Below are 56,696 nucleotides of genomic sequence, written 5' to 3'. Positions count from 1 at the left end.
CGACGAAGTGGCGACACTGCTACAGCAAGATGCTGACATTACCGCAGTGTTTCTAGTTCATTGCGAAACCAGCTCAGGGATTTTGAACCCGCTCGACGCCATCGCTGAGGTGGTGCGCGCTCACGGAAAAACGCTGATTGTAGACGCCATGAGTTCGTTTGGGGGCATACCGATCAGTCTGACAAAAACGCCTATTGATGTGCTGATCTCTTCTGCCAATAAGTGCATCGAAGGCGTACCGGGCTTTGGGTTTGTGATCATTCGCCAGACGCTACTTGCTGCTGGTAAGGGACGCGCCCACTCGCTGAGCCTGGATTTATACGCTCAGTGGGACTACATGGAGCGCACTGGCCAGTGGCGCTTTACCCCACCCACTCATACGGTGGTGGCCTTCCAAGCGGCGCTTGACCAGCACCGGGAAGAGGGTGGTGTGCCGGGGCGCTGCGCACGTTATACCCACAATCGTGATGTACTGGTAAAAGGCATGCGGGCGTTAGGCTTCAGCACACTTTTAGAAGATCAATGGCTATCGCCGATTATCACCACTTTTTTGAGTCCTACCGACCCTGCGTTTGAATTTAAGACCTTCTACGCAGCGCTGAAGTCGCGTGGCTTTTTGATCTACCCGGGCAAGTTAACTGACGTCGAAAGTTTTCGCATCGGTTGCATTGGCCAATTGGATGCGGCGGTGATTGAACAGTTACTCAGCGTTATTCAAGACACCCTGACGAAGATGGGTGTTTCTCTCTTTTCTGAATCAAGGAGTGCCTGATGCATTATCAATCTCCCCAATGCCTGCAGGCGGTGATTTGTGACTGGGCGGGCACGCTGGTCGATTTTGGCTCCTTTGCACCGACCCAGATATTTGTTGAAGCTTTTGCCGAAATGGGTGTGGCGATCAGCCTAGAAGAAGCACGCGGCCCGATGGGCATGGGCAAATGGGATCATATCCGCACGCTGTGCAATCAGCTTGAGATAGCCGAGCGCTTTCTCCAGGCGGTGGGCCACCTGCCGACTGATGCCGATGTAACGGCGCTTTATGAACGGTTTATGCCGTTGCAGATTGCCAAAATTGCCGACCACTCGGCGGTGATTCCTGGCGCACTTGATACGCTCACCTGGTTACGAGGGCAAGGTCTGAAAATAGGTTCCTGCTCCGGCTATCCAGCGGTGGTGATGGAAAAGGTAGTGGCGCTAGCCGTTGATAACGGCCTGCAGGTAGATCATGTGGTGGCCACTGATGAGGTGCCCAGTGGCCGACCACACCCTGCCCAGGCGCTGGCCAATGTGATTGCCTTAGGCATCAGCGATGTCGCTGCCTGCATTAAAGTAGATGACACCACACCCGGCATTCTAGAAGGGCGCAGTGCTGGAATGTGGACGGTCGCACTCACCTGTTCGGGTAATGCTTTGGGGCTTCATTATGACCAGTATCAAGCGCTGAGCGATAGCGAACGCCGTGCAGCCCATGAGCGAGTGGCCGCTCAATTTGCCCCCTCAAAACCGCACTACAGCATTGCCACCATCGCCGAGCTGCCAAGCGTTGTGGATGCCATTAATGCTCGTTTACAGCGGGGAGAGCGGCCTTGAGTCCAGCCGCACTAGCGTTAGTGCTGTTTTCGGTATGTATGCATGCTGGATGGAATGTATTGGGTAAGCGTCATGCACCGTCACTGGCATTTTTTGCCTTGGCTTACGGGTCAGGCGGTGCGTTGCTGCTGCCGCTGGTGTGGCTTGGGCCATCATTAGCGGCGCTACCCAACACATTTTGGGGATGGTTGGTGCTTTCCGGGTTGTGCCAAATGCTCTATATGGGCGGCTTAGCCTGGGCTTATGCGCGTGGGGAAGTCAGCGTTCTGTATCCCATCGCACGGGCGCTGCCGGTGGTGCTTGTGCCGCTAGTGTCTATTGCGCTGCTCGGCAATCGCGCGTTGGATGTGCGGGATGGCATCGGCATGGCCTTAGTGGTGGTAGGCGCACTCTGCCTGCCACTAAGCCACCCAGAGGCGCGCAGGCTATCGACCTATTTAACACCTGCCATGGGGTTTGCACTGTTGGCAGCTGCAGGCACGGTGGGCTATTCGCTGGTAGATAAACAGGCGCTGGCGTTGATGCAGATAGCAGGCCATAGCAGTTTAACCGCAGGCGCGGTGTTTATGGTGCTACAAGCAGTGATGACGTTGACCTGGGCGATTCCGCTGCTGGCGCTGCTACCCGCAGAGCGTCGCCGGCTGCCCTTACTCCGCCAGCAGGGGCTAGTGATGCTGGTGGTCACAGGACTGATGATGACCTGCACTTATGGTTTGGTACTCATGGCAATGGCGCTGACCGACGAAGTGAGTTATGTCGTGGCGTTACGCCAGCTCTCTATTCCAGTCGGTGTATTAATGGGCGTGTTGTGGCTAAAAGAACCCGCCTCTAGGGCAAAAGCCTTGGGCACACTGATCATGCTGAGCGGACTTTTACTGGTGGCACTTTAAGCATGCACTAGCCTACTGCTTGCCAAACCAAGTTAATTCCCACCACGAACATGGCCAGGATTACCAGGCGATAAAATAGCGCTTCGTTGACGCGGCTTTGCAGCCACAGCCCATTGCGCACGCCGATCCATGCTACCGGCACTAACAGCAGCGACGCCCAGGCGCTGGTTACATTGACTTCGCCAAGCCACATATACGGGCCTAACTTAATGACATTCACTACCGCGTAAATAACCGTGCAGGTGGCAATAAAGGTCTCTTTAGAGAGTTTGCGTGGCATCAAGTAAATGTTTAGCGGTGGTGCGCCTGCATGGGCAATAAAGCTGGTAAACCCACAAACGCTGGCGGCAGGCAGCGCCCAGCGGGTTGAAATCGGCTTCTTCGCGACTGGCTTCAGCAACATATAAGCTGCAAACGAGACGGAAATAATACCGAGTACTAAACGTACGCCCTCTTCGCTGAGGCTACCAAATAGCAGCGTGCCTACCGTGACACCAATAAATAGCCCCGGCACAAACCGCCACACCTCGGCGTTTGCCTGCTTTCCCCACCATGCCTTCACCGCAAACACATCCATGACGAGCAAGAGTGGCAGTAACAAGCCTGCCGCTTGGGTAGGGCTAATCGCTAGCGCCATCAACGGTACCGAAAGGGTGCCAAAACCACCTGCAAAGCCGCCTTTTGAAACGCCGGTCAGGTAAACAGAAAATACGATCAACACCCACGCGATGACGGAGTAATCGGGGAGCATGGAAAATCCTTGGCAAACAGTCGTTAAAATAGCCTAACGTGAAAAACCCCGCATTCGCGGGGCTGCAGAGTTTTACACAGGTAAGCAGGGCGAGATAAATGTTAGCAGGCAAATAGAACGATGTCCCACCTGCTTAAGTGATGAGTAGTGTTGCTCACAAAATAATTACTGTCGCGAGCCCTAAGAACGATAGAAAACCGACCACATCAGTAACCGTGGTTAAAATGACGGCACCTGATAATGCGGGATCTATCTGAAATCTTTTTAACACTAAGGGAATCAGCACGCCCGATAAGTTAGCCAGACTCATATTTACAAAGATGGCCAACGTAATCACCAGCGTAATCAGCGGGTCGTTGAACCACAGATAAGAAATACCACCGACGACTAGCGCCCACACCAAGCCGTTGCTCATCCCCACCCACAGCTCTTTGTTATAGAGCCACTGTTTGTTGTTACCGGCCAGTTGGCCGAGCGCTAAGCCGCGTATCACCACAGTGAGGGTTTGGCTGCCTGCAATCCCGCCCATACTCGCGACTACCGGCATCAGGATGGCCAGCGCTACAATTTGATCCAGCACCTCTTCAAACTGTCCAATTACAAAGGCCGCTAAAAAGGCAGTGAGCAAGTTAATGCCCAGCCAAATACCGCGACTCTTTGCGCTGCGGAGTATCGGAGTGAAGACTTCTTCTTCATCGCTGACGCCCGACATGTGCTTTAACGTCATATCAGCATCATCTTGGGTGATTTCTAATACATCAGCGGCGTTCAACTGGCCCACTAACAAACCGTCACTATCGCAAACCGGAACAAAAGGCAGCTCTTTAGAGCGGAGTAGAGCGGCAGCCTCGCTCACCTTCATCTGGTCATTTAGCGTGAAGGGAACATCCATATACTCATCAACGACGCTCTCCTGAGGTTGTTTGATGAGATCAATGAGCGTCAGCGTGCCCAGCAGCCGCTTATCCTTATCGGTAATCATGATCTGTTGTGACTCATCATCCAGTAGGTGATGAATGCGGATATAGCGCTGTACTGCCTCCAGTGATACGCCCTGTTTTACATTGACCGTCTCTGGGTCCATGTAACGACCGACTACGTCATCTTCATAAGAATGCAGGTTCTCAACCTGGGCGCGGATCTCCTGATCTAAGCTGGCATAGACAGTCGTTTTGATCTCTTCATCGGCGACGTCGAGAACTTCAGCCACTTCCTGGGCATCTAGGCCTTTAACGATTTGTTCTACATCGCTGGCAGAAAGATCTTCAATATAGTCGGCACGAATATCTTCATCGACTTCGGCGAGCACTTCCCCGAGCAGTGTTTCAGGAATGAACTCCCACAATCGGTCGCGAGTTTTGGTTGGGAAAGACTCAAGCGTGCGCGCAGTCGCTAAGATATCAAGCTCAGTAAACAGCTCACTCAGGGCGGCAGTATCTTCTTCATCTAATAGCTTTTGAAGATAAAGTAGCTGCTCTTCAAGATTTGTGTATTTTTCCTCATCGCGCATAGAGTCCATCCTTTCGAGAATTAATTTTTAACACAACCACTTGAAAGCACTTGATGGCTCACTATGAATCTTATCGATAGGCGTAGTTAAAAGCCATGATGGTGTGTAAAGCCAGCATGACCATCATGGAAAAGTGACGCGATAGTTGATGATGTAAATAATTGATGGTGTAAACAGTTGATGATGTAAACAGTCGGTAAGCTAAATAGTTGGTGGCTTAATTAGTGTCGCGTTTCGAACGCGACGCGAACGCCATAAGCCATGCGCTGTTGTGCAGAAACTGGCGGGGTGTCGTTGCCGATCATTTCATCGACGGCGTCTGCCCAGGTGAGTACACCGTGAGTAAAGCCAAGCGGTGCAAGTGCACGGCTGACCCACTGCGTGCCGCTAAAACGCTTGGTTTCACCCTGAGCATCGACCAGCAAACTAACTGAATCATGGTGATGCAACCGCACGATATACCAGCCCATATCGAGCCCCAGTAACTCTACCTCTGGAAGTGGAAAGGAGGTATTTGTGCGTTGTGAGAGTTCTTCAAGTGTAAGGCGCGGGGGAAGCGTTGACGACATAGCATCACCTCATTGGCTGATAATCTCCTATCCTCAAGTCTAAATTTTGTGATGTTTTTGTACAGCTTTTTGTATCGTTTTTTGAGTCATTTTTTTGTAGTGATCGCTTGTTCCTCTTATGACGTTGGATTAGGTATGGCTAACGCGCTAGCGCGAGCCAAGTGGCAATACCTGATCGATGTGATGCTGGGTGGCTCAATGCAGTAATATCGGCATGATAGATAGCCGCTATGCGTTGAGGATCAAGCACCTCGGCTGGCGTGCCGTGGGCAATGCGTTGACCTTGGTGCAACAGCCATACCCGGTCGGCATAAGTGCCTGCGAGATTGAGGTCGTGAAGCACGCAGACAATGGCCATATGGTGCCGTTCTGCCCAAGTGCGCAGCTGGCGCATTAAGCGCTGCTGCTGGCCGATGTCGAGTGCACTAGTGGGTTCATCCAGCAGTAAAAGACCACCATCCTTTGCGGTAGAAGCGCGCCGTGAAAGCAACTGACAGGCTCCTCGCGCAATCATTACCCGCTGGCGTTCGCCGCCTGAAAGGGAGAGCACGCTGCGTTTGGCTAAATGTATCAGGTCTAAGTCATGCAGCAGTTCCGCAATCAGTGCGTTACTAGGGTTGCTGCCTAAGCTCACCAGCTCAAAGGTTTGCCAATCAAAGCCGGGCAACTCTTGCTGGGCGACCAGCGCCCGGCGATTGGCAAGCTCGCTGATTGGCCAATCACTTAGACGTTTGCCATCCAGGTGTAGCTCGCCTTGTTCACAGGGGCGAAACCCTGACAGCATGCTAAGTAGTGTGCTTTTGCCCGCGCCATTGGGGCCGACAATAGCGAGTAGCTCGCCAGGGCGAAGGGTGCCGTCCAGCGGTGCGATAGAGGGCGTGGTGGTGAAGCCCGCTTGATGTAGGGTTAGCATGCCCGATTCCGACGCATTAGAAGGTAAAGGAAATAGGGGCCGCCCAGTAGGCTAGTTAACAGCCCGACGGGAATTTCGGCCGGGGCGCCGAGGGTGCGTGCCAGGGTGTCGGCGACCACTAGCAGTAGTGCACCGCCTAACATAGAGGCGGGTAGCAGCAGGCGATGACCAGGCCCGAGCCAAAGTCGCAGGCAGTGGGGGACGAGCAAACCAAGAAAGCCAATCACGCCGGTCAGCGCGACGCACAGCCCTACGCCCAGCGAGGTAGCAACGACCACGCGGCGTTTGAGCCGGGTGGCATCCAAGCCTGCCGCATGGGCGGTAGATTCGCCTAGCTGAAGTAGGTCAAGCTCACGAGCGCTGCGTATTAACAGCCATAGGGCAACAGCAATAAGGGCAAGGGCTATGGCGGTGGTGCGCCACAGAGCGTTGGTAAGCGTGCCCATTCCCCATAAACTGAGCTGACGGAGCTGTTCATCGCTGGCAATAAACGCCAGTACGCCGCCCCCAGCGCCTGCTAAGGTGTTGATTGCCAAGCCTGCTAGTAGCAGTGACATAACGGCGGCACTGCCACCCCCTTGGCGCTTGGCTATGCCAAACACCACTAAGCAAACGCTAAGCGCACCGAGAAAGCCCGCTGCAAACTGGCCGTAAAGACTACCAGCAGCGCTGCCCTGAAATAGTACAATCCAAAGCGCTACAAATAGCCTCGCGCCGCTGGCGAGCCCAAGCAGAGTAGGGTCGGCCAATGGGTTTCTAAATAGCCCCTGCATGGCGGCACCACTGCCCGCCAGCATTGCTCCCACGGCAACCCCCAAGAGCAGGCGCGGTAGGCGTAGCTGCCACCACACTTGAACACTGAGCTCATCTGCGCTGCCATTGATGAGTGCCCAGGGTGACACGCCTAACGCGCCTGAAGCAGAACCCCAGCCAATGGCGATCAATAACGCCAGGGTAAGGCCACTTAACACGCGTGCTGTTCGACTAAGCGGTAATAAGGGGCGATAACGATCATGGGAAGCGCTGGTAATCATCGGCTGACCTGCTCTGTGCCAAGCAGTGCTTCAATATTTTGGCGCAGGGTAAATAGCTGGTCAGGCGTGCGAGGGCCAAAACCAAGCAGCGCCTGATCATCAATCACAATAAGCCGCTGTTCGCGTCCTGCGGGTGTTAAGCGCATACCCGGTAGCTGCCATAACGCGTTTTCACCGCCCAGCGCGTCTAACCCCCGCTGGGACATAATTACCAGCGTGGGTGCTTCTTTGGCCAGGGCCTCTGCCGCAACGCTTTGATACCCCGCCATATTGCCAAAAGCATTGTCGATTCCAACGGCCTCCAAGGCGGTATGGGCGGCGGTGTCGTTGCCAGCGACTCGCGGTGTTAGGCCGCTATGGTGAAGAATAAACATCGCTCGCGTGCCAGGCAGCGGGGGAAGGGCTGCCAATCGCTCAAGGGTGGCGGAGAGTGAGGCGGCCAGGACGTCGCCCTCTTGCTGGAGCTGGGTGTGCTGAGCCACCGTGCGGACTTTCTCGGCAATTGAGGAAAGGTCAGCAGGTGCCTCAATAACATCAACCGTTACACCCACGGCCTCTAGTTGTTCCAGCACTTCTTTCGGGCCGGAATGTCCCGCTGCCAACACACGGTCCGGTGCCACTGAGAGCACGCTTTCTGCCGACAGCTGGCGCAGGTAGCCTACCGAAGGCAGTGCGGCCATTTCTGGCGGGTGGAGCACCGTATCGTCGCGGGCAACGACCTCGATATCCGCGCCAAGCGCGGCGATAGTTTCAGCGATATCGCCGCCCAGAATGACCCAGCGTTCATTAGCTAGCGCCCCGCCAATGGTTAACCAGCCAACCAATAGCGCGGCAAGTGACTGGCGTGCGACACGTGTGGTGCTCATGCCACGGCCTCTTGGCTGCCGAGTTCAGTTAGCAACTGTCGCCACTCGGGCCGCTCCACGCGACCTTCCTGGCGCTCTGCGTAAATTTGCAGCACTAAAGAGCCCTCGGCATCAAAGGCTTCTACGCTGGTAACGCCACCGTCGCGGTTAGGCTTGCTGACCTGCCACACTTGCTCAATGGCGGTGTCATTAAGATGCAGCGTGAACTGCTCGCCAAATAGGTTTAGCCAGCCGCGGGCGCGCTGGGGCACAGGTACTATTCCAGTGCGAATCTGCACGCAACCGGGGCTTGCCACAAACAACATCAGTGGCAGTGCGCGCTGACTTGCGTTAGTTAATAAATTTTCCAGGGCATCGACGGGAAGCGCGTGCGTATAGCGGCCTTCCATTAGTTGGTTGGCTTCGAGACGCTCAAGGTGGTGGCGCTGCAGGAGGGCGAAGAATTGATGCACATCGCGCATCGCCGCCCATTCGCTGGCTAGCGTTGGCGCTTCCGGGAGGGCGCGCTTTAAGCGGGGAACGCACTGGGTAAACGCGGGAGTATCCATGGTGCCCAGTGCGGCTAGCGCTCCCCAGTGGCGAGGTAGCGGATTTTCCAGCGCAAAGCTCTTATGAATGGCGCAACCATGTTGGTTGAAAACTTGTAGGCTCCAGCGCCACTGGGCTGTTTCGTTACCCATGGGCACCGGGTCACGGATCAGGCAGGCCCAGTGCCAATGGGAAAACAGCAGCCGTAAATCTAAGCCACCTGGGTCAAGCAGCAAGCCGGTTTGCGGTCCGCCGTTGAGGTCAGGGTAATCGCCGGTTTGTTCAAGCACGGCTAAACGAGAACGAGTGAGTGCTTTGACTCGGCCTAACAGAGGGAAGCGAGCTGCAACATCTTTCGGAGCGAGTGGCAGCGTCCATACGTCACGGCCTAAGCGCGCGGCTTGAAGTTCACCTTCGCTGATCGATAAGCGTTCGGCAATTTCAATTGCGGGCAGGCGAGGCTGTGCTGCTCGTGCTGCGTCAAAGGCTTCTAGAATTGCGATCTGCTGAGACTCAATCATACGTCACCTCTAGACTTAACAGGGCAGCGGGTTACCACTGCCAATTGAGAGTGGCGAACAGGCTGCGCCCGTCGCCCAGGCTGCCATCAGGCCGATACCATACTTTGTCGCCAAGGTTGGCGAGGCGCAGCGCGGTATCAATAGCAGGGGTGATTTGCCAGGCAAGGTGTATATCGTGCAGCCCATAGCCTGGGAGGCGTTCGTCGTCGCCTTGCTTGTCGAAAGCTTGAGCAAAGCGGCCTTGCCAACCGACCCGTATAGCGCTGTTATAAAGCGCGACATCACTGCCCAGCGTCATTTCCAGGGGTGTTTGGCTACCCAGAGCCTCACCGCTGTCGCGGTCTTTGCCAGATACCTCTGACAGGCCTACAAAGCTGGTCAGCATCGGGAACTCGCTAGGTTGCCAAGTAAGACGTGCGTCATAGCCCCATAGCTGGGCACGCTGCACGTTTACGGCTTGGGTAGTGCCCGCCATGATATCGACCTGAGTGTCGATGAAGTCATCTGCACGGGTGTCGAAGTAGCTGGCACGCACCTGCCAGTCACCTTGGTGCCATACCACGCCGCTTTCCCAGGTACGGCTGGTTTCAGGCGATAGGTTGGGGTTGGGAATCCAGTAGTTGTCGGGCGTACAGAAAAACGGTCCTGCACAGAACCCAGCAAAGTGGCGCTCGTTAGCGTAAAGCTCGGAAAGGCTGGGCGCGCGGAAGGCTTCGGCGTAGCCGGAGAACAGCATCAAGGAGTCGTCGGGTCGCCAGGCAAGACGGAAGCGCGGCGACACTTGGTCGTGCACGCTGTCGGCATTGTTTTGACCGCTGGCGTCATAGCGGTCGTAGCGAGCGCCAATGCCGACGTCAAACTGCCCCGCGCCGCCCTCTGCTAAATAGCGGCCTGCAGTAAGCGTGGTGTCAAGATAGGCTGATTGGGTATCGATATCAGCCTTAGGGAAACCATTCGCTTCACCATCAGGCCGCTGGCGGGCCTGCTCCAGCTCTGCACCAAACACCAGCGTTTGTGAAAGCCAGCCATGGTCGATGCTGTGATAGCCGTCGCTCTGCAGGCCGACCCGCTCAAGGGTACGGCTAGCCTGTGGCTCGTCGATATCCTGTTGGCTAAAGGTAAGCTGTGAGGTGATTTCAGTGGCACCACTCGGTTGCCAGCGGTGGCCAAGTTGTACGTTATTGCTCTCAACGTCACGATCGCGTAATGGGTTGCTAGCGCTGGTTGATAGCTGCTGCGGGTTAGCGGGTTGGGTGGCGCGCTCGTCATAGTGCTGCCAGCTAATAAACACCCGCTGTTCTTCATTTGGCGTCCAGCCGCCTTTGAGCAGCAGGCTATTGAGGCTGGCATCTTCTACTGCTTCATCACCGCCCGCGCGACGAATATCGCCGGACTCGCTACGGCCGACAGAAAATAGCCCATCCACTTGCCCATTAGCCGTTTCACGGCGGCCAAATGCCGTTAGGCTGCCGCGTAGCTCGTCGTTAGCCGTCGACCCGCCTAGGGAAAGACGTGCACCGCTATCTTCATCTGGGGCTAATAGGTCGCTGGCCTCTACACTGGTAAAGCTAACAACACCGCCCATGGCGTTGCTACCGTATAGGCTGGAAAGCGAGCCACGGGCAATCTGCACCTCTTGAATCAGCGCTGGGTCTAGAAAAAAGTTGCCTACATGACCGGTGGTAATATCTTGGCGAATGCCATCTAAGCGAACCAGGACACCATTTTTCCCGAAGCCACGCATGCTCAGCGTTTGGCCATTCCGGCGTCCTTGGCCAGCAACATGCAGGCCAGGTTGGCGACTCAGCACGTCTTCAACGCGACTTGCGGTGGCAAGCGTTGCATCTTGGCGGTCGATGATGTCGATAATCAGCGGTGCGCGGGAAAGATCCGTCGGTGCTCGGGTGCCTGTTACCGTGACGGGATCTAAGTACGTGTCATTGGCGTAGGCGGGCAGAAGAGGAAGTAAGGTAAGGCAAAGGCCTATCGTATGAATTGGTTTCATGGGCCAGACAGTTCCAACAGAAAGTGATGGATAATGTTGCTGGCTGGGTGCGATGGGCTACCTGGCTGGCTAAAAGCGGTAGTAGTAGGTAAGCGGTTATTTTTAAGTGGTTTACGCTGTTAGGATCAGCTTGCCGCTTTTCGTGCGGCGCAGCACATAGCGTCGCTGTTCATGATGAATAACCAACTGACCGTCTTGATCAAGCAGCGCCTGACTTGTCACCTCGCGAGATGCGCTAGGCGAGCCTTCTAGCGGAACGTCTTTTTTCCTAGGCTGCATGAGAGGCTATGTCCTGTGTTAATGATAACTATTAGCGTTAATTTATCAGGTTTGGCTATCGCTCACAACCACCTCTCACAACCACTTCTCACAAGCATCGTGCAGTTGGTATGTTGAGGCTGTTGCTTTGAGGCATGTCGAAAGCCATCGAGTAACGAAGTGAAGTAAAACGCCACTATTACAATGAGTGACGAAAGATGGCTAAACGAGCGACTTTCGCGCAAACCGCTGGGTATGAGCTACGCTTAGCGACGCTGGTGTCGTTTTTTATTTATCTCAGTGCTTTTTTGGCTGTGGCTGTGGATAAACGGCTCGTTTCTGGGATGAGACAGCCCCACGCTAACATTCATTGGAAGAAACGATTATGTTGGAAACAGGGAAGAACGTTCTGCTTGCAATTAGCGAACCAAGTAGCCAAGCGACTGCCGTGTTAAGCCGACAACCCAATGGCGACGGTATCCGCATTTTGGATGTGAGTGACGAGTACGTTCAGTTTTGGGGAGGAAGTCGTCACCAATGGCTTGGCTCAGCTCCAAAAATTGTTCATCACGAAGCCAAAAATCAGCGGCTTCTTAGCCGACTGCATAATGCATTAAATAGTGGCGAATTAAGCGTAGGCTGTTCGATATCAGGTCTTGACGATGGCAAACGCACGCCCAATGTGGCGGGGGGCAGTGTTATTGAATGGCGCATCACCGCCATGAATGTGCCTGGTTATACTGATAATGTCTTAATACTTGTTCAGCGTGATATTTCTAAGCGTGTTGAGAAAGAAGCCGAGCTAAAATGCTTAGCAACGACGGATATGTTAACCGGACTAATTAATCGGTCACGTTTTGACTATTTGCTAAAGCATGAAATAGGGCGTTTTAATCGTTATGTGCGCCCTTTTTCGCTAATCATGCTTGATATCGACCATTTTAAGTTAATTAATGATAACCAGGGCCATGACGTTGGTGATCAAGTCTTGGCTGCGCTTGCCAAGCTGTTAGAAGATAACTTACGCGCTGCCGATTACTGCGCACGTTGGGGTGGTGAAGAGTTTATGATTTTAGCCCCTGAAACATCGCTAAAACAGGCGGTAAAGTTGGCCGATAAAATACGCTGCTGCATACGAAAAGCGCAATTTCCCTCGATCGGTAGTGTGACAGTTAGCTTAGGTGTAGTTGAAGTAACGCCTGATGAATCCCAGCAGAGCGTGATGAAACGGGCGGATAACGCCCTTTATCAAGCGAAAGAAAAAGGGCGAGATGCGGTAGTCTATTAACCCTCTGGCAAGACTAACCTCTGGCAAGTAAGGGGCTTGTGGCCCCTTTTTTTAACGGGAGTTGTTCGTAGCGGTTGCTAAGAATCGTTTTTCAGGGGCTATTTCCATGGGCTGTTTTTAATAACCATCCCTGATAATGCTTTTAGCTTTTGTTTAGACAGTGCCAGCTAATAAATACCGTTAACGCGTAGCGGCGAGTGAAGCTGCTTGAGAAGTATCCACTGCATCTGCCAGCATTTCGGCGGTAACCGCAGAAAGTGTCCAGCCTAAATGGCCGTGTCCGGTGTTATAGAACACCGTGGGTAAGCGGCCAGGCCCAACCTTGGGTAGCATATTAGGTAGCATCGGGCGTAGGCCTGCCCAGGGCACGACACGCTGGGTGCTCACACCTGGGAAGCACTCTTCTACCCAGCGAACCAGCGGCTGAATACGGTCATTGCGTATATCGCGATTCGCGCCGTTAAACTCTGCGGTACCCGCCACGCGGAAGCGGTCATTTCCTAGTCGGCTAGTCACCAACTTGGTTTCATCATCTAGCAGGCTGACCGTTGGCGCAGCTTGCTGAGAAGCTTCGTCATCTAGCTGCACGGTAATAGAATAACCCTTTACTGGATAGATATTGACCCGGTCGCCAAGTTTAGCGGCAATGGCGCGGCTGCCAGTACCTGCGCAAACCACCACGCTATCGAAGCTCTGGCGTGTTGTTTCATTGTCGACCGTAGCACTCACCCATGCCCCGTTCTCGTCTGCGCCGATATCATCGATATGGTGGCCGTAATTCAGCTGTACGCCGCGCTTGGCTGCAGCGCGTGCCAAGCCATTGGTGTACTTGTGGATATCGCCAGTGGCGTCGCTTTCGGTATAGAAACCGCCATGGTAGCTGCCCGCAAGTGTAGGCTCGATGGCGCGCATTTCGTCTGGGGTCACTGCACGTCGCTCAAGGCCACCTTTCGCTAGCAGCTGGGATACCCGCGCTGCGTGATCAAAACCGGCTTTGTCACGGTAGATGTGCAAAATGCCCTGTTGCTTAAGATCGAACTCAATCTGCTCGTCTTTCGCCCACTGAAAGAGATGTTCTCGGGCAGCAATGGCTAACCGAGTGGTTTCTGTGGTGTTGTCAGCATAACGGGGGATAGCGGCGATAAATTCGGCGAACCAGCTGAGTTTATGCCAGCTAGGGCGGGGGTTAACTAGCAGCGGTGCGTCGTTTTTCAGCATCCAGCGCAGGCCTTTAATGACTGTCGGCCAGTGGTTCCACACTTCTGCATTCGACGCTGAGAGCTGCCCGCCGTTGGCAAAGGAGGTTTCCATTGCCGCATAGCGGTGTTTTTCAAAAACAGTGACGTCAAAACCACGCTTTGCTAGGGCATAAGCGCTTGTAATACCGGTGATTCCACCGCCAATAACAGCAATGCGTTGCATGATACTCTCCAGATTGTATGAGCGTCGGGCGATACCCCCAGCATACAAATGGCTAGGCGTACCCCTTCCGTCATGGAACCTGAGAGATTCACGCATCAATTGAGGCGCTTGCTCCTTCGGTGGGCTGAGTGACGCAGTCATCAACCGCTCTTCGGAACGTATTTTTAAATAGGCAGTAGCGGTCCGTTGGCCTGAGAGTTTCCGGGGTCGTTGCTCCTTCGGCGCTGGTGGCAGGCACCAGTCTCTCCCGCTACTGCATTGTTGACGTTTTAACGTGTTTGCCGTGAAAGTGAAATAGGGTAAACGTCTTAAGGGTGGACGTAATAAGCATAGGGTTTAAAAGGATAGGGTTTAAAAGGATAGGGCGTTAAAGGATGAGGCGCGAAAGGGAGGAACAGGCTGCTTTGTCGGTATGCTTTGCAACGGCTATGTTTTCACTGACAATACCGACAACTTTTTTAGCGATGGACGAGACCCATGCAGGCAAACGGATTTTTTGACGGTACAGGCGAAGCCATTGGCGACGCTATTCGCGTGATGGTGGAATTTTTACTGGGCTTTTTCACCAATTTTTTTGGCGCGTTTGACGACTTTATCGACGGTCTTACTCGCTCTTTGGGTATCAATGCGTCGTTCTTCAGTCTATTGGTATTGGTAATTGGCTTGTGGTTGTTGTGGCGAGGTATCCGAGCATTACTACGGGGCTCCCTGTTGGGAGCCATCGTGCGCATTGTGCTAGCGGTGTTTATCCTGTCGTGGCTAATGGTCTAGGCCGCCGCCCACCCATCCAGGCTTGCGCTATGCCGCAGGCAATAATCAGCGCGCAGCCGCTTAGCTGCAGCGGCGATAGCGCCTCCCCAAATAGGCTCCAACCGAAAATCACTACCGCTACCGGCTCGCAGTAGGCCAGTGTGCCGTATAGCGCGGTGGGTAAGCGGCTTATCGCCATGACGGCACACAGCAGCGCCAAGAATCCAGGCACGAAGCCAGCCACTAAGAGCCAAGGCCACTGCCATGCTGCGGCAGTGAGCCCCTCAGGCTGCCACAAAGCAAACGGCAGGATAACCAGCGCACCGACCAGCAACTGCCAAAATGCGCAGGCACGGTCATCCAGACGGCTTGGTAAACGACGGTTCATCAGAATAAAGCCGCTGTAGGCAAACATAGCGGCTAAGCCAAAGCCCATACCGATCACGTCTTGGCGGTTGTCTAGATTAAGGCGAAACTCCTGCATCATGGCAAACCCAAATAGGGCTAACCCAATAAGTCCCACCTGCGTGAGTGTTAGGCGCTCAGAGAACAGCAGATGAGCCACAATGGCGGCAAAAATCGGCGCAAGATACACCATCAAAATAGCGTTGGCCATTTGGGTATAGTTCATGGCTTGAACGTAAAACAGTATAAACGCCGCTAGTAATACACCACTGATCACCACGTGCCGTCCCGGCAGCGCTTTCAGCATAACGTGGCGTTTTGTCAGCACCAGATAGATCAACAAAAATGCTGCCCCCAAGCTCAGCCGGTAAAAAGTAATACTTTCGGCATTTAGCTCGGTAATCCGAGAAATAACGCCAATTGTGGCCATCCCAACGGCCGCTACCACGGCCAATATCAGGCTAGAAGGGGCGATTGCCGAGGTGGTGGGGTGTGCTGAAGAGAGTGTTAAAGAGGGTGTTGATGGGTGGTTCATAAACGGCGCACCTGCTCTTCCAATGAGTAAACATGGGCATCATCGATACCCAATTCGCGCAGCGCTTGGGCCAGGTTTAACAAGTAAGCTTTATTAGAACCACTTGGTCCATGGGCCTGGGCGATCTGTTGGGCGATGTCGGTTAGTGGTGCATCGCCTAAAAAAGCGGGATTGTCGTCGGTAGCTAAGTAGATTAGCCCTTCAGCAGTTGCTTGGGGCGGTGGTGCCTTATCTGGTTGCCCTAGAAAAGTCAGCGGCACTTTTTCACGCAGGTAGCCGTTCTTTTCACGTACATCCAGTGGTGCCAACACATCAGGAGTAATGCGATACGCCATGCCATGGCAGACAGCCCCTTGGGCACGAATTAGCGTCGCAACGCGACCCGGCGAATCAGGCGTGCCACGGTGGTCGTGGGAGCCTTGCCAAAAGCGTCGTGCCCAGCCAGTAATATAGGCAGGCTGACGTTCTAGGTAAGCAAAGTCGGCCTTCCAGATCAGCGAACCGTAACCAAAAAGCCAGATATCGGCATGGCCATCGAAGAAGTTTCTTTGCTGGTTTAGGGCGGTGGTATCAAGCAACATAAGGCATCTATGCCAAATCAATATTAATTAACAAAGTGGCAACGCACACATGGCGTTAACGATCGTGCATCATCCGGGTTATACGATTAATTTACCAGTCAACCACCCCTTTCCGATGGAAAAATTTCGGGTGCTCAGGCAACTGCTTGGCGAACAGCCGTTGGCTTGCCCCGTTGAGTGGCTAATGCCTGAACCAGCGCCTATCAACACCCTTGCCCGGGTGCATACCCACGATTACCTAAACGCGCTAATACAGGGCACTTTAGATCGTGCCGCTCAACGGCGTAGCGGCTTTACGTGGTCACCTGAATTAGTCGAAAGAGTGAGGCTAGAAACCGGCGGCACGCTGCTCACGCTTGAAGCGGCGCTGACCAATGGCGTTGCCTGTAATTCGGCAGGCGGCACTCACCATGCCCATGCCGATGCTGCCAGCGGTTACTGCCTAATTAACGACCTGGCGGTGGCGGCGGCCCAGGCGTTGGCCTGTGGTTGGGCTGAGCGGGTACTGATCGTTGATTGCGATGTTCATCAAGGCGATGGTACTGCCCGATTGTTTACCGGGGTGCCTGGGGTATTTACGTTTTCCATGCACGCCGCGGGTAATTTTCCAGCGCGCAAGGCCTCAAGCGACCTAGATATTGCGCTGCCTGATGGTATGAGTGATGACGCTTATTTGGCCGAGCTTGCGTCCCGGTTGCCAGGGATTCTGGCAGCTTATCAGCCAGATGTAGTGCTGTATGACGCGGGCGTTGATGTCCACCAAGAGGATCGGCTGGGCTATTTAGCGCTTAGCAGCGACGGCCTGTATGCCCGCGACCATTATGTGCTTCGCTGCTGTCGTGATGCAGATATTCCCGTGGCGGCAGTGATTGGCGGCGGCTATGACCGCAATATCATCGCACTGGCACAACGTCACGCCCAGCTGCATCGCGCAGCAGCGGATGTGCTTACTTCTTAGCTTGTAAGTTTAAAAACCAGCAACTAACACCGATAGGAATACCGACATGCGCGCGATTTTTCTCGTCGATAACGGCTCATTACGGCCCCAGGCAACCCATAGCTTGCGCCGTGTAGCGTTTGCGCTCAGCCAACAGCTAGGAGAAACCGTGCAGGCGGCTTCTTTGCTGCACTCCAATAAAATTCCTCCTGAAGAGGTCGACGGTATCCCCGCGATTACCCTAGGCCCAGCGGCTGAGCGAAGCGCCGAGCAGGGGGCGACAGAGATCATTGTGCTGCCATTCTTCTTTGGGCCAAGCAAGGCTCTGACGGGCTACCTGCCAGAGCGCATGGCAGCACTGCAGGCGCGGTTTCCTCAAGTGAGCGTTCGTGTGGCCCAGCCGTTGGTAGATGAACGGGGCAATAACGACCTGCGTTTAGCCAAGCTGCTGGCTGACAATGTCCGCGACAAGCGCCAGGCGGGAACGACGCCACACGTAGCCCTGGTGGATCACGGTAGCCCGATTCCTGACGTGACAGCCGTGCGCAATCGCTTAGCTGGGCAGTTAAGCGTGCTACTGGGAGATGACGTTAGCTGCGTAGCAGCGGCTTCCATGGAGCGCCGTGATGGTGACGAATATCGCTTTAACGAGCCGTTGTTGGAACATTTGCTGGATACGCCGGAGTTTCAAATAGGCTCGGTGATTTTAGCGATGCTGTTTCTCTCGCCTGGGCGTCATGCGGGTGAAGGTGGCGATATCGCTGAGATTTGCGCCGCCGCTGCACAGCGCAACCCAGGGTTGAGCGTGACAACCACAGCGCTGGTGGGCGAACACGCTGGCATTGTCGATATACTCAGCACGCGATTGCGCCAAGCGCTTGATGGTGAACGCTTTCTACTTGAGCTGCCGGCTAAGTTAGGGAATGCCCGCTAGAGGGGAGGTGTAACGCTGCTCAAAGGCGCGTAGAATCGCGGGCCTTTGAACGCGCAATTACACTGTTAACCAGGGCTCACATCTTGATCGCAACCGCCAATATCACCATGCAGTTTGGGGCCAAGCCCCTGTTTGAAAATGTTTCCGTCAAATTTAATAACGGCAATCGCTACGGTTTGATTGGCGCCAATGGTTGCGGTAAATCCACCTTTATGAAAATTTTGGGTGGCGAGCTTGAGCCTTCGTCCGGTCAGGTCATGCTTGATAGCAGCACGCGGCTGGGTAAACTGCGTCAGGATCAGTTTGCCTATGAGAACGAGCGGGTCATCGACACCGTTATCATGGGTAACGTTGAACTCTGGAAAGTAGCCGCCGAGCGCGAGCGGATCTATTCGTTGGCAGAAATGAGTGAAGCAGATGGCATGGCGGTGGCTGATCTTGAAGTGCGCTTTGCCGAGCTTGACGGCTATACCGCTGAGTCTCGCGCCGGAGAGCTACTGCTAGGGCTAGGTATTCCCATTGAACAGCATACCGGCCCGATGAGCGAAGTTGCTCCCGGCTGGAAGCTGCGCGTGCTGCTCGCCCAGGCGCTGTTTTCCGACCCGGATGTACTGCTGCTCGACGAACCGACTAACCACCTGGATATCAATACGATCCGCTGGCTGGAAGATATCCTTAAAGCGCGCAGCAGTACCATGGTGATTATTTCTCACGACCGTCACTTCCTGAATAGTGTGTGCACGCACATGGCGGACCTGGATTACGGGGAGATTACCCTGTTCCCTGGCAACTACGACGACTACATGACCGCTGCCACCGCTGCCCGCGAGCGCCAGCATTCGGATAATGCCAAGAAAAAAGCCCAAATTGCCGAGCTTCAGCAGTTTGTTAGCCGCTTCTCGGCCAACGCCTCTAAAGCCAAACAAGCCACTTCACGGGCGCGCCAGATCGACAAAATCAAGCTGGAAGATATCAAGCCTTCAAGCCGGGTTAGCCCGTTTATCCGCTTCGATCAGAATAAAAAGATCCACCGCAATGCGGTGAACGTTGATGCGATCACTAAAGGCTACGACGATGAGAAGCCGCTCTTTGAGCGTTTCTCGATGACCGTCGAAGCGGGTGAGCGGATAGCCATTATCGGCCCCAACGGCATAGGTAAAACCACCCTGCTGAAAACCCTGGCGGGTGACTTGCACCCCGATGCCGGTGAAGTGAAATGGACTGATGCCGCGGAAGTTGGCATTTTTGCTCAAGATCACACCGATGACTTTCCTGTTGATGCCACGCTCTTCGAGTGGATGAGTCAATGGACCAAAGGCGGCGAGCAGGTGGTGCGCGGTGCGTTGGGGCGGATGCTGTTTTCCAGCGACGACATTAATAAATCTGTCAGGGTGATTTCAGGTGGTGAGCAGGGTCGTATGCTGTTTGGCAAGCTAACGCTCACTAACCCCAACGTTTTGTTGATGGATGAGCCGACCAACCACCTGGATATGGAATCGATTGAGGCGCTGAACTTGGCGCTGGAGAACTATCCAGGCACGCTGATATTTGTAAGCCACGACCGCGAGTTTGTTTCGTCATTGGCCACGCGCATTATCGATATGCAGCCCGAGGGGCTTGTCGACTTTAGCGGTAGCTATGATGACTACCTGCGTAGCCAAGGCGTGGTTTAATCGCTAAACAGGTTAGCCAATAATCTGTGTGTAGGTCGTTTCCGTGGCAGGTTCCCGGTCGACATCCAGTAAATCGCCGCTAAAGGTCTCGTGTAGTTCTTTGGCGAGTTCGACATAAACGTACATTTGCTGATTACGGCGTTTATGCAGCGGCGGTTTTACTAGCAGGCTAACCCCACGAATGGGTTCGTGGGTTTCCCCGCGCAGTAGGTCGGGCATCTCACCAGGCGGAAAGGCGTTAGCGATAGTGACTGGGTTGGAAGGCTGCTTGCCGCTGATAAGATAAATTTTCTTAACTGGGTCATAGGTGGCTTCTTTTCCCCGCAACCACTCGGCCAAACGTTCGTCTGTGGTGGCATCGGGGTGGGCAAAAATCACAAAAAGGGAGTGTTGTTTTACTTTCTCTTTACGCGCAGCAGGAGCTGGGGCCTCTGGTTCAGGCGGGGGAGATTGTGGTTCGGCTTTGGGCGTTGTCGGCGGCGTGGCGGCCTTTGCTTTAGCGCGGCGTCTTCTAGGTACCACCACATACACAAAAATGGCAGCTGCCAACAAGCCTAAGACTAATGAGGCAACAGCGAGTAGAAAAGGAAGCGAAGTGACATCCATGTGATAAACCCTGTCGATGGGCGTTTAGGCCCTGTGATTTAACCGTAGAATAGACGTATTAAGCGTCAACGCAAGCGCCACCCAAAGCCAGTAAGGCACCATTAACCAAGCCGCCAACAGGCTCACATTAGCAAATAGCACAATGGCTAGTGTAATTAATCCCAACAGGAGCACGATATCTGCCAGCGCTGTGGTGATCTGCTTTCGGCCAAAGAATAACCATGACCACGCCGCATTAACCAACAGTTGAAGGCCATAAACTATCAAGCCTGCCGTGCGTAAGGGTGAGTCATCGGCCATATAAATGCGCCATGCCGCAATGGCCATCAATAGATAAAGAATGCCCCAGGCGATAGGGAAGGCGATGTCAGGTGGCGTCCAGCTGGGTTTGCGCAGTTCGCGGTACCAGTCATCAGGACGAAAACGCGCCCCCGTGGTGGCAGTAAGGCCAACAAGCAGGAGCGACACGAGCAGAGCGAACAGCGAACCGAGCATGACTCACCTGTAGGTTAAAACGCCAGAATCAATAGCCTAGCAGCGTTTGGGCAGGCGCAGACAAAAAAAAGCACCACTTAAGTGGTGCTTTTCATTCTTATGGCATGTTGTTGGGCAAGCTCTTTAGTCAATACGATCGTAGCCGTTATCCATAAATGGATAATCGGTATAGCCTTTTTCGTCACCACCGTAGAACGTTTCGGGGTTCGGTTCGGTAAGTGGCGCGTTCACTCGGAAGCGTTCTGGCAAGTCTGGGTTGGCGATATAAGGACGGCCAAAGGCCACCGCATCAGCAGTTTTTTCGCTAATGCGAGCTTCTGCGTGAGCAGCGTCGTAGTTGCCGCAGTAGATCAGGCAGCCGTTAAAGCGTTCGCGCATTTGTTCCCGAAAGCCGTCAGGGAAGGTGATGTCGCCACCAATCCAGTTAGGCTCATTTAAGTGCAGATAGGCTAAGCCGCGTTTGGACAGTTGCTCCGCAAGATAGAAAGCCATGGCTTCAGGCTCATCATCGGTCAGGCCGAACAGTTCGATAAACGGCGTCAGGCGAATGCCAACACGTGCTGCGCCAAATACCTCAATCACCGCATCGACGACTTCCAATGGAAAGCGTGCGCGATTCTCCAACGAGCCGCCATATTGGTCGGTACGCTGATTGGTGCCGGTGGCCAAAAACTGGTTAAGCAAGTAAGCATTGGCTGCATGCACTTCAACCATATCGAAGCCTGCGCGTTTGGCGCGAACGGCCGCTTGGCGGTAGTCATCGACAATGCCTGGGATCTCATCGGTTTCCAGTGCACGGGGCGTACTGGTAGGGTGCTGGCCAGCAGTGCCGTCTTCAAACTCAACAAAGCACTGAGCGCCTTCCCCTTTTAATGCACTAGGGGCAACAGGCTGTTGGCCATTCGGTTGCACCATTTCATGGGACACGCGCCCAACGTGCCACAGCTGCAGCGCGATACGGCCGCCTTTGGCATGTACTGCATTCACCACACCCTTCCAGCCAGCTTCTTGATCATCTGTCCAGATGCCTGGTGTATACACATAACCCTTGGCAGTAGGGGAAATATTGGTGGCTTCACTAATAATCAGCCCAGCCCCTGCTCGTTGGCCGTAATAGGCTTCCTGCATCTTGCCTGGAACGCTGTCTGGGGTGCGTGAGCGTGTTAGGGGCGCCATGATCACGCGGTTCGGAATCGATAAACTGCCTAACTGAATAGGGGTGAAGAGCGTTTCATACGCCATGGGCAAACTCCTTTTGGAAACGGTCAATTAGATCGAGATGAAGAGAATAGACCAGTTTACTATAAACTGCTAAGCAGTGATATAGATGCCGTTAGGCCGCCAGGGGCATTCGTTACATCACAGAGCTGCAACATTTGTAGATAAAAGCGCCATTTGCTTGATGCGTGTCAATTACGTGAATTTTGTTAAAAAAAGTTAAAGAGTAAAATGAGTGTGTTGTTGAACTGTTAAACCAAACCGCCATGCGCTAATGCGCCGAGAGCTATTATGTTGCGAATGACAATTAAAAAACGCCTGATCTTGATGGTTATCGTAATGCTAATACTCATGTTAGGTATTAGCGCAATGGGCTTTAGCGGAATGGCTTCCTCTAATCGCGCTGTGGATACGATTTATCAAGAAAATTTACGTGATACCCAACGCATTGCTCAGCTTAATGACCACTCTAAAGATATGATTATGGAGTTGTCACTTTCGGGGCAGCATGACCCGGTGCTGTCAGTCAGTACGCTTCACGATCACTCTGTGCAGATGCATATGGATAATATTATTCAAAATATCTCGCAGATCGATGCTATATGGCATGCGTACTCGTCTAATGAAATGTCTGCCGAAACAGAAGCGCTCGCGGCGCGTTTCCGCGAGAGTTATCAGCAGCTTTTAGTGACGGTAGCTCCCACGATGCCTCTTTACTCAGTCGGTAACTACGAAGAGGCCAATGAGATGGCCTTCACCCAAGCGTTACCTGCCTATCGTCAAATGCACGCCACGTTAAATGAACTCATTGCACAGGAAGAGCGCGAGGCTCAGGCGGGCTATGAAAATGCAGTATCACGCGCGGCAACGATGAGGAACTTAATGATCGGTGCCCTACTGGTCGCTGTTATCCTGGCGGGTATTCTTAGCTGGCTGCTAATTCAACGTATCTTGCAGCCGCTGGTACAAGCGCGTCGTCATTTTCATGCGATGGCAGAAGGCGACCTAACGCAAAAAATTCACCATGCCCACCGCGATGAAATCGGCGATATGCTTGATGAACTAGGCGATATGCAAGGCAAGCTGCAAGGACTTATCGGTAGTATTCAGGCCTCAGCGGGCGCCATCTCGAGCGCTTCAAGTCAAATTTCGTCGGGCAATATTGACCTGTCACAGCGTACTGAAGAGCAGGCATCTAGCCTTCAAGAGACTGCCGCAAGTATGGAACAGGTGGCTGCGACGGTAAAAAATAATACCCAGCACACTGGCGAAGCGAACGCGCTTGCACACACCGCTAGCCGCTCAGCGAGCTATGGTGGCGAAAAAGTCAAAGAAGCCGTCAATAAAATGGATGAACTCAATCACAGTTCAGAAAAAATTAGCGGTATTGTGGCTTTAATCGACGGTATTGCCTTTCAGACCAATATTTTGGCGTTGAATGCCTCGGTAGAAGCAGCCCGTGCTGGAGAGCAGGGGCGGGGCTTTGCGGTGGTTGCTCAAGAAGTGAGAAGCCTGGCGCAGCGCAGCGCGGACGCAGCCAAACAAATTCAAGACTTGATCACCGACAATAACAGCGTGGTTGAGCAGGGAAGCAATCTGGTGAAAGCCGTTGGGGAGTCAATGGCACAGATAGTGGTAAATATCGGTAAAGTGTCGGACCTTATGGAGGACGTAAGCCGAGCATCTGATGAGCAGACCTCAGCCATTGATCAAATGAGCATTGCGATTAACCAGATGGATGATGTCACTCAGCAAAACGCCTCACTGGTTGAGCAAACGGCCACTGCATCGGCCTCGTTGGGAGAGCAGGCGCAAGACCTTGCGAACGCAGTTGCCTATTTTAAAGTGGCGGAGGGCTATCAGCTACCGATGCCACAAAAATCAGCAAGCGTGAGTAAGCAACCTGTTTCTAGCTATCAAGCACCTACTCAAAAAGCTGAGCTTGTTGCTGACGAGTGGGAAACATTCTAACGAACCAACCATTTAAAAGCGTCGCTGCCAAGGCCAGCGGCGCTTGGCTGGCGTGTCGGTTTGTTCAATCGCGTTGGTTAGCGCCAGCATAATCGCACTTAGCTGACGGTAACAAACAGCGCTGCTTAGTACGCCAGGGCACTGCTTGAGGAGCAAGTCGCACTGCTGAGAGGCGATAAACACTTGCTCGGTGACAAGTGGCGGGAAGAGCGGTTTGGCTTGCTGGCTGCAGCGGGCTAATTCCCGCGACATCAGGGTGAGCATGCTGGTGTCTAGCCAGCAGGGCAGGGGGTCGTCTAACCGGCCGGCAATCGAGTGCTGCACTGCTTCAAAAGAGGTGCGTAAAAAAATCAACGTTTGGCGAAGCTGGCGTTGCTCACTAGTCATGGCACTTATCCATAGAGCTTACTTTTAGTAATGACTGATCGAACTTGCTATCGAGGCTTACTAACAGAACTTACTATCAGGGCTTACTAACAGAGCTTACTATCAGGGCTTACTAACAGAGCTTGTCGTTACCTCCACTGATTGTCACCTCAGATGAAAGCATCTATGAAAAGATAGTAGTTCTCATTTGCATTTTTGGTGACAATAACGCTGGTTAATCATACTGTCAATCTTAGGTTATTAGCGCGATGATCTATTCGTTATTGATCGGTTGCCTGATAGAGCTGCCAATCGTTGTTGGTCAGTGGCTCAGCGCCGTGTTGGGTAACCACCACGGTATCGCTTAACCCTACCCCCCACTGGCCCGGAACGCGTAGGCAAAGCGGTAAGTGGAAGACCATGTTTTCTTCGAAGGGGCGATGTAGGCCTTGGGCGATATAGCCGGTGCCTTCCACCCAGCTAGGGGGGAATTGTGCGCCTACGGCGTAGCCAAATACCCCCGAGAAAAACAGCTGGTCACGGGTGGGAGCCAGCAGGGCATCCGCTGCCCTCGCGGCATTATCAAAGGTGTTGCCTGGTTTCATGTGGCTGCACAGCGTCTCGAACAGCGAGCGGCACAAATCGCGGGTGGCGGTTAATTCAGCGTTAGGCTTACCTGTCACCGCCGTGCGCATCATTGGGGCGGTATAGCGCTGGTAAGCAGCACCAAATTCTAAAAATATCGGTTCATTGGGCTGGATTACGCGACGCTTATGGTTAACGTGAATCACGCCGATGCGGTGCCCGCTGGTCACGATAGGCTGCAAACTCATGAACTCGCTACCGTTTTCTAGCAGTGCTTTAGCACCGATGGCCGCAATATCGTTATCGGTCATGCCTGGGCGAATAGCGGCCATCGCTGCCTCTAAGCCCGCGGCGGTAATGCGCGCACTCTCGCTGAGCATTTCAAGCTCGGCGCTACTTTTAACAATGCGAATCGTATCGAGCAGATCACCTGCTTCGCAGAAGCGCTCTTTACCCACCGAGCGGGCCAGCGCGTCCATCACGCCTACACGTAAACCGCTGCTCCAGCCGTCGATGCCAATTTGCTCGCAAGGCGTGAGTAAGTCCGCAAGCGGCGTGATGATCTCATCCAGGCTTTCCCATCGGTAACCAATGATTTCATCAACACGCGCCGTGACCACGGCCGCCCCTGTTTCGATAGAGGCCACCTGCAACACCAGCTGTGTAGGTGTGCACACTAAGCAGGCGTGTACTGATACCTCAAAAGTGTGATAGCCGGTTAAGTAGTTAATGTCGGCAGGGTCGGTGAGCAGCAGTGCATCCAGCCCGCGCTGGGCCATGGCATAGCGCACCTTGTCTAGGCGCGTTTGGTATTCGGAAGGCGCAAAGGGCAACTCACTTTGGGCGAGCGTCTCGGCAAGGGCGGTGCGGTAGTGTTGATAATCCATAGCGGTCTCCGGTGGCGGCTATGGTGAGTATAAGCAGATGCGCTAGCGTTACGCCGCTGAGGTTATCAACGCTAGCGATAACGGCGAGCCGCGACTCAATCATGCCCTTTAATAAGATACCAACAGATAGCACGACATCTCGCCCTCAATGAGGCGATGCATAAAACAGGTGGTGCCTATTTTCAGTGTAATGGTCGTGTGTTTTATACCCAGCTGTTGCTTTTTTAATAACATTTATTTTGTGGTAAAAGGTGCGGTTACCTTCTATATCCCCATTTTATGCTGTTGCTTGCGCATTAGTACGCCGGTCTATATGATCAGATTGGTTAAAATAATCAACAAAAGGAAGGTGGCAAATGCAACCTCAAGCGTCTTCTGGTCATGTAGCGTCTTACTACGCGGCATCGTCAAACTCCACTTCTCAAAGGCCTATGCTGGAAGGGGACATTGAGTGTGATGTCTGCGTCGTCGGGGCTGGGTTTACGGGTGTTTCTGCAGCTCTACATTTGGCAGAGCGCGGCCACCGTGTAGTGGTGCTGGAAAGCGTGGCGATTGGCTTTGGGGCGTCTGGGCGCAACGGTGGCCAGATCGTTAACAGCTATAGCCGTGATATGGATGTTATCGAGAAACAAAACGGCGCTGAAACTGCCCGAGCGCTGGGTGCGATGGCCTTTGAGGGAAACCAGATTATCCGTCAGCGCATTGAAAAGTATCAGATCAACTGCGACCTAAAAGAAGGCAATTTGTTTGCCGCCTGTAACAAGAAACAGTGGGAAGGCCTGAAAGAGCAAAAAGCCTTGTGGGAGCGTTACGGCCATCAGCAACTGGAGCTGTTGGAAGGTGAAGAGGTCAAACGAGAAATAGGCAGCGACCGTTATGTGGGAGCGTTGGTGGATCATTCTGGTGGACACCTGCATCCGCTCAACTTAGTGCTGGGGCAGGCAGCAGCGTTGGAGTCGTTGGGTGGCAAGGTTTTTGAGCACTCCCCCGTGACGCGCGTGGAGCACGGTGAGCCGGTAATGCTGCATACGCCCAAAGGCCGCGTGACCGCTCAACGAGTTGTCATGGCTGGCAATGCTTATTTGCAAGGGTTGCTGCCCAAGCTGGAAAGCAAGGCGATGCCGTGTGGCACCCAGATCATTACCACTGAGCCGCTGTCTGAAGCGCTAGCTGCACGGTTACTGCCTAACGATAAAGCGGTAGAGGATTGCAATTACCTCTTGGATTACTATCGCCTGACCGCCGATAACCGCTTGCTGTATGGCGGTGGGGTGAACTATGGCGGGCAGGCGTCCGCTAGTATTGAGGCCGCTATTCGGCCGAAAATGCTGTCTACCTTCCCAGAACTTGGCGATGTCCGCGTCGATTACGCCTGGAGTGGTAACTTTTTGCTGACACTTAATCGCCTGCCGCAGTTCGGCCGCATTAATAGCAACGTTTACTACGCCCAGGGGTACTCTGGTCACGGGGTAACGTGCTCTCATCTGGCTGGCAAGTTAGTGGCAGAAACGATCAGCGGTGAAGAGACGCGCTTTGAAGCTTTTGCACAAATTTCCCACTTACCAATGCCTGGTGGGCGGTTGTTACGTGTCCCGCTTTCCGCGATGGGGGCGTGGTTCTACGCCATGCGTGATCGGCTGGCAGTTTAGCGCTCTAGAGCGAACCACTTTCTTGGCAACGGGGTGACGGAGATATTCGTCACCCCGTTTTTAGATTAAATGAGATAGCACGGTAAAGCAGGTGAAAAGGCGTAGAGGGGGAGGGTTTAAAAGCGTGCTTATTAAAAAAAGCACCTATAAAAAGCACATAGAGAGAGGCGAGGACCTCTCTCTTTTCTATTAGCTATTTATTAGTTGCCTACCAAATCATACGTGTCGTAAGTACCAGTCATACTCCATGGCGCTAACTTCGCGCATGGTTTCGGCGCGCTCTGCTTGGCGGTTGGCAATGAACACTTCAATAAAGTCTTCGCCAAGCTGTTCGCCAAGTACGCGGTTGTTATTCAACAGGTGTAGTGCTTGTGTCCAGCTGTTAGTCAGCTGAGGCGCGACTTGGTCATAGGCGTTGCCGATGATTGGCTCCGCAGGTGCAATCTGTTGAGTTAGGCCATGGTGAATAGAGGCTAGCACGGTGGCCAGTAACAGATAGGGATTAACATCGGCACCCGCCACGCGGTGTTCTATGCGCCGCGCTTCTTTAGGACCTGCGGGGACGCGTATTGCCACAGAGCGGTTGTCGTACCCCCAGGTAGGTGCCATGGGCACATAGAGTCCTTCCTGAAAACGGCGGAACGAATTGAGGTTGGGGGCCAGCAGTGCCATGGAGTCTGGCATCAGTTCCAGCAGCCCTCCTACCGCGTGTTGCAGTGCGGAGCTCTCCAGCGGTTCGTCGCCGTTTTCGGCAAAGATATTATGTCCGTTGCTATCTACCAGGCTGACGTGAACATGGGTGCCGCTACCCGCTTCTAAGCCGTAAGGCTTGGCCATAAAGGTAGCTTCAAAGCCGTGCTTTAATGCAACGCCTTTGATCAGTCGTTTGAGTAGTACCGAGTGGTCGCAGGCGCTTAACGCATCATCTGTGTGAATCAGGTTGGCTTCAAACTGGCCGGGTGCACACTCTTTTAATACAGTATCCAGCGGCAAGCCTTGCGCCTGGGCGGCACTCTGCAAGTCATTGATAAATTCAGCATACTCGTCTAACTCCAACACCGAATAAAGCTGGCTTTGAGTGGCGCGCTCGCCGCTGCAAGGAGATTGCGGTGGCTGAATCAAGTTTTCTTCGTCGCGTAAACGATCAACCAGATAAAACTCTAGTTCGAGAGCAACAACGGGGGTTAATCCTCGGTCGGAGAACTGCTCAAGAATGCGCCGCAGAATCTGGCGTGGATCAGCAAAAAACGGCGAGCCATCCATCTCCTCCATGGTCATTAATAGCTGGCCATACTGGTTGTTATTCATCCAGGTGACCGGGTTGAGCGTGCCGGGAATGGCGCGACATACGCGGTCGCCGTCGCCGCTGGAAAGTCCCAGGCCTGTCTCTTCCACGGTGTTGCCATTGATGTCCAACGCAAATACCGAAGCAGGCAAATAAATGCCTTTTTCAAACACTTTGCCAAGGTTGTCGCTAGGAATGCGTTTACCACGAATAACGCCATTAAGATCACTGATTAACAGGTCAATGCTGGTGATGTCTGGGTGACTGTCAAGAAAGTCCGAGGCTACGTTTTGAACATCTGAATTATTGGCAGAGGACATACGTTGTACCTTATTTTTATGCCGTTTTAGTTGTGTTTCTGCTAACAGTATCCTTGCGTCGACAGTCGCCTGTGTCAATTATTTAATAACAAAAAATAGTGGTTTTAATTTAGGAATTGTTAATTTTATTTTTTAATTGCTTGTTTATCAGATAATTGTGGTGTTTTTTCATAAAAATTCTATTTTGCTATTGGAAAATAAAACAAGCCACGCTATGTTGAAGTGACTGTTGAATAAAACATAACAACTGACAAAGTGGTTTGACTATGCAAGCAACGCATTTCCGACGCCCACTGGTGGGTGTTATCGCCTGCTGCCGAGAAGTGGAAGGCCATCCTGCGCAGATAGTGACCGATAAATATCTGGAGGCACTCTACCAGTACGACATCACGCCGGTGATTCTTCCTGTGTTAGCCGCTGATATGTTGACACCCGAGCAGCGTACTGAGCAGGCCGTCGCTCTGTTGAGTAGTCTGGATGGCTTGCTGCTAACCGGCAGTTATACCAACGTTGCTCCTGACCGCTATGGTGCTGAACGCGCCCAAGAGAATACCCGCGCTGATGCTCGGCGCGATGAAGCGGCGCTTTGCTGGGTGCATGAGGCGCTACGTCAGGCGTTGCCTCTGTTTGGCATTTGTCGCGGCTTTCAGGAAATGAATGTCGCCTTTGGGGGCACGCTTCATCAGGCAGTTCAAACGCTACCAGGCATGCTCGATCATCGTGAGCCGCCCGCTGACGATGTGGCGGGCCACTATGCTCCCTCTCATACGGTAAGCATCCGCCCGGGTGGTGCCTTGGCAGCGCTCTATAGCAGCGAGCAGGCTGAGGTGAACTCACTTCATCAGCAGGGGATTAATCAGCTTGCAGCGGGCCTTGAGGCAGAAGCCTGGGCGCCTGATGGGTTAGTTGAAGCGATTTCCGTACGCGACGCTGCTGCGTTCGCCCTGGCTGTTCAGTGGCATCCGGAGTGGCGTCCTAAAGAACATCCTTTCTATGACGCACTGTTTCAGGGGTTTGCGGCGGCCTGCCGTCAGCATCGTACCCAACGCGCCGCCCAGCTTGCTGCTAGCTGAACGCTTGTTGCAACGACTTGAACAGGAACTGACCTATGCAGACCCAGGACTATCAGACGCTGGATCGCCAACATCACCTTCATCCATTCACTGATTTTAAATCACTTGGCGAAGAGGGTAGCCGAATTATCACCCATGCCGATGGGGTATACATTTACGACAGCCAGGGCAGTCGTATTCTTGATGGTATGGCGGGTCTTTGGTGCGTCAATCTCGGTTACGGGCGTCAGGAGTTGGTTGACGCCGCCACCGAGCAGATGCAGCAGCTGCCGTATTACAACAACTTCTTTAAAACCACCCACCCACCGGCAGTGAAGCTGGCCGCAAAGCTGAGTGAGCTGGCACCCGAGCATATCAATCATGTGTTCTTCACGGGGTCCGGGTCTGAAGCCAACGATACCGTGCTGCGCATGATACGACGCTATTGGGCGATTAAGGGCAAGCCGGAAAAGCAATGGGTTATCTCGCGTGAAAATGGTTATCACGGCTCTACTGTCGCAGGCATGAGCCTTGGCGGGATGGCGCCGATGCATGATCAAGGCGGTCCATGTGTGCCGGGGATTACCCATATTTGCCAGCCTTACTGGTTTGGTGAAGGGCGCGACATGAGCCAGGAATCCTTTGGCAAGCAGTGTGCCCAAGCGTTGGAAGAGCAAATTCTGGCGTTAGGTGAAGACAAAGTGGCGGCTTTTATTGCTGAGCCGGTGCAGGGCGCAGGCGGTGCGATCATTCCGCCGGACAGCTATTGGCCTGCGGTGAAAGAGGTGTTGGCCAAGTACGACATTCTGTTGATTGCCGATGAAGTCATTTGCGGCTTCGGACGTTTAGGCGAGTGGTTTGGCAGTACTCACTATGGGTTAAAACCTGACCTGATGCCGATTGCCAAAGGGTTGTCGTCGGGCTATCTGCCCATTGGCGCGGTGCTGGTGGGAGATCGCGTAGCCGATACGCTGATCGAAGACGGCGGTGAGTTCTTCCACGGCTTTACTTATTCCGGCCACCCTGTGTGTGCGGCTGTTGCGCTTAAAAACCTCGAATTGCTGGAAAGTGAACGGGTAGTCGAGAAAGTCCGCGATGAATTGGGACCCTATCTGGCTAAGCGTTGGCAGGAACTGGCTGAGCATCCGTTGGTGGGTGAAGCCCGTTCGTTAGGCTTGATTGGTGCACTAGAAATAGTCGCCGACAAGAGTACCGGCGAACGCTTCGATAAGTCTCTTTCTGCGGGCAATCTGTGTCGTGATTTGTGCTTTGAAAGTGGCCTGGTGATGCGTTCAGTGGGCGATACGATGGTGATCTCTCCGCCGCTCACTATTACCTGCGATGAAATCGATGAATTAGTCAGCAAGGCGCGTTTGGCGTTGGATAAAACCGCTGAAAAGCTGGCGATAACACACCCTATGGAGAGTGCATAATGGCGGCAGATACACCGAAAACCCTCGCCGACTGGCAATCAAAAGCTTCATCGTTGAGCTTTGAAACGCGCGCCTTCATTAATGGTGAGTTTGTCGCTGCCGTCGATGGCAGCACGCTGACCAGCATTAACCCTGCCACCGGGCATGTTCTTGCAGAGGTGGCCAGCTGCGATGCTCAAGATGCTGAGCTTGCGACGCAAGCAGCCCGTGCAACCTTTGAAAGTGGTGTCTGGTCACGTTGCCACCCAAGTAAGCGCAAGCGGGTGCTACTGCGTCTAGCCGAGCTGGTAGAGGCCCACCGCGATGAATTGGCGCTGTTAGATACGTTGGATATGGGTAAGCCGATTTCCAGCTCGCTAGGGGATTTGGCAGGCACTGTTGCCTGCCTGCGCTATCAGGCGGAATGTATCGACAAGCTTTACGGTGAAGTGGCACCTACTGGAGATCGCGCGCTAGGGTTGGTACTGCGCGAGCCAATGGGCGTTATCGCTGCCATTGTGCCGTGGAATTTCCCACTAATGATGACGTCGTGGAAGATTGCACCGGCTCTGGCGGCGGGCAACAGCGTCATTCTCAAACCGTCGGAAAAATCACCTTTGTCAGCGCTGCGCTTGGCACATCTTGCCAAGGAAGCGGGTATTCCCGATGGCGTCTTTCAGGTGCTGCCAGGTTACGGCCATACGGTGGGCAAGGCTTTGGCGCTTTCAATGCAGGTCGATGGTCTTGCATTTACAGGCTCCACCGGCGTGGGCAAACAGCTGATGCAGTACGCGGGACAATCCAACCTGAAACGCGTGTTTCTGGAGTGTGGCGGCAAAAGCCCCAACATCGTTTTCGCCGACTGCCAACACCTTGATGCCGTCGCTAAAAGCGCTGCGGAAGCTATTTTCCACAACCAAGGCGAAGTCTGTATTGCTGGTTCACGCCTGTTGGTGGAAAACAGTATTCGCAAAGACTTTGTGGCCCGCGTGGTGAAAGCTGCTGAGCATATGCAACCTGGAGACCCGCTCGATCCAGCTAGCTTCATGGGCGCCATGGTGGATGAAGCGCAGTACCAACGCGTACTGGAGTATATACGCCAAGGTGAAAATGAAGGCGCTACCCTGAGGCTAGGCGGCGAACCTAGCGGTTCCAATGGGTATTTCCTGCCGCCTACAGTCTTCGATGATGTAACTCCCGAGATGCGCATTGGCCGCGAAGAAATATTTGGCCCTGTGCTGAGTGTGTTTGGTTTCGACAGCGAAGAGCAAGCGATTGCGCTGGCTAATGACAGCGACTACGGCCTTGCTGCTGGAGTTTGGAGCCAAGATATTGACCGCATCATGCGGGTCTCTCGGCGTCTGCAATCTGGCCAGGTATATGTGAATAACTGGGCTGGTATCGATCAGACTGTTCCCTTCGGTGGCGTTAAGCAGTCCGGCAATGGGCGCGATAAATCGCTTCACGCGCAAGAGAAATACTGTGAAGTGAAAACAGTGTGGATGTCGCTTAGCCCCTAAACATTGCGGTTCGTGACGAGCGAACCGCCATTGAAGACATTACGTTGAGTTACCTACAGCGCCAGGCGCTGCCGTTCAAGCGGTGGCACCTGGTAACGGCTCCCCTGTGCCTAAACACCTTATCAAACATGTAATAACACGCTTTGCGATGGTCCTAGCGGACCTGCAAAACGGTTTTTTACGCGGCTATATCGCTACCAACACCAACAACAAGCAAATGCTGAGTGAGGACATTATGTCGACCGACACTACTGCTAAGGACGATCAGGAAACACCGCGGCCAAGTTTAAAAGCGACCATGATACCGATTGTGTTTATGGCGGCATCATTGGGCGTATTTATTGGCTACTTCGAGACAGATCCGCACCTGCCACTGTTTTTAAGTGCGATTGTGGCGACGGTGGTGGCTATTGCGACGGGTAGCCGCTGGAAACAACTTGAAGCGGGTATCATGCGCTCTATTGGCCTGACGACTCAGGCAATTGTCATTCTGATTATTATCGGCACGATTATTGGCTACTGGATTGCTGGTGGGATTGTGCCCACGATGATCTATTACGGCCTGAGCATTCTGGCGCCAGATTACTTCTTGGTCGCGGCGTGCTTAATCTGCTGTTTAGTATCGTTGGCTGGGGGAAATGCCTGGACGGCGGCCGGGACTATTGGTATCGCCTTAATGGGCGTTGGTGAAGGGCTAGGCCTTAATCCCGCAATGGTCGCGGGAGCCGTGATCTCAGGCGTTTATTTTGGCGACAAAATTTCTCCGCTTTCTGAAACCACCAATATGGCGCCAGGTGTGGTTGGCGTTGATCTGTTTGAACACATTCGCTATATGCTTTACACCACGGTCCCTGCGCTAGCAGTTGCTTTGGTGCTTTATACTATCATCGGCTTGAACATGACGCCTTCTGGTGATGGCGCAACACAAGTAGCCGAGTTGCAGCAGAGTCTCAATGAGTTGTTTATCATCAGCCCCTGGCTGCTGCTGGTACCAGCGGCGGTTATCGTGATGATGATTAAGAAAGTACCCGCCATTCCTGCGCTTTCTGTAGGCTCATTGATGGGGATTGTCTGCGCGATTGTGGTTCAGGACGTGCCTTTAGGCGATAGCTTCACTATTTTTGTGGAAGGCTACGCGGTCGATACTGGAAACGTGACGGTAGACGAGCTGCTGACCAACGGCGGTGTCAGCGCCATGATGTGGACGGTTTCGCTAATCATTATCGCGATGAGCTTTGGCGGAATTCTTGAGTCGGCAGGGTTCTTTCGCACGATTGTTGAGAGTCTGCTTAAACTGGCTAAGACTACTGGCAGCCTGATTGCTACAACGGTAGCAACATCAATGGCCGCTAACGTCGTGGGTTGCGATCAGTATCTGAGTATTATTCTGCCTGCCCGTATGTATGCCAACGAGTACAGGCGCCGTTCGCTCAAGCTGAAAAACCTGTCTCGCACGGTAGAAGATGCAGGCACCATGACATCACCATTGGTGCCCTGGAATACCTGCGGTGCCTTTATGTTTGCCACGCTTGGGGTCAGTGCCTTTAGCTATGCGCCCTACGCCTTTCTGGCGTTGCTGAGTCCGATGTTTGCTCTTCTTTATGGTTTTACCGGCTTCCGTATCGCCTATGAAGACGACCCTCAAACGGCGGGTAACGACGCAGGGTTGGCCGGTGCCCGTAGCGCCTGAGCGGAGTATGATGGCTGAGGCTGATTAAGATACCTATTTTTCAAAACACCACGTTAATTGAGAGATTGCCCCACAGCCGTGGGGTTTTTTTTGCGCTATTATGTGCCCGTCAATAAACCGTCAACGTAATTCACTGATTTAAATTAATTCACTTATTAATAGGGAGTGAAAAAGGCATGTCGGATGACGTGGGTGCGAGCTTGCGCTCCTTGCGCAAACAGCGAGGAATTTCGCAGCGTGAACTGGCAAAGCTGTGTGGGGTCACTCACTCAAGCCTTTCGCTTATAGAGCAAGGAAAAGTTAGCCCATCAGTCAGTTCTCTGAAGAAAATCCTAAACGCTTTCTCTATGAGCGTTGGTGATTTTTTTACGATGGATCTTGATAGCCAGGAGCAGATTTTCTATTCGGCGGATGACTTGGTTGATATCGCATCCGGTGATATTTCCTTCAAGCTGGTCGGAGCAAATCGGCCCAACCGTGCATTGGCGTTTATGGTCGAACAATATTTGCCGGGCGCTGACACTGGCCAGGCTATGATTACTCACTATGGTGAAGAGGCTGGCTTTGTAGTAGAAGGCGAGATCGAAGTTATTGTTGGGAGCACTGCTAGACGTTTAGGGCCGGGGGAGTCTTATTATTTCAAGACAAGCGTTCCGCATCGTTTCCGAAACATTGGGGATGCTCCCTGTAAGATAATTAGCTGCGCTACGCCCGGTAAGGCGTTCTGACATCATTGGCATGGCTACCGTTATTGTTTCACCATGCCAACTATTACCACGCCAGAAAGTAGTGTTGTCAAAAACACAACGCTTACTAATGCCGTGCCACTTATTAGCCATGTCACTTACACGCCACTTAGTAGTGCTATGAGTGAGCCTCTTAACTACGACAAAACGGCCAGACTTGATAAAACTTGCGGCACTGAAACTCTGCTTCGCAAGCGTTGAGCTGCGCTTGATAACGGTTAGCGCGGGCTGCCACTTGGCTGCCTGCACGCAGTACGTGGGGTTTACTGCGGTAGGAGCCTCGCTGATAACCCCCTGCGCCTTCATGGTAAGCGTAATAAAGGTGTTCAGGATTACTTAGCGAAATGCCCGCCTGTTGCTGAGAACGGCGATTATACCAACCAATAAAATCAGTGGCGTGCTTCATATGCGTACGCCGTGCCATCAAACTGCCTGCTTGGTCACGGTACTCTCCCCATACTGGGTCTTGGGCCTGGGCATAACCTTTAGCTGAAGAAGGACGGGGGCCGGGAATAAAGCCCAGGTAATATTTGCGGTCTGGGCGCACATGGCTGCGAAATGAAGATTCCTGCTGAATAAACGCCATCTGCGTGGCAATAGGCGTGCCCCATTTCTCTTCTGATTCCCGAGCATAGTCATACCAGCTCGGCTGCTCACGAAAGATTTCACAAATATTGCTCTGATCTTCAGGCGGGCTAGGAGCAAAGGTTGCGCAGCCTGAAACAACGAGTATGGCGCTCAGCGCTATCAATAGGCGGAGTGCCGTGAAGGGTAACGAGAACCTGACCCTAAAACGCTTATCGATAGAATTATCAACAGGGCGACGCATGACAAAATCCTTGTGAATAAGTTTTTATAAATAAGCTCTTATAAATAAGCTCTTATAAATGAGTTCTAGTGAAGACGTTTTTGCGGCTGCGCTTTTATCAATAGACCTAAAGCGTGCCACTAATACTTTCTAAACCTTGCGCTTAACGCAGCAGTAACTCTAAACAGCGGCGCAGCCGCTGTGCTTCACGCACTAATGTTACCCCTGATAGCATGCCCACGCCCATTACCAAGCCAACGCGTGGATCTGTCTTAGTGCATACCGTGCTTAGCGGACGAACAATGAAGTGTTCTTTGAGCAGTGCTTGGGCAAGTGCCACATCATTAACCCCTGGTGCAAACTCAACGCACAAGCTAATTGCGCTAGTCGGGGGAGACACATTGCTTACCTTGGGCAGTGAGCTGAGTTGGTCATGAAGCACCTGCTGGCGGCCTAAATAGTCGCGCTGAATACGGCGGCACCAGGCATCTAAATCACCATCAAACATAAACTGTGCCAATACCGCTTGTTCAAGCATACGGCCTTCGCGAAATAACTCGCTGCGCAAGCGATTCATCGGGCCTGCCAAGTGGTGTGGCACTACCAAGTAGCCAAGCCGCAGGCCGGGAAACATCATCTTAGAGAACGAACCTACTAGTAAATGGCGTTCCGAGTTTGGATCAAACAGCAGGTTAGTGTGATCGTCTCGGGTGAATTCGTAGTCATCTTCAACCACATAAGTAGGCGATAGCGCAGTACACAACTGCTGCTTATGCGTAGCGTTTGTAGGCACGCTAAGCGGGTAGTGATGTGAGCCGGTCAAATAGGCAAGCGCAATATTATCGGTTGTCTGCGGTAAAGCGTGCCCGCTATCGGGAAACCAAGGCAGCATCTCAATCGAAAGACCGGCCGCAGTGAATATGTTGCGCGCCCCCCAGTAGCAGGGTGACTCTATTGCCACGGTATCGCCTACATCGGCTAATGCCATGGCGCATAGCTCAATGCCGTTATGGGTACCGTCGGTGATAATGATTTGCTCAATATCACAATGAATATTGCGCCAGCGTGCCAGAAACTCTCGGATTGCGCGCTTAAGCGGGCCATATCCGCCGGTAGAGTAAGAGAGCAGCAAAGCATTTTGTGGCACGGTGACGCTGGCATAAAGCTGACGCCACTTGCGCATTGGAAACTGCGCGATGTCCGGTATGCCAGGCACAAAGGCACCGCTTTGCACCGTGCTCGCCCCTGGCCAGCGCAACACTTGTTGAGCGCGTTTCGAAAGCTTAACACTTGGCGGTGTTGGCGCGGCAGACACTTCTTTCTTACAACTCCAGGTGCCTTTGCCATGAAACGTCGTCAGTAGGCCTTCTTCAATAAGCGACGCAATGGCACGAGACAGCGTGTGTCGAGCAACACCCAACGTTACTGCCAACTGCCGGTGTGATGGCAGGCGAGTTTGGTGCGGCCACGCTTGGGAGACCGCCTGTCTCAGGGCTTGCTCTAGGCGCACTTGTTTACTCAAACGCTCAGGCTGCTGGGCATAGCGTTTTACAAGTTGCTGTAACACGTCCTGGCGATCCATTCACATCCTCTTATTGTCATGATGCTCCTCGTTTAACTAGTAAAACAGAAAAGTGGTCTGGTTGAACGCAAAAGTGGTGCATTCGCCTACCAACACATTGCTGCTAGCGTGCCTATCATGTTGCAGACCAGGAGAAGGTGATGAGCTTTATCGAACAGTGGTTACACGATGCAGTGCCCACCCTGGTGGGTGGCGAGTGGCGCAAGGGCCAACAAACCTTTGCCGTTGATAACCCCGCTACCGGCGAGACGATTGCCCGCGTTGCCGACTTAGGCGCCGATGACGCCCGCGACGCAGTGGCTGCAGCGTATGCCGCTGGGCCAGCCTGGCGCGCAACGCCAGTAAAACAGCGCTCGGCATTGCTGCGCCGCTGGTTTGAGCTGATCAATGAGCACGCCGACGACTTAGCTCGCTTGATGACCCTAGAGCAGGGCAAGCCACTGACGGAAGCCAAAGGTGAAGTGGCTTACGGCGCTTCATTTATTGAGTTTTTCGCTGAAGAAGCCAAGCGTATGGCCGGGGAAACCCTGCCCAGCCACGGCGCGGACAAGCGCCTGCTGGTGCTGCGCGAGCCGGTCGGCGTGGTAGCCGCGATTACCCCGTGGAACTTCCCGCTAGCGATGATTACCCGCAAGTGTGCCCCGGCCTTGGCCGCAGGCTGCACCGTGGTGATTAAGCCTGCGGAAGCTACGCCGTTAACCGCGCTTGCTGCCGCTTACCTAGCACTAGAAGCGGGCTTGCCAGCCGGCACCATTAACGTGATTACCGCCTCACAACCGGCAGCGGTTGGCGACGTGCTCACCACCGATGCGCGAGTGCGCAAAGTTTCGTTTACGGGCTCGACCCCGGTGGGTAAACACCTGCTCGCTCAGTGCGCTAGCACAGTGAAGAAAACCGCCATGGAGCTGGGCGGCAACGCGCCGTTTATCGTCTTTGATGACGCTGATGTGGACGCCGCTGTAGAAGGGGCGATTGCCTCAAAATTCCGTAACGCCGGGCAAACCTGCGTGTGTACTAACCGCTTCCTGGTACAGGATGGCGTTTACGATGCGTTCGTCAGCAAGCTGACCGAGCGTGTTAGCGCGCTGAAGGTCGGCGATGGTTTAACACAAGGCAGCACCATCGGCCCGCTGATTAACCAAGCAGCGGTGGAAAAAGTGCAGCGTCACGTTGATGATGCGGTGAATCAAGGCGCGCGACTGCTCTGCGGTGGCAAGCCCCACGCGGCAGGCGAGCGTTTCTTCACGCCCACGGTGCTTGCTGACGTCACCACTCAGATGGCAGTGGCCGATGAAGAAACCTTCGGCCCAGTGGCTCCCATATTCCGTTTCCAGCGTGATGAAGAAGCGATTGCCATGGCCAACGATACGCCGTTTGGCTTGGCAGCTTACTTCTACGCCATCGATTACCGCCGTATCTGGCACGCCATGGAGCAGTTGGAATACGGCATGGTTGGCGTTAATGAAGGGCTGATTTCTACCGAGCTGGCGCCGTTTGGTGGCGTGAAAGAGTCCGGGTTGGGGCGTGAAGGTTCCCATCATGGGTTGGATGAATTTACTGAATTGAAGTACGTCTGTGTTGGCGGTCTATAAGGAAAACGATGATGAATAACCAAGAATTGAACGAACTGAAAAACCGCTACGTGGCCAACGGTGCCGCCACGCCGACAACCCAGTTTGCCGAGCACGCTGAAAACGCCGAGTTGTGGGATGCCGACGGCAACCGTTGGATCGACTTCGCGGGCGGCATTGGTGTGCTCAACCTGGGCCACCGCCATCCAAAAATTGTCGCGGCAGTAGAAGCGCAGCTTAAAAAAGTCATGCACACCAGCGCGGCAGTGATCTCCTACGCCCCTTACGTGCAGCTGTGCCAAAAACTTTGTGAACTGACGCCGGTGCGTGGCCCCGAGCGTAAAGCAATGCTGGTGAATACCGGTGCGGAAGCGCTGGAAAACGCCGTGAAGATTGCCCGCGCGGCGACTGGCCGTACAGGCATTATCACTTTCGACGGTGCTTTCCACGGCCGTACCATGATGACGCTGGCCATGACCGGTAAGGTACTGCCCTATAAGAACGACTTCGGCCCTATGCCGGGTGATGTTTTCCGCGCGCCGTTCCCCAACCCGCTGCACGGTATCAGCGAAGAAGCGTCGTTAGACGCCATTCGCACGCTGTTCAAAACCGATATTGCCCCGCATCGCACAGCGGCCATCGTGATTGAACCCGTACAGGGCGAGGGCGGTTTCTACATCGCCTCACCGGATTACCTGAAAGCGCTACGTGCGCTGTGCGACGAGCACGGTATTCTGCTGATCGCCGATGAAGTGCAGTCCGGCTTTGCCCGTACCGGTAAGCTGTTTGCGCTCGAACATAGCGGTATTGAAGCGGACATCCTCACCACCGCCAAGAGCCTGGCGAACGGCATGCCGCTATCGGCGGTTGTGGGTAGTGCCGAAGTGATGGACGCCTCTGGCCCCAATTCTCTGGGCGGCACTTACAGCGGCAACCCGCTCTCTTGCGCAGCGGCGTTAGCGGTGATTGAGGTGATCGAAGAGGAAAACATTCTGGCGCGCAGCGAACAGATGGGCAACATGCTGGCCGAGCGCTTTGCCGTGTGGGAAGAACGCTTCCTCGCCGTCGCCCACGGCCGCCAGCTCGGCGCCATGGCCGCGTTCGAACTGCTCAACAGCGAAGGCAAGCCGGATACTCAGATGACCGGAGCGCTGTGTGCCAAAGCCCGTGAAAAAGGCCTGATCCTGCTTTCTTGTGGCTTCTACGGCAACAGCATCCGCATTCTGGTGCCGCTAACGGTTTCTTCTGCAGTGCTGGAAGAGGGCTTAACTATTATCGAGCAGTCTCTGGAAGCGCTTAGTTAAAGGTCTATTTCTGGTCAAGAAAGAACGTTTGGCAGGTGAGCAATTAGGGGGCCAAAAAGGCGGCAACAGTGGATGCGTTACGTTCTGTTTGCTGAACACCTGGATGTCATGTTTACGCGGTAATGATGAGACAATCGCCAACACCTGGCGACTGATTGAAGAGCGCTACCGCAATGGCTATACCTCCCCGTATCACTGAGAAGCAGGCCTGTTGGTACGGGTGATCGACAGCGCTCAACGGGCAACCCTGCTGGCTCGGTAAGCCCGGCGACTGGGCAGCACGTCCACAAAACAGCGCGCCGTACACGGCGTCACTCAACCGATTCGCTTCCAAGGCTAATGGCGCGACGAGCAGTCTTTGATACGCCCCCTAACAAAGCCATGGTAAATGCCGTCGATTTTTTCGCTGATTTCCGTTAAACGCTAGATTCTTCTCTTAACAAACGCCTTAGCCGGCGTTTTTTTTGTTTTTCTTGCTTGGGGTGGTGGCTAGCGCCTGCTGTGCTGTAATTTGCTTAACAGCGCTAACAAACAATCGAGAAGGAGAACGCCAATGAAAATCGCCGTTCCAAAAGAAATTAAAAATCACGAATATCGAGTGGCGCTCACCCCGACAGGTGCGCGGGAACTTGTGGGGCGCGGCCACTCGGTGAGCGTGCAGGCTGCTGCAGGAGAAGGCGCAGGGTTTAACGACAGAGACTATGAAGCCGCTGGCGCTAAAGTAGAGGCAAATGTAGACGCGCTGTGGCAAAGCGCCGAGCTGATTCTCAAAGTTAAAGAACCACAAGCCGAAGAAGTGGCGCGTCTAACAGCCAATCAGACGCTATTCACCTACCTGCACTTGGCTGCGGAGGAAAAATTAACACAAGGACTGATGGCCAGTGGTGCTACCTGCATTGCTTATGAAACCATTACTGATGCAAAAGGAGGCTTACCGCTGCTAGCGCCGATGAGCACGGTAGCCGGACGCATGGCAGTTCAGGCGGGCGCGCATAGCCTGGAAAAAGCTCAGGGGGGCTCTGGCGTGCTATTGCCAGGTGTACCAGGCGTTGCGCCGGGTAAAGTAACCGTGATTGGCGGTGGTGTGGTCGGTGAAAATGCCGCCCGTATGGCGCTAGGATTGGGAGCTGAAGTGACTATTCTAGATAAGTCGATTGCTCGCTTGGAAGTGCTGGACGACCGTTATCAGGGACGCATCAAAACCGTGTACTCAACGGCGGACGCCCTTGATCAGGCGGTAAAAGAGTCCGATATGATTATTGGCGCCGTGCTTATCCCCGGTGCCGCTGCGCCTAAGCTGATTACCCGGGCCATGCTAGCGGATATGAAGCCGGGTAGTGTGCTGGTAGACGTCGCTATCGACCAGGGCGGTTGCTTTGAAACCAGCAAACCCACAACGCATGCCGAGCCGACCTATATCGTGGACGGCATCGTGCATTACTGCGTAGCTAATATGCCTGGAGCGGTAGCGCGTACATCTACGTTGGGGCTTACCAATGCCACCTTGCCGTTTGTGCTGGCGCTGGCTGATAAAGGCTGGCAACAGGCGCTTAAAGACGACCCACACTTCCTACCAGGGCTTAACGTTCACAATGGCCAAGTGACTTATCAGGCCGTTGCCGATGCTTTTGGACTCAAGAGCATCGACCCAGCAAGCGCGGTGGCATGATAATCAGGACGTCAATTAGTAGTAGTTGTTACTGCGAGTAACCGAGAGTTAGTGCTAATAGAGTTAGTGCTAATAGAATTAGTACTAATAGTGAGGGGGTATGTCGTCTTCTGGGCGAGTATCCCCCTGCGAATCACCCGCCTGAAGCGCCTGATATTGCTCGCGTAAGCGGTCACGCATCAGTGTACTTAGCTGCTCCAGCTTTTCTAGACGACGTTCTTGCTGGGCAACCGCCTGGTCAAGGGTGTCTAACCAGTGTTCCTGGTAAGCCAGTCGACTCTCTAAAGATTCAAGAAGTTGAGTTAGCTCAGCAGGCGATAATTCGTTTGTCATGATAACATCGTCACCTTATGTAGTAGATAGTATGTAGTATGCTCGGTACGGTTAGGAATGGGCCTAGCTGGCCGAGTATTGTCCTTCGTCTGTTACCCATACAACAAGAGAGCTTTTATCATCTATGAATCCAAAAGTTGTTTTTCGCTGTTTCTTCATCAGTGTTTTACTTGCCGCCCCCACGCCACTTCTTTTGGCGGGGATTGTTCATTTAACAAATGCCCCACTTGCTGAGCAGTGGCTAGCTGAGCTTGCTATTAGCGGCGCTAGTGGCGTTTATATTGCTGCTGCTCTAGGGTGTTTTATCGCGCTGTTTATTGGCACGTTAGCCGCTGCTGCTTTGGCTCCGCCAATGGTAGTAAAAGCGGATGTTGCGCGTACTAAGCCTGCTCCACGTCAGCCTCAAGCGGCTCCTGAGATGGAAGACGATGATGAAGAAGAGGAAGATATCATCGACCCCAATGATGGGCGTGAAGAGGGTGAGGTGAAGTGGTTTAATACCAATAAAGGTTACGGCTTTATTACCCGGGATAATGGCGAGGATGTGTTTGTGCACTTTCGTGCGATCCGGGGTCGTGGTCCACGTATGCTTGCCGAAGGTCAAATTGTCCGTTATCACGTGATTAAAAACGACCGTGGTCTGCAGGCGGATGATGTCAGTATCATTGAGTAGCTTTTATTAAATCGTTTGTATTTAGACGTCGCTTTTATTGAATAACGCTGGCGTCGCCAGCGACTAAAACACAAGACCCCGCAATGCGGGGTCTTGTGCGTTTAACGACCTGAATCGGGCCATTCAATAGCTTTTTCCTGGCCGCCAGGCAATACCTGCCAGAAGCGGTCGGGATCATCGCCTGGGTGCCAGCCACCTAGCGAGCAGCGTACTTCCGTTTGCAAAGCTTCTGCAGCGTGCTGAGCGCACTCTTGGTCGGTACGCCACGGGGTGTGTTGGCTATCGAACCATAGGCTGGCAAAGCCATCGGCAGCTTTATCCACGAGTAATACTGGTACCGCGTCGCCCTGGTAGTGCCCGCGGGTTTTCCATTTGCCTTTGCCCGCGGGGCTAAGCGGTGGTGCGTTGAGGGCGTCGCGTAGCCATGTATTGATGTCGTCTATCGTTACGCTCGCCAAGTACACTTCGATATCCGGAAACCGCTCCATCATACGCTTACCTCGTTATCCGTTAACAGGGCTTGAAGCGTAGCTTCATAGATGCGGCTGAGCTCATCCAGATCGCTGGCGCGTACGCGCTCATTCACTTTGTGAATAGTGTCGTTGAGTGGGCCAAGCTCTACTACTTGAGCGCCAAGTGTTGCAATAAATCGGCCATCTGAGGTGCCGCCGCTGGTCGAAAGCGCAGGGCGCTCGCCGGTAACGGCTTCTACACCGCGAATGGCAGCATCGACTAATTCGCCTTCTGCGGTCAGAAATGGCTCGCCGTTGAGGGTCCAGTCGATGTGGTACTCAAGGCCATGCTTATCCAAAATCGATTCGGTGCGGCTTCTTAGCATCTCATGGGTAACTTCCGTGGAATAACGGAAGTTAAACACAACTTCTACTTCACCTGGAATGACGTTAGTGGCCCCGGTGCCCGCGCGAAAATTAGATATCTGGAAACTGGTGGCAGGGAAGAAGTCATTGCCCGCGTCCCAGTGCTCGTTAACCAATGCATCCAGTGCGGGCATCGCTTGGTGAATAGGGTTGCGCGCAAGGTGTGGGTAGGCCACATGACCCTGAACCCCTTTGATATGCAGAACACCGCCCAATGACCCGCGGCGACCGTTTTTAATCATATCGCCCAGTCGTGAAGTTGATGAAGGTTCACCGACAATACAGTAGTCCAGGCGTTCGTTGCGTTCGCGTAAATGCTCAACCACAGCACGGGTGCCATCAACGGCAGGGCCTTCTTCATCGGAGGTGATTAAAAATGCTATTCGACCATCGTGCTCTGGATAGGTCGTCACAAAGCGCTCAACAGCAGTGAGCATAGCCGCTAGACTGCCCTTCATGTCTGCTGCGCCTCGCCCACAGAGCATGCCGTGCTCATCAATACACGGCTCAAACGGTGGGAATTCCCAGTTTGTGTGGGGCCCACTGGGCACGACGTCAGTGTGGCCAGCAAAGGCTAATACGGGGCCATGATGGCCTCTTATTGCCCAGAAATTTTTGACATCGCCAAACGGCAGTTGCTCGATATGAAAACCGAGCGCCGTTAAGCGCTCGATCATAAGGTCCTGGCAGCCTTCATCATCCGGCGTTACCGACGCCCGGCTAAGTAGCTCAAACGCAAGCTGCAACGTGGGCGACAGCGTTTCAGGCTCAGTTGTGGGCATGCAGTGCCTCGTTCAGCGCAATGGCGCTTTTATTGGTCAGGCACTCAATACGGCCGTTTTGTGAATTGCGGCGCAGTAATAAGTCATCTTGGCCTGCTAACTCGCGTGCCGCCACGGTGTTAACTTCCTGATTCTGGTCGTCGAGCAGGGTAACTTTCGAGCCTGCGGTAATATACAGCCCCGCTTCTACGGTGCAGCGATCACCTAATGGAATACCGATGCCAGCATTGGCACCAATCAGGCAGCCTTCGCCCACCTTGATAATGATGTTACCGCCACCCGATAGCGTGCCCATGGTGGAGCAACCGCCGCCCAGATCAGAGCCTTTGCCGACCATAACGCCTGCAGAAATGCGCCCTTCAATCATGCCGGGGCCTTCAGTACCTGCGTTGAAGTTGACGAAACCTTCGTGCATTACCGTGGTGCCTTCACCCAGGTAAGCGCCTAGGCGCACGCGAGCGGTGTCACCAATGCGAATGCCGGTAGGTACTACGTAATCGGTCATTTTAGGGAATTTATCGACGCAGTCGACGGATAGCGCGCGACCCGCTAAGCGTGCTTTCAAGCGGCGGGCGGGCAGCTCTTCGATATCAATCGCGCCTTCGTTGGTCCATGCGATATTGCGCAGCAGGCCAAACATCCCCGTCAAATCCAAGCCATGAGGCTTCACTAAGCGGTGAGAGAGTAGATGCAGCTTCAAGTAGACTTCAGGAGCGGTTTGCGGAGCTTGATCGCTTTCTAAAAACATTGCGACCAAGGGGCGATGGCTGGCGGCGAATGATTCAGCGAGTGCGGCCTGCTCAGAGTGGCCAGCAGCTTCCAATGCTTTTGCTAAGCGCGTGCAATCTTCGGGCAGAAAGCTGATCGATGCATTGCCGGTGGGGGCGTCTAACGCCTCTTTGGCTGCGGTTACTAAGCTGTCTGCAGGATTAAGCAGCGGAGCTGGGTAGTAGATTTCCAGCCAGTCGCCCTGAGTATTTTGGGTGCCGATTCCAAGCGCGAAGCTCAGCATAACGCGTCTTCCTTTAAGTTTTGAATAACAATCAGTTGTTAAGATTCAGTGGCATATTAGCCGCTGAGAGAGTCGTAATCGCCGTCGCGGTATCCCACTAAAATAGTGTCGTCATCAACTTCTAGTAGTGGTCTTTTGAGCAGCGTGGGCTGTTCAAGCAATAGCCTACGGGCAGACGTAGCATCTAAGCTGTCTTTTTCTTCCTGGGGTAAGTCGCGCCAGGTTTTGCTGCGTTTATTGATGGCTTCTAATAGTGGTACACGCTCAAGAATGTGCTCGAGCAAACTGGCGGACAGGCCATCTTTGCGCAGGTCATGGGTCTTGAAAGGAATGCCTTTCTCTTCAAGCGCTTTGCGTGCCTTGCGGCAGGTGTCGCAGGTGTTGATGATATAGAGTGTCAGCATACAACCTCCTTATAAATCGGCGGCGTTCTAGCCGCGCTCCACTAATTGGCGCAGACGCTTAGCAGCCTCTAGCGTTGGCGCGAGTTCCGCCACTAATGCCAGGCGCAGCCGACCAGCACCTGGGTTAAGGCCGTTTTGCCCCATGCGGCCCATCAAACTGCCAGGTAACACGCTGACGTGTTGCTCGCTAAACAGCCGTTGGGTAAAGGCGATATCATCACCGTCGGGCACCGCTGGCCATAGGTAAAAGCTAGCTTCCGGTGTGGGGAAGTCCATTACTGGTGCGAGAACGTTGGTCACGGCGCTAAATTTTTCGCGGTACGCATCGCGGTTGGCGCGGACGTGGGTCTCATCCTGCCAGGCGGCAATAGAGGCGTGCTGAAGCGGTAGCGACATTGCACAGCCGTGGTAGGTACGATAGCGTTTAAACGGTGCCAGAAGATCAGCATCGCCTGCCACAAACCCAGAGCGTAGCCCTGGTAAGTTGGAGCGTTTAGAAAGTGAATGAAATACTACGCAACGTTGATAATCGTCGCGGCCAAGCTCTGCACAGGCTTGTAGCAGCCCAGGAGGGGGCGTGTTTTCATTCAGGTATAGCTCTGAGTAGCACTCATCGGAGGCGATGATAAAGTCGTGCTCATCGGCCAGTGCGATGAGTTGTTTGAATTCAGAAAGTGGCGTGACCGCCCCTGTGGGATTGCCAGGTGAGCAAATGAATACAATTTGTACATCGCGCCAAGTTTCAGCGCTTACCGCCGAAAAGTTAGGGCGAAAGCCGTTGTCTGCTGTGCAATCTAAATAGAGCGGCTCGCCCCCTGCTAGTAGGGTGGCTCCTTCGTAAATTTGATAGAAGGGGTTAGGGACAGCCACCTTGGCTGGGCGATGGCGATCCAGGGCTGCTTGCACAAACGCAAAGATGGCTTCTCGGGTGCCGTTAACCGGGAGTACCTGGCGTTCGGCATCTAATCCGGCAAGTGAGAAACGTCGCGTTGCCCATCGGGCAATCGTTTCGCGTAAAGCAGCTAGGCCGTTGGTTGCTGGGTAGCGGGCCATCTCTAATTGATGAGCCACCAGTGCTTGTAATGCCCCAGAATAAGGCGCGTGCTGCGGCTCGCCAATGGTGAGCGGAATATGCTCAAGGTCCGTCGGGGGCACCAGCGCCGCTTTCAGGGCTGCTAGCTTTTCAAACGGATAGGGGTGAAGGGCGTTCAGATCGGGGTTCATGGCGAGTCCGTTGATAGCCTAAAGGCGGTGCTGGAGGTCCGTAAAGCGGCCCATTAAACTGCCGATTATAGGCAAGCCCTGGGGCCACCTCAAACTTAACCACCAGGACTTGGTTTATTTAAACGCTTCTTGAAAGCTTACACGCCAAGCACTTCGATCAGCCGTTCGCGAAGCTGCTGCTGCCGTGTTACGTCGGTCAGTGGTTCACCGGATTTCGTGGTAATAAAGAAAACGTCTTCAACTCGCTCGCCCAAAGTAGCAATTTTTGCCGCAGAGAGGGCAATATCCTGTTCCATGAAAATACGTCCTACCCGTGCCAGAAGGCCTGGGCGATCTGGGGCTGTCAATTCTAGCAGCGTACGTTCGTTGGCTGGATCTTGTTCAATGACGACTTCTGTGGGCACTTTGAAGTGTTTCAGTTGGCGCGGTGTATGGCGCGTGACGATCTCTGGGTAGTCATCTGGGTCGTCCAGCTCTTCAACAAGGTGTCGACGCATCTCCTCAATATGCTCAGGATCGCGGATAGGCTGGCCATAATGATCTAGCACAATAAACGTATTTAGCGTCCAGTCGTTGTGCGAGGTGGCGATGCGGGCATCATGGATAGACAGGCCTAACTGCTCCATGGCAGCGGCGGTCGCCGCAAACAGATCATCTACCGAGCGGGTATGGATAAACACCTTGGTGCCACCTTCGGCCATATCGGCGGTGGGGGCGCTAATTAAGACCAGCGGCAATTCAGACGGCTGGTGGGCAAGAATACCTTGGGTCTGCCAGACAATTTCGCTAGGTGCGTATTGAAGGAAATATTCTTCGCCGAGGGATTCCCATAGTTGATCAATCTGAGCGCTATCTACACCGACGGTTTGCAGTAACGAGCGGGCTTCTGTGCGAGTTTCGCGCACCCAGTCATCTCGGTCAGGCGGATTTTTAAGCCCCCTTCGCAGCGCCCGCTTGGTTTCAGCATGTAGTTGACGCAACAGCGACGCCCGCCAGCCGTTCCACAGGGTGGGGTTGGTGGCATTAATGTCAGCCACGGTGAGTACATAGAGATAGTCTAGGCGAGTCTCATCGCGCACAGTGAGGGCGAAATCGCGAATCACATCGGGGTCGCTGATATCGCGTTTTTGAGCCGTCATTGACATCAGTAGGTGGTGCTCCACCAGCCAGCGCACTAGGTTGGTGTCGTGTTGAGAGACATGGTGGCGATGACAAAACTGCTCTACGTCGCGCGCGCCGATATCAGAATGGTCGCCACCGCGGCCTTTGCCGACGTCATGGAACAGCCCGGCAATCCACAGCAAATCCATTTTAGGCAATTGATGAATCAGTGTTGCGGCAACCGGGAAGTCGTCTTTAGCATCGGGCTTGCGAAAGCCGTGTAAAAATTTTAGTAAAAGGAGGGTATGAGCATCTACGGTGTAAATATGAAATAAGTCGTGTTGCATCAACCCAACCGCACGACCAAATTCGGGCAAGTACTTACCTAGAATACCGTAGCGATTCATGCGTCTTAGCTGGCGGGGTACATTGCCCGGTGAACGCAAGATTGACATGAAAAGCCGCTGATGGCGTGGGTCTTCGCGGTAGTGATCATCAATTTGATGACGGTGATCGCGAATTAGACGAATCGTGTCTGCACGTACGCCTTCTATTTCTGGGTGTTTAGCCATTAGCAGAAACAGTTCCAGCATGGCCGCAGGGCGCTCACGAAACAGATTGCGTGAGCGTACCTGGATGTAGCCGCCTTTCGTTTCGAAACGCTCATTCAGCTTAACGGTTTCCAGCGCTTCTTTACCGCGTAGAATAACCTCATCAAAGTGCTGTAATAGCATGTCGTTAAGCCCTGCTAAGGCGGTTACATGCCGGTAGTAGCGCTTCATAAACTGCTCAACTGCTAGGCGCTCAGGGGTGTCTCGAAAGCCAAACATCTCGGCAATAGTACGCTGATGATCAAATAGCAAGCGGTCTTCGGCACGGTCTGTGAGCATATGCAGGGCGTAACGCACTTGCCACAAAAAGGCCTGCCCCTGGCTGAGGATGCGCAGCTCGGCATCGTTCATAAAGCCATTCGCGACAATGTCGGCATAATGCTCAGTGCCAAAATGGCGCTTGGCGACCCAGCCAATCATTTGAATATCGCGCAGCCCGCCGGGCGAACTCTTAAGGTTTGGTTCTAGGTGGTACTCAGAATTGTTGTAACGGTAGTGGCGGGCAATTTGTTCTTGCCATTTTGCTTCAAAAAAGCGATCAGCAGGCCAAATGTGCTCGGCACTAAGGCGTTCACGCATCTTTTGGCGAAGATGCTCAGGGCCAGCGATGAGGCGTGATTCAAGCAGGTTGGTCATCACGGTAACATCAGCCTTAGCTTCACGTTCACAGTCATTTAGTGAGCGTACGCTATGACCGATCTCAAGACCGATATCCCATAAGAAGGTAATAAAAGCGCTTAGCGATTCTTGGAAGGGAGTGTCATCGTCGTGCTCTAGCAGCAGCAACAGATCGATATCTGAGTGCGGATGTAGCTCGCCACGCCCATAGCCACCCACAGCCACCAGAGCAACACCTTCGTCAGGCCAATCGTGCTGTTCCCAGGCGATTGCTAGCAACTGATCCAGATACCACGCTCGTCCGCGGACTAAGTCGCGTATATCTGCCCCTGACCGAAACTGTTCATCCAATCTAGCTTGGAGTTCGCGCAGCGCCGCCTTAAACGGCGCAATCGGAGAGCGTGATCCGGCTAGCTCGGTACGAAACATAGCGAGATCGTACAGCGTGGTGTCCGGTTCAAACCGGTAGTGATGAAGAAGCATCAGCGATTCAAAAAACTGAAGTCTTCATCGCTGCGTGCGGTCAGCACGTCAACACCGGTATCCGTGACCAGCAGCGTATGCTCCCACTGAGCAGACAGGCTGCGGTCTTTGGTGACCGCTGTCCAGCCATCGCGTAGAACCTTGGTTTTGTAGCCGCCCACGTTAATCATGGGCTCGATGGTAAAGCACATGCCTGCTTCCAGTGGAATATCAGCATCTGGCGCATAGCCATCATAGTGAAGAAACTGTGGGTCCTCGTGGAAGTCTGCGCCGATGCCGTGGCCGCAAAAATCGCGTACCACAGAATAGCCGTGGGCTTCAGCATGTTGCTGAATTACTCGGGCGAGCTCCGACAGACGTACGCCTGGCTTTATCAGGGCAATGCTTTTGTACAAGCACTCTTGAGTGATACGGCATAGACGCTCGCCCTGAATGGTGTCGCCAATCACGAACATCACACTGGAGTCACCGTGGTAGCCATCCGTCGTTCTGACGGTGATATCCAGATTCATGATGTCGCCATTCTTTAGCTTTTTGGCGTCATCGGGAATGCCATGGCAGACCACGTGATTAATCGATGTACAGGTTGCTTTCGGAAAACCGTGATAGTTCAGCGGTGCAGGTGCAGAGCCTAAAGTGTTAACAATGTAATCGTGGCATAGGCGATCAATTTCTCCGGTGGAGATCCCTGCCTTGATGTGGGGAGTGATCATTTCAATGACGCTGGCGGCTTGGCGCCCGGCTTCGCGCATTTTCTCGATTTCAGAAGGCGTCTTGATAGGAACGTTCATGAATTCTCGATGTGGATTCTAAGTAAGTGGTGAACGGCAATGGTGAGCGGTAAATTAAAACCGTTACATGCGCTGTGACTTCATCTTGGTAATGATCTATGGTATAAAGCCGCGCGCTTTCCTGCAATCGCCATCCCACGCTTCTTTGTTGGTTGGTTATCTGCAGAAAGGCTATTTAAACGCAATGCAGGAAGTCTGCATTGTTAAACAGCAAGCCTTGAAAACACACATGCACCGGCACATGGTCCCGGGTGCCGCTGGCGACGTGTAACGACGCCACTGGTCGGATCCATGGGGTGCGTGGAGGCCTAACCCGAGTTTCAGGAGTTTTATCATGTCTCACGTTAATATGCGTGACCTGCTAAAAGCAGGCGCTCACTTCGGTCACCAAACCAAGTACTGGAATCCGAAGATGGGTAAATTCATCTTCGGCGCGCGCAACAAGATTCATATCATCAACCTTGAGCACACCCTGCCGGCGCTGAACGAAGCGATCGATGTGGTTGAGAAGATGGCGGCATCCAACAACAAAATTTTGTTTGTTGGCACCAAGCGCAGCGCTAGCAAGATTATCAAAGAAGAAGCAAACCGCGTTAACCAGCCGTTCGTCAATCATCGCTGGTTGGGCGGTATGTTGACCAACTTCAAGACCATTCGTCAGTCCATCAAGCGCCTGCGTGACTTAGAAACAATGCGCGAAGACGGCACGTTCGAGAAGCTGACCAAGAAAGAAGTCTTGATGGCAACGCGTGAGCAGGAAAAGCTTGAGCGTTCTATCGGCGGTATCAAGAACATGGGTGGCCTTCCGGACGCACTGTTCGTTATCGATGTTGACCACGAGCGCATCGCGATCAACGAAGCCAACAAGCTGGGTATCCCGGTTATTGGTGTAGTTGATACCAACTCCAACCCAGATGGCGTTGATTACGTGATCCCGGGTAACGATGACTCCATTCGTGCTATTCAGATCTACGTGAAAGCTATTGCTGACGCGTGTGGTCGTGCGAAAGAAGGTCGTCCGGATGAGTTTGTCGAAGTGACTGAAGAAGCCGCTTCTGCTGACACTGACGCTGCTGCCGAGTAACGGTTGCAGTGGTGCGGTGGTCAGTTAAAGCCGCATCATGTTTAAGAGGGGGCCTTACGCCCCCTTTTTCCCGCTTTGAGTTCGCTCAGGCGGGCCGATTATGCCGGACGCTTAATGCCGGCGAATGCTCTGCAAAGTGATACGCAACGGTCATCTACCGAGCTTATACTCTGTAGCGCGTTTAACTTTCAGCTAGAACCATTTCCGAGGTGAAAACTCATGGCAGCTATCAGCGCCTCTCAGGTTAAGGAACTGCGCGAACGTACCGGTCTTGGCATGATGGAGTGTAAAAAAGCACTTACTGAAGCCGACGGTGATATCGAAGTTGCAATCGAGAACTTGCGTAAAAGCTCTGGCCTTAAAGCCGCGAAGAAAGCGGGTCGTACCGCTGCAGAAGGTGCCGTTGTTACGCGTGTAGCAGAAGACGGCAGTTACGGTGTGATGGTCGAGATCAACTCCGAAACTGACTTCGTTGCTCGTGATGATAACTTCATTGATTTCTCCAATAAGATCGTTGACGCGTTCTTTGCGGCGAAAAACGAAGACGTTGCAGCAGTAATGGCTGGCGAACTCGAGTCCACTCGTGAGCAGCTAGTACAGAAAATCGGCGAGAACATCGGCGTGCGTCGTGCTGTTGTTGTAAACGCTGTTGAAGGTGGCCTTGTAGGCGAATACGTTCACGGCGGCCGTATCGGCGTCTTGACCGTTCTGAAAGGTGGTAACTCGGAAGCTGCTAAAGACGTTGCTATGCACGTTGCAGCGATTAATCCGTCGGTTGCCCATCCAGAAGATATGCCGCAAGAAGAGCTAGATAAAGAAAAAGCGATTATTCTGGCCCAGCCGGACATGGCCGGTAAGCCTGAGCAGATCGCTGAGAAAATGGTTCAAGGCCGTCTGAAAAAGTACTTGGCTGAGAACAGCCTGACCGAACAGCCGTTTGTTAAAGACCCGAACCAGTCGGTTGCTGAGTTTGTTAAGGCAGCGGGTGGTGAAGTGGTTAGCTTCACTCGTTTCGAAGTGGGCGAAGGCATCGAGAAAGAAGAAGTCGATTTTGCTAAAGAAGTTATGGAACAGGCTGGCCGTCGCTAAGGTCAGATGTTTTAGAAAGAAAATGGCGTGCGCGCGAGCGCACGCCTTTGTGTATCCGGCCCCTGTGAAAAATGGGGGTCGTCTCGCCCGCCTGTGTTCAGGTCTGCCTCAGGAGAGATGCCATGTCACGTGAAGTTCAAGAGTCCACCCCCGCGGTTGCTGTCAGTAAGACTGAAAAGTCGAAATCAAAATACAAGCGTATTTTGCTGAAGTTGTCTGGCGAAGCGCTAATGGGTGAGCACGATTTTGGTATTGATCCGAAAGTGCTGGATCGTATGGCGCTAGAGATCGGCCAATTGGTTGGTATTGGCGTTCAGGTGGGTATTGTAATCGGTGGTGGCAACCTGTTCCGTGGTGCGGCGCTTAATGAAGCGGGTATGGATCGGGTGACGGGTGACCACATGGGAATGCTGGCAACAGTAATGAATGCGCTAGCAATGCGAGATGCACTTGAGCGTTCTAATATTCGCTCGCGTGTAATGTCAGCGATTCCCATGAGTGGTGTGGTGGAGCATTACGATCGCCGCACTGCCATCCGCTACTTAACGTCAGGCGATGTGGTGCTGTTTTCCGCGGGCACGGGAAACCCTTTCTTCACGACCGACTCTGCCGCCTGCTTACGCGGCATTGAAGTAGATGTTGATGTCGTGATCAAAGCGACCAAAGTAGACGGTGTGTACAATAAAGACCCGGTTAAGCACGCCGATGCTGTGAAATATGACCAGCTCTCCTATGATGACGCGCTAGACCAAAAGTTAGGCGTTATGGATTTGACCGCAATCTGCCTGGTACGTGACCATAATATGCCGGTGCGGGTATTTGATATGAACAAGCCTGGTGCTCTACTAAATTTAGTAGTAGGGGGCAAGGAAGGCACGCTGATATATAGAGGGTAACCACGTGATCAATGACATCAAAAAAGATGCAGATTCTCGCATGAAAAAAAGTGTTGAAGCGCTTAACAGCAACTTCAACAAGATCCGCACAGGGCGGGCTCATCCCAGTATTCTAGATGCTGTTACCGTTGATTATTACGGTGGTCAGGTGCCGCTGAATCAAGTAGCTTCTGTTAACGTTGAAGATGCCCGTACGCTAACGGTAACGCCCTGGGAACAAGGCATGGTGCCTAAGATTGAGAAGGCGATTATGACCTCTGATTTAGGTCTGAACCCTTCTAGTGCTGGTAATGTCATTCGTGTGCCAATGCCAATGCTGACCGAAGAGACACGCAAAGGTTACATCAAGCAGGCACGTAGCGAAGCTGAACATGCGCGCGTGGCGGTTCGTAACGTACGTCGTGATGCCAACGGTGATTTTAAATCTTTATTAAAAGATAAAGAGATTACTGAAGACGATCAGCGCCAGGGTGAAGATGAAATCCAGAAGCTGACGGATAAGTATATTGCTGAGATCGATAAAGCGCTTGCCGCAAAAGAACAGGATCTCATGCAGGTATAGTTTTTAAAAATAGCTACCTGCTTTCAATCAACCACGGGGAGCCTCGCTGCCCGTGGGCCATCGCTTGGCTTTATTATGACTGATCTTTGGTACGAGAACCCATGACGTCTCCGCAGCTTCCTCAAGCGCAGCAGGAGAGCGCGCCGCCTTCTCGATCCGAGGAGGTGCCGCCATCCCATGTTGCTATTATTATGGATGGTAATAACCGCTGGGCGCGTGCAAGAGGGCTTTCTGGTGTGCGTGGCCACCGAGCGGGTGTCGAGGCCGTGAGAGCGGTTATTGAACGCGCTGCACAACGAGGCGTTCAGACATTGAGCCTTTTCGCTTTTTCTAGTGAAAACTGGAAGCGTCCGACTGCTGAAGTGAATGCGTTGATGGAGCTTTTTTTGATGGCGCTTAAGCGTGAGGTCAAAAAGCTCAACGAGCGTAATATCCGTTTGTCCATTATTGGCGAACAAAGCGGTTTTTCTCATGCTATTCAAAAGCATATTCAACGTGCTGAGGCATTGACCGCAGAGAACACTGGCATGCATCTAGTTATCGCTGCAAACTACGGTGGCCAATGGGATCTTGCACGAGCGGCTAAGCAGTTGGCGAAACAAGTAGCGGCAGGTGAGCTGGCAGCTGATGACATTGATGAGGCGTGCTTCGATGCGGCGATGAATACGCACAATGTACCGCCAGTAGATTTATGTATCCGCACCAGCGGCGAGCAGCGCCTATCTAATTTTATGTTATGGCAGCTGGCCTACGCGGAACTGCATTTTTCACCACTGCTATGGCCAGATTTCAATGGGGCGGCACTAGATGAGGCGCTTAATGATTTTTGCCTGCGTCGCCGTCGTTTTGGTATGACCGATGCACAAATAGAGGCGCAAGGTGCTTAAACAGCGGATAATTACTGCAGCCTGGTTAGCACCCTTAACGCTGATCGGCTTGTTCGGACTACAAGGTGGGGCCTTTGCACTATTTACAGCGTTAATTGTGCTGCTAAGTGCTTGGGAGTGGACCAACTTAGCTGGTGTAACTCGTCATGGAGCACGTTTTGCCCTGGTCGCAGTGATGGCAGTGTTGATGCTGGCGATGTGGTTAGGGGGGGCTGCTTTTGCCGCTTGGCCGCTGTGGCTTGCAGCTGTTGGGTGGCTGGTAAACCTTTACTGGGTGACCCACTACCCTGGCACCGTTGGTCAGTGGCAAGCCACCTCACGGCGATTGCTGATGGGAGGCTGGGTATTGCTGCCATGCTGGGTAGGATTCAATGTGCTCCGCGACAGTGGTGCAGTATGGCTGCTGTTTGTGTTGTTGCTGGTTTGGACAGCGGACATCGGTGCTTACTTTGCTGGCAGGCGGTGGGGGAAAAATAAGCTAGCACCGAAAGTAAGCCCAGGTAAGTCCTGGGAGGGTGTTTATGGTGGCCTGGCGGCCACACTGCTGTTAGCGATTGTGTTTGCTGCGTGGC

53 protein-coding genes, 1 pseudogene and 2 riboswitches (2 of these 56 running past the window's edge) are annotated in these 56,696 nt (G+C 53.4%); of the genes and pseudogenes, 25 read left to right on the top strand and 29 right to left on the bottom strand.

The genetic code is table 11. The annotated features are described in order from the left end of the window. The 3 genes in view from K1Y77_RS14255 to K1Y77_RS14245 are tightly spaced (each overlapping or abutting the next) and all read left to right on the top strand, a layout consistent with a single transcriptional unit that may run on beyond the window. Positions 1–772, top strand: partial view of a 2-aminoethylphosphonate--pyruvate transaminase gene (locus tag K1Y77_RS14255; RefSeq protein ID WP_030070632.1) — the 3' portion only. Its footprint begins 365 nt before the window's first position; the window shows 772 of its 1,137 coding nt (coding positions 366–1,137); its start codon lies beyond the left edge, outside the window; the stop codon is at positions 770–772. Next, the gene (gene phnX, locus K1Y77_RS14250; protein WP_030070630.1) at positions 772–1,590 is read left to right on the top strand and encodes a phosphonoacetaldehyde hydrolase; all 819 of its coding nucleotides are present in this window, start codon (positions 772–774) and stop codon (positions 1,588–1,590) included. The genes K1Y77_RS14255 and phnX overlap by 1 nt, the downstream gene beginning before the upstream one ends. Continuing rightward, positions 1,587–2,480 (top strand): EamA family transporter, encoded by an 894-nt coding sequence (locus tag K1Y77_RS14245; protein ID WP_030070628.1) that lies wholly within the window; start codon positions 1,587–1,589, stop codon positions 2,478–2,480. Before phnX ends, K1Y77_RS14245 begins: the two co-directional genes overlap by 4 nt. A 7-nt stretch (positions 2,481–2,487) precedes the next feature. Here K1Y77_RS14245 and K1Y77_RS14240 read toward each other — a convergent pair whose 3' ends face one another. The 9 genes and pseudogenes from K1Y77_RS14240 to hemP form a co-directional block, all read right to left on the bottom strand. Next, positions 2,488–3,231, bottom strand: a complete 744-nt coding sequence (locus K1Y77_RS14240; RefSeq protein WP_264429123.1) for a sulfite exporter TauE/SafE family protein — start codon at positions 3,229–3,231, stop codon at positions 2,488–2,490. Between the two features lie 154 nt (positions 3,232–3,385). Continuing rightward, complete coding sequence (gene mgtE / locus K1Y77_RS14235) at positions 3,386–4,741, bottom strand: magnesium transporter (protein WP_030070624.1); 1,356 nt, start codon at positions 4,739–4,741, stop codon at positions 3,386–3,388. Between the two features lie 221 nt (positions 4,742–4,962). After that, entirely contained in the window at positions 4,963–5,310 is a 348-nt protein-coding gene (locus K1Y77_RS14230) for a DUF6482 family protein (protein ID WP_030070622.1), read from the bottom strand. Positions 5,311–5,449: 139 nt separating this feature from the next. Then, positions 5,450–6,163, bottom strand: a pseudogene (locus K1Y77_RS14225) (ATP-binding cassette domain-containing protein); the annotation flags it as partial. 53 nt (positions 6,164–6,216) lie between these two features. Continuing rightward, positions 6,217–7,257 (bottom strand): FecCD family ABC transporter permease, encoded by a 1,041-nt coding sequence (locus tag K1Y77_RS14220; RefSeq protein ID WP_264429119.1) that lies wholly within the window; start codon positions 7,255–7,257, stop codon positions 6,217–6,219. Continuing rightward, entirely contained in the window at positions 7,254–8,123 is an 870-nt protein-coding gene (locus K1Y77_RS14215; protein WP_264429117.1) for a heme/hemin ABC transporter substrate-binding protein, read from the bottom strand. The genes K1Y77_RS14220 and K1Y77_RS14215 overlap by 4 nt, the downstream gene beginning before the upstream one ends. Then, a complete protein-coding gene (locus K1Y77_RS14210; RefSeq protein WP_264429115.1) occupies positions 8,120–9,172 on the bottom strand; it encodes a ChuX/HutX family heme-like substrate-binding protein in 1,053 nt (350 codons plus the stop codon). Before K1Y77_RS14210 ends, K1Y77_RS14215 begins: the two co-directional genes overlap by 4 nt. Positions 9,173–9,203: 31 nt before the next feature. Continuing rightward, positions 9,204–11,177 carry a TonB-dependent receptor domain-containing protein gene (locus tag K1Y77_RS14205; protein WP_264429113.1) on the bottom strand — a complete coding sequence of 658 codons (1,974 nt, stop codon included), beginning with the start codon at positions 11,175–11,177 and terminating at the stop codon, positions 9,204–9,206. 111 nt (positions 11,178–11,288) lie between these two features. After that, positions 11,289–11,456: a hemin uptake protein HemP gene (gene hemP / locus K1Y77_RS14200; RefSeq protein ID WP_084180376.1), complete on the bottom strand. Its 168-nt coding sequence runs from the start codon at positions 11,454–11,456 to the stop codon at positions 11,289–11,291. 364 nt (positions 11,457–11,820) lie between these two features. Here hemP and K1Y77_RS14195 point away from each other — a divergent pair, with 364 nt between their 5' ends. Then, positions 11,821–12,723, top strand: coding sequence for a sensor domain-containing diguanylate cyclase (locus tag K1Y77_RS14195; protein WP_264429111.1), 903 nt, complete (start codon positions 11,821–11,823; stop codon positions 12,721–12,723). A 180-nt stretch (positions 12,724–12,903) separates the two neighbouring features. On the opposite strand, the gene K1Y77_RS14190 is transcribed toward K1Y77_RS14195, so the two are convergent. Beyond that, positions 12,904–14,145, bottom strand: a complete 1,242-nt coding sequence (locus K1Y77_RS14190) for a D-amino acid dehydrogenase (protein WP_264429109.1) — start codon at positions 14,143–14,145, stop codon at positions 12,904–12,906. 57 nt (positions 14,146–14,202) lie between these two features. Further along, a riboswitch (glycine riboswitch) is annotated at positions 14,203–14,310 on the bottom strand. A gap of 4 nt (positions 14,311–14,314) precedes the next feature. Next, positions 14,315–14,405: riboswitch (glycine riboswitch) on the bottom strand. Positions 14,406–14,622: 217 nt separating this feature from the next. Between K1Y77_RS14190 and K1Y77_RS14185 the strand changes: the two genes are divergently transcribed. Continuing rightward, entirely contained in the window at positions 14,623–14,916 is a 294-nt protein-coding gene (locus tag K1Y77_RS14185; protein ID WP_030070605.1) for a hypothetical protein, read from the top strand. Here the strand turns inward: K1Y77_RS14185 and K1Y77_RS14180 are convergent. Together K1Y77_RS14180 and K1Y77_RS14175 are read right to left on the bottom strand one after the other, a co-directional pair. Continuing rightward, entirely contained in the window at positions 14,891–15,835 is a 945-nt protein-coding gene (locus K1Y77_RS14180) for a DMT family transporter (RefSeq protein WP_264429106.1), read from the bottom strand. The genes K1Y77_RS14185 and K1Y77_RS14180 overlap by 26 nt on opposite strands. Continuing rightward, a complete protein-coding gene (locus K1Y77_RS14175) occupies positions 15,832–16,416 on the bottom strand; it encodes a gamma-glutamylcyclotransferase (protein ID WP_264429105.1) in 585 nt (194 codons plus the stop codon). The genes K1Y77_RS14180 and K1Y77_RS14175 overlap by 4 nt, the downstream gene beginning before the upstream one ends. 49 nt (positions 16,417–16,465) lie before the next feature. Between K1Y77_RS14175 and K1Y77_RS14170 the strand changes: the two genes are divergently transcribed. From K1Y77_RS14170 to K1Y77_RS14160, 3 genes are all read left to right on the top strand, one after another. Continuing rightward, positions 16,466–17,374 (top strand): histone deacetylase family protein, encoded by a 909-nt coding sequence (locus tag K1Y77_RS14170; protein WP_264429103.1) that lies wholly within the window; start codon positions 16,466–16,468, stop codon positions 17,372–17,374. A 46-nt stretch (positions 17,375–17,420) separates the two neighbouring features. Next, positions 17,421–18,287, top strand: coding sequence for a sirohydrochlorin chelatase (locus K1Y77_RS14165; RefSeq protein WP_264429101.1), 867 nt, complete (start codon positions 17,421–17,423; stop codon positions 18,285–18,287). Positions 18,288–18,370: 83 nt separating this feature from the next. Continuing rightward, the gene (locus K1Y77_RS14160; protein ID WP_264429099.1) at positions 18,371–19,960 is read left to right on the top strand and encodes an ABC-F family ATPase; all 1,590 of its coding nucleotides are present in this window, start codon (positions 18,371–18,373) and stop codon (positions 19,958–19,960) included. 12 nt (positions 19,961–19,972) lie between these two features. Here the strand turns inward: K1Y77_RS14160 and K1Y77_RS14155 are convergent, their stop codons facing one another. The 3 genes from K1Y77_RS14155 to K1Y77_RS14145 all read right to left on the bottom strand — a co-directional run bounded on the left by K1Y77_RS14155 (position 19,973) and on the right by K1Y77_RS14145 (position 22,303). After that, a complete protein-coding gene (locus tag K1Y77_RS14155) occupies positions 19,973–20,566 on the bottom strand; it encodes a cell division protein ZipA C-terminal FtsZ-binding domain-containing protein (RefSeq protein ID WP_264017594.1) in 594 nt (197 codons plus the stop codon). 24 nt (positions 20,567–20,590) lie between these two features. Further along, positions 20,591–21,061 carry a TspO/MBR family protein gene (locus tag K1Y77_RS14150; protein ID WP_264017595.1) on the bottom strand — a complete coding sequence of 157 codons (471 nt, stop codon included), beginning with the start codon at positions 21,059–21,061 and terminating at the stop codon, positions 20,591–20,593. Positions 21,062–21,184: 123 nt separating this feature from the next. Beyond that, the gene (locus K1Y77_RS14145) at positions 21,185–22,303 is read right to left on the bottom strand and encodes an alkene reductase (protein ID WP_264429097.1); all 1,119 of its coding nucleotides are present in this window, start codon (positions 22,301–22,303) and stop codon (positions 21,185–21,187) included. A 267-nt stretch (positions 22,304–22,570) separates the two neighbouring features. Between K1Y77_RS14145 and K1Y77_RS14140 the strand changes: the two genes are divergently transcribed. Further along, the gene (locus tag K1Y77_RS14140; protein WP_030070587.1) at positions 22,571–24,250 is read left to right on the top strand and encodes a methyl-accepting chemotaxis protein; all 1,680 of its coding nucleotides are present in this window, start codon (positions 22,571–22,573) and stop codon (positions 24,248–24,250) included. A 12-nt stretch (positions 24,251–24,262) separates the two neighbouring features. On the opposite strand, the gene K1Y77_RS14135 is transcribed toward K1Y77_RS14140, so the two are convergent. Both K1Y77_RS14135 and K1Y77_RS14130 read right to left on the bottom strand, forming a co-directional pair. Then, positions 24,263–24,637: a hypothetical protein gene (locus tag K1Y77_RS14135; RefSeq protein WP_030070586.1), complete on the bottom strand. Its 375-nt coding sequence runs from the start codon at positions 24,635–24,637 to the stop codon at positions 24,263–24,265. A 260-nt stretch (positions 24,638–24,897) separates the two neighbouring features. Next, positions 24,898–26,088, bottom strand: coding sequence for a M24 family metallopeptidase (locus tag K1Y77_RS14130; RefSeq protein WP_264429093.1), 1,191 nt, complete (start codon positions 26,086–26,088; stop codon positions 24,898–24,900). A gap of 356 nt (positions 26,089–26,444) precedes the next feature. On the opposite strand from K1Y77_RS14130, the gene K1Y77_RS14125 reads away from it, so the two are divergent. Beyond that, a complete protein-coding gene (locus K1Y77_RS14125) occupies positions 26,445–27,737 on the top strand; it encodes an NAD(P)/FAD-dependent oxidoreductase (RefSeq protein ID WP_264429091.1) in 1,293 nt (430 codons plus the stop codon). A 216-nt stretch (positions 27,738–27,953) separates the two neighbouring features. On the opposite strand, the gene K1Y77_RS14120 is transcribed toward K1Y77_RS14125, so the two are convergent. After that, positions 27,954–29,342, bottom strand: a complete 1,389-nt coding sequence (locus K1Y77_RS14120) for a glutamine synthetase family protein (protein WP_030070426.1) — start codon at positions 29,340–29,342, stop codon at positions 27,954–27,956. 266 nt (positions 29,343–29,608) lie between these two features. Here K1Y77_RS14120 and K1Y77_RS14115 point away from each other — a divergent pair, with 266 nt between their 5' ends. The 5 genes from K1Y77_RS14115 to K1Y77_RS14095 all read left to right on the top strand — a co-directional run bounded on the left by K1Y77_RS14115 (position 29,609) and on the right by K1Y77_RS14095 (position 35,744). Next, the gene (locus K1Y77_RS14115; protein ID WP_264429089.1) at positions 29,609–30,415 is read left to right on the top strand and encodes a gamma-glutamyl-gamma-aminobutyrate hydrolase family protein; all 807 of its coding nucleotides are present in this window, start codon (positions 29,609–29,611) and stop codon (positions 30,413–30,415) included. A gap of 35 nt (positions 30,416–30,450) precedes the next feature. After that, the gene (locus tag K1Y77_RS14110; protein WP_264429087.1) at positions 30,451–31,827 is read left to right on the top strand and encodes an aspartate aminotransferase family protein; all 1,377 of its coding nucleotides are present in this window, start codon (positions 30,451–30,453) and stop codon (positions 31,825–31,827) included. After that, complete coding sequence (locus tag K1Y77_RS14105) at positions 31,827–33,326, top strand: aldehyde dehydrogenase (protein WP_264429085.1); 1,500 nt, start codon at positions 31,827–31,829, stop codon at positions 33,324–33,326. The genes K1Y77_RS14110 and K1Y77_RS14105 overlap by 1 nt, the downstream gene beginning before the upstream one ends. A gap of 148 nt (positions 33,327–33,474) precedes the next feature. After that, the gene (gene nhaC, locus K1Y77_RS14100; protein ID WP_264429083.1) at positions 33,475–35,016 is read left to right on the top strand and encodes a Na+/H+ antiporter NhaC; all 1,542 of its coding nucleotides are present in this window, start codon (positions 33,475–33,477) and stop codon (positions 35,014–35,016) included. A 176-nt stretch (positions 35,017–35,192) separates the two neighbouring features. Continuing rightward, positions 35,193–35,744, top strand: coding sequence for a cupin domain-containing protein (locus K1Y77_RS14095; protein WP_030070421.1), 552 nt, complete (start codon positions 35,193–35,195; stop codon positions 35,742–35,744). Positions 35,745–35,895: 151 nt separating this feature from the next. Here K1Y77_RS14095 and K1Y77_RS14090 read toward each other — a convergent pair whose 3' ends face one another. Both K1Y77_RS14090 and K1Y77_RS14085 read right to left on the bottom strand, forming a co-directional pair. Further along, positions 35,896–36,591 (bottom strand): transglycosylase SLT domain-containing protein, encoded by a 696-nt coding sequence (locus K1Y77_RS14090; RefSeq protein WP_264017603.1) that lies wholly within the window; start codon positions 36,589–36,591, stop codon positions 35,896–35,898. A 142-nt stretch (positions 36,592–36,733) separates the two neighbouring features. Then, positions 36,734–38,152 (bottom strand): aminotransferase-like domain-containing protein, encoded by a 1,419-nt coding sequence (locus K1Y77_RS14085; protein ID WP_264429081.1) that lies wholly within the window; start codon positions 38,150–38,152, stop codon positions 36,734–36,736. Positions 38,153–38,292: 140 nt separating this feature from the next. Between K1Y77_RS14085 and K1Y77_RS14080 the strand changes: the two genes are divergently transcribed. Continuing rightward, the gene (locus K1Y77_RS14080; RefSeq protein WP_264429080.1) at positions 38,293–39,744 is read left to right on the top strand and encodes an NAD-dependent succinate-semialdehyde dehydrogenase; all 1,452 of its coding nucleotides are present in this window, start codon (positions 38,293–38,295) and stop codon (positions 39,742–39,744) included. An 11-nt stretch (positions 39,745–39,755) separates the two neighbouring features. After that, positions 39,756–41,027: a 4-aminobutyrate--2-oxoglutarate transaminase gene (gabT, locus tag K1Y77_RS14075; protein ID WP_264431502.1), complete on the top strand. Its 1,272-nt coding sequence runs from the start codon at positions 39,756–39,758 to the stop codon at positions 41,025–41,027. 112 nt (positions 41,028–41,139) lie between these two features. Here gabT and K1Y77_RS14070 read toward each other — a convergent pair whose 3' ends face one another. Further along, positions 41,140–41,346, bottom strand: a complete 207-nt coding sequence (locus K1Y77_RS14070; RefSeq protein ID WP_264429078.1) for a hypothetical protein — start codon at positions 41,344–41,346, stop codon at positions 41,140–41,142. Positions 41,347–41,580: 234 nt separating this feature from the next. On the opposite strand from K1Y77_RS14070, the gene ald reads away from it, so the two are divergent. Further along, the gene (gene ald / locus K1Y77_RS14065; protein ID WP_030070416.1) at positions 41,581–42,696 is read left to right on the top strand and encodes an alanine dehydrogenase; all 1,116 of its coding nucleotides are present in this window, start codon (positions 41,581–41,583) and stop codon (positions 42,694–42,696) included. An 84-nt stretch (positions 42,697–42,780) separates the two neighbouring features. Here ald and K1Y77_RS14060 read toward each other — a convergent pair whose 3' ends face one another. Next, on the bottom strand, positions 42,781–43,029 hold the full coding sequence (locus K1Y77_RS14060; RefSeq protein WP_030070415.1) for a SlyX family protein: 249 nt from the start codon (positions 43,027–43,029) through the stop codon (positions 42,781–42,783). A gap of 124 nt (positions 43,030–43,153) precedes the next feature. On the opposite strand from K1Y77_RS14060, the gene K1Y77_RS17370 reads away from it, so the two are divergent. Then, positions 43,154–43,702 carry a cold-shock protein gene (locus K1Y77_RS17370; RefSeq protein ID WP_030070414.1) on the top strand — a complete coding sequence of 183 codons (549 nt, stop codon included), beginning with the start codon at positions 43,154–43,156 and terminating at the stop codon, positions 43,700–43,702. A 101-nt stretch (positions 43,703–43,803) separates the two neighbouring features. On the opposite strand, the gene K1Y77_RS14050 is transcribed toward K1Y77_RS17370, so the two are convergent. From K1Y77_RS14050 to map, 7 genes are all read right to left on the bottom strand, one after another. Then, positions 43,804–44,193 (bottom strand): hypothetical protein, encoded by a 390-nt coding sequence (locus K1Y77_RS14050; protein WP_035536339.1) that lies wholly within the window; start codon positions 44,191–44,193, stop codon positions 43,804–43,806. After that, positions 44,190–45,362, bottom strand: coding sequence for a succinyl-diaminopimelate desuccinylase (gene dapE / locus K1Y77_RS14045; protein WP_264429075.1), 1,173 nt, complete (start codon positions 45,360–45,362; stop codon positions 44,190–44,192). The genes K1Y77_RS14050 and dapE overlap by 4 nt, the downstream gene beginning before the upstream one ends. After that, positions 45,349–46,374, bottom strand: a complete 1,026-nt coding sequence (dapD, locus tag K1Y77_RS14040) for a 2,3,4,5-tetrahydropyridine-2,6-dicarboxylate N-succinyltransferase (protein ID WP_264429073.1) — start codon at positions 46,372–46,374, stop codon at positions 45,349–45,351. The genes dapE and dapD overlap by 14 nt, the downstream gene beginning before the upstream one ends. Positions 46,375–46,430: 56 nt before the next feature. After that, a complete protein-coding gene (locus K1Y77_RS14035) occupies positions 46,431–46,778 on the bottom strand; it encodes a Spx/MgsR family RNA polymerase-binding regulatory protein (protein WP_030070410.1) in 348 nt (115 codons plus the stop codon). Positions 46,779–46,805: 27 nt separating this feature from the next. Further along, complete coding sequence (gene dapC / locus K1Y77_RS14030) at positions 46,806–48,002, bottom strand: succinyldiaminopimelate transaminase (protein ID WP_030070409.1); 1,197 nt, start codon at positions 48,000–48,002, stop codon at positions 46,806–46,808. A gap of 137 nt (positions 48,003–48,139) precedes the next feature. Continuing rightward, positions 48,140–50,815, bottom strand: a complete 2,676-nt coding sequence (locus K1Y77_RS14025) for a [protein-PII] uridylyltransferase (protein WP_030070408.1) — start codon at positions 50,813–50,815, stop codon at positions 48,140–48,142. Continuing rightward, positions 50,815–51,606 carry a type I methionyl aminopeptidase gene (map, locus tag K1Y77_RS14020; RefSeq protein ID WP_030070407.1) on the bottom strand — a complete coding sequence of 264 codons (792 nt, stop codon included), beginning with the start codon at positions 51,604–51,606 and terminating at the stop codon, positions 50,815–50,817. Before map ends, K1Y77_RS14025 begins: the two co-directional genes overlap by 1 nt. Before the next feature lie 334 nt (positions 51,607–51,940). On the opposite strand from map, the gene rpsB reads away from it, so the two are divergent. From rpsB to K1Y77_RS13990, 6 genes are all read left to right on the top strand, one after another. Continuing rightward, the gene (gene rpsB / locus K1Y77_RS14015) at positions 51,941–52,690 is read left to right on the top strand and encodes a 30S ribosomal protein S2 (protein ID WP_030070405.1); all 750 of its coding nucleotides are present in this window, start codon (positions 51,941–51,943) and stop codon (positions 52,688–52,690) included. A gap of 219 nt (positions 52,691–52,909) precedes the next feature. Beyond that, positions 52,910–53,779: a translation elongation factor Ts gene (tsf, locus tag K1Y77_RS14010; RefSeq protein ID WP_030070404.1), complete on the top strand. Its 870-nt coding sequence runs from the start codon at positions 52,910–52,912 to the stop codon at positions 53,777–53,779. Between the two features lie 122 nt (positions 53,780–53,901). Further along, a complete protein-coding gene (pyrH, locus tag K1Y77_RS14005; protein WP_030070403.1) occupies positions 53,902–54,675 on the top strand; it encodes a UMP kinase in 774 nt (257 codons plus the stop codon). Positions 54,676–54,679: 4 nt separating this feature from the next. Further along, positions 54,680–55,237 (top strand): ribosome recycling factor, encoded by a 558-nt coding sequence (gene frr, locus K1Y77_RS14000; protein ID WP_030070402.1) that lies wholly within the window; start codon positions 54,680–54,682, stop codon positions 55,235–55,237. A 101-nt stretch (positions 55,238–55,338) separates the two neighbouring features. Beyond that, a complete protein-coding gene (uppS, locus tag K1Y77_RS13995; protein WP_264017609.1) occupies positions 55,339–56,124 on the top strand; it encodes a polyprenyl diphosphate synthase in 786 nt (261 codons plus the stop codon). Beyond that, on the top strand, positions 56,117–56,696 hold the 5' portion of the coding sequence (locus K1Y77_RS13990; RefSeq protein ID WP_264017610.1) for a phosphatidate cytidylyltransferase. 242 nt of this gene lie beyond the right edge of the window; only the first 580 of its 822 coding nucleotides appear in the window; its start codon is at positions 56,117–56,119; its stop codon lies off the right edge, out of view. Before uppS ends, K1Y77_RS13990 begins: the two co-directional genes overlap by 8 nt.

Origin of the sequence: Halomonas qaidamensis, assembly GCF_025917315.1 — a bacterium.
GTDB classification, from domain to species: domain Bacteria; phylum Pseudomonadota; class Gammaproteobacteria; order Pseudomonadales; family Halomonadaceae; genus Vreelandella; species Vreelandella qaidamensis.
This window is presented reverse-complemented; position numbering and strand designations above follow the sequence as displayed.

Coding starts and splice junctions, on each gene's coding strand:
- K1Y77_RS14140 (WP_030070587.1), top strand. CDS start 22,571: ATGTTGCGAATGACAATTAAAAAACGCCTGATCTTGATGGTTATCGTA.
- K1Y77_RS14095 (WP_030070421.1), top strand. CDS start 35,193: ATGTCGGATGACGTGGGTGCGAGCTTGCGCTCCTTGCGCAAACAGCGA.
- K1Y77_RS14175 (WP_264429105.1), bottom strand. CDS start 16,416: ATGTTGCTTGATACCACCGCCCTAAACCAGCAAAGAAACTTCTTCGAT.
- K1Y77_RS14170 (WP_264429103.1), top strand. CDS start 16,466: ATGGCGTTAACGATCGTGCATCATCCGGGTTATACGATTAATTTACCA.
- map (WP_030070407.1), bottom strand. CDS start 51,606: ATGAACGTTCCTATCAAGACGCCTTCTGAAATCGAGAAAATGCGCGAA.
- K1Y77_RS14120 (WP_030070426.1), bottom strand. CDS start 29,342: ATGTCCTCTGCCAATAATTCAGATGTTCAAAACGTAGCCTCGGACTTT.
- K1Y77_RS14230 (WP_030070622.1), bottom strand. CDS start 5,310: ATGTCGTCAACGCTTCCCCCGCGCCTTACACTTGAAGAACTCTCACAA.
- K1Y77_RS14220 (WP_264429119.1), bottom strand. CDS start 7,257: ATGATTACCAGCGCTTCCCATGATCGTTATCGCCCCTTATTACCGCTT.
- K1Y77_RS14080 (WP_264429080.1), top strand. CDS start 38,293: ATGAGCTTTATCGAACAGTGGTTACACGATGCAGTGCCCACCCTGGTG.
- K1Y77_RS14190 (WP_264429109.1), bottom strand. CDS start 14,145: ATGCAACGCATTGCTGTTATTGGCGGTGGAATCACCGGTATTACAAGC.
- K1Y77_RS14130 (WP_264429093.1), bottom strand. CDS start 26,088: ATGGATTATCAACACTACCGCACCGCCCTTGCCGAGACGCTCGCCCAA.
- K1Y77_RS14185 (WP_030070605.1), top strand. CDS start 14,623: ATGCAGGCAAACGGATTTTTTGACGGTACAGGCGAAGCCATTGGCGAC.
- K1Y77_RS14085 (WP_264429081.1), bottom strand. CDS start 38,152: ATGGATCGCCAGGACGTGTTACAGCAACTTGTAAAACGCTATGCCCAG.
- uppS (WP_264017609.1), top strand. CDS start 55,339: ATGACGTCTCCGCAGCTTCCTCAAGCGCAGCAGGAGAGCGCGCCGCCT.
- K1Y77_RS14180 (WP_264429106.1), bottom strand. CDS start 15,835: ATGAACCACCCATCAACACCCTCTTTAACACTCTCTTCAGCACACCCC.
- pyrH (WP_030070403.1), top strand. CDS start 53,902: ATGTCACGTGAAGTTCAAGAGTCCACCCCCGCGGTTGCTGTCAGTAAG.
- K1Y77_RS14050 (WP_035536339.1), bottom strand. CDS start 44,193: ATGATGGAGCGGTTTCCGGATATCGAAGTGTACTTGGCGAGCGTAACG.
- K1Y77_RS14115 (WP_264429089.1), top strand. CDS start 29,609: ATGCAAGCAACGCATTTCCGACGCCCACTGGTGGGTGTTATCGCCTGC.
- K1Y77_RS14195 (WP_264429111.1), top strand. CDS start 11,821: ATGTTGGAAACAGGGAAGAACGTTCTGCTTGCAATTAGCGAACCAAGT.
- K1Y77_RS14165 (WP_264429101.1), top strand. CDS start 17,421: ATGCGCGCGATTTTTCTCGTCGATAACGGCTCATTACGGCCCCAGGCA.
- K1Y77_RS14135 (WP_030070586.1), bottom strand. CDS start 24,637: ATGACTAGTGAGCAACGCCAGCTTCGCCAAACGTTGATTTTTTTACGC.
- phnX (WP_030070630.1), top strand. CDS start 772: ATGCATTATCAATCTCCCCAATGCCTGCAGGCGGTGATTTGTGACTGG.
- K1Y77_RS14090 (WP_264017603.1), bottom strand. CDS start 36,591: ATGCGTCGCCCTGTTGATAATTCTATCGATAAGCGTTTTAGGGTCAGG.
- dapE (WP_264429075.1), bottom strand. CDS start 45,362: ATGCCCACAACTGAGCCTGAAACGCTGTCGCCCACGTTGCAGCTTGCG.
- dapC (WP_030070409.1), bottom strand. CDS start 48,002: ATGAACCCCGATCTGAACGCCCTTCACCCCTATCCGTTTGAAAAGCTA.
- K1Y77_RS14110 (WP_264429087.1), top strand. CDS start 30,451: ATGCAGACCCAGGACTATCAGACGCTGGATCGCCAACATCACCTTCAT.
- tsf (WP_030070404.1), top strand. CDS start 52,910: ATGGCAGCTATCAGCGCCTCTCAGGTTAAGGAACTGCGCGAACGTACC.
- K1Y77_RS14125 (WP_264429091.1), top strand. CDS start 26,445: ATGCAACCTCAAGCGTCTTCTGGTCATGTAGCGTCTTACTACGCGGCA.
- nhaC (WP_264429083.1), top strand. CDS start 33,475: ATGGTCCTAGCGGACCTGCAAAACGGTTTTTTACGCGGCTATATCGCT.
- K1Y77_RS17370 (WP_030070414.1), top strand. CDS start 43,154: ATGAATCCAAAAGTTGTTTTTCGCTGTTTCTTCATCAGTGTTTTACTT.
- K1Y77_RS14215 (WP_264429117.1), bottom strand. CDS start 8,123: ATGAGCACCACACGTGTCGCACGCCAGTCACTTGCCGCGCTATTGGTT.
- K1Y77_RS14105 (WP_264429085.1), top strand. CDS start 31,827: ATGGCGGCAGATACACCGAAAACCCTCGCCGACTGGCAATCAAAAGCT.
- K1Y77_RS14145 (WP_264429097.1), bottom strand. CDS start 22,303: ATGGCGTATGAAACGCTCTTCACCCCTATTCAGTTAGGCAGTTTATCG.
- K1Y77_RS14150 (WP_264017595.1), bottom strand. CDS start 21,061: ATGCTCGGTTCGCTGTTCGCTCTGCTCGTGTCGCTCCTGCTTGTTGGC.
- K1Y77_RS14240 (WP_264429123.1), bottom strand. CDS start 3,231: ATGCTCCCCGATTACTCCGTCATCGCGTGGGTGTTGATCGTATTTTCT.
- K1Y77_RS14060 (WP_030070415.1), bottom strand. CDS start 43,029: ATGACAAACGAATTATCGCCTGCTGAGCTAACTCAACTTCTTGAATCT.
- K1Y77_RS14025 (WP_030070408.1), bottom strand. CDS start 50,815: ATGCTTCTTCATCACTACCGGTTTGAACCGGACACCACGCTGTACGAT.
- K1Y77_RS14155 (WP_264017594.1), bottom strand. CDS start 20,566: ATGGATGTCACTTCGCTTCCTTTTCTACTCGCTGTTGCCTCATTAGTC.
- K1Y77_RS14210 (WP_264429115.1), bottom strand. CDS start 9,172: ATGATTGAGTCTCAGCAGATCGCAATTCTAGAAGCCTTTGACGCAGCA.
- K1Y77_RS14205 (WP_264429113.1), bottom strand. CDS start 11,177: ATGAAACCAATTCATACGATAGGCCTTTGCCTTACCTTACTTCCTCTT.
- dapD (WP_264429073.1), bottom strand. CDS start 46,374: ATGCTGAGCTTCGCGCTTGGAATCGGCACCCAAAATACTCAGGGCGAC.
- rpsB (WP_030070405.1), top strand. CDS start 51,941: ATGTCTCACGTTAATATGCGTGACCTGCTAAAAGCAGGCGCTCACTTC.
- hemP (WP_084180376.1), bottom strand. CDS start 11,456: ATGCAGCCTAGGAAAAAAGACGTTCCGCTAGAAGGCTCGCCTAGCGCA.
- mgtE (WP_030070624.1), bottom strand. CDS start 4,741: ATGCGCGATGAGGAAAAATACACAAATCTTGAAGAGCAGCTACTTTAT.
- gabT (WP_264431502.1), top strand. CDS start 39,756: ATGAATAACCAAGAATTGAACGAACTGAAAAACCGCTACGTGGCCAAC.
- ald (WP_030070416.1), top strand. CDS start 41,581: ATGAAAATCGCCGTTCCAAAAGAAATTAAAAATCACGAATATCGAGTG.
- K1Y77_RS14035 (WP_030070410.1), bottom strand. CDS start 46,778: ATGCTGACACTCTATATCATCAACACCTGCGACACCTGCCGCAAGGCA.